This window comes from Pseudomonas sp. Irchel 3F6 (assembly GCF_900187595.1).
Taxonomy (GTDB): domain Bacteria; phylum Pseudomonadota; class Gammaproteobacteria; order Pseudomonadales; family Pseudomonadaceae; genus Aquipseudomonas; species Aquipseudomonas siliginis.
Genome location: NZ_FYDP01000007.1, coordinates 57392 through 114591 on the forward strand (window position 1 = coordinate 57392; position 57200 = coordinate 114591).

General features: G+C 60.2%; 53 protein-coding genes and 1 pseudogene (2 of these 54 running past the window's edge). 21 read left to right on the plus strand and 33 right to left on the minus strand.

Annotated elements, in window-relative coordinates:
• Positions 1-53, minus strand: partial view of a 23S rRNA pseudouridine(1911/1915/1917) synthase RluD gene (rluD, locus tag CKW30_RS21325; RefSeq protein ID WP_016773140.1) — the beginning only. It extends 910 nt beyond the left edge of the window; 53 of the gene's 963 nt are visible here — the first part of the coding sequence; it begins with the start codon at positions 51-53; its stop codon lies off the left edge, out of view.
• A 151-nt stretch (positions 54-204) separates the two neighbouring features.
• Here rluD and CKW30_RS21330 point away from each other — a divergent pair, with 151 nt between their 5' ends.
• From CKW30_RS21330 to CKW30_RS21345, 4 genes are all read left to right on the plus strand, one after another.
• Positions 205-1221 carry an outer membrane protein assembly factor BamD gene (locus CKW30_RS21330; protein ID WP_056790462.1) on the plus strand — a complete coding sequence of 339 codons (1017 nt, stop codon included), beginning with the start codon at positions 205-207 and terminating at the stop codon, positions 1219-1221.
• Between the two features lie 127 nt (positions 1222-1348).
• Positions 1349-1582 (plus strand): PP0621 family protein, encoded by a 234-nt coding sequence (locus tag CKW30_RS21335; protein ID WP_056790465.1) that lies wholly within the window; start codon positions 1349-1351, stop codon positions 1580-1582.
• Positions 1572-3161 (plus strand): PAS domain-containing sensor histidine kinase, encoded by a 1590-nt coding sequence (locus CKW30_RS21340; protein ID WP_095181839.1) that lies wholly within the window; start codon positions 1572-1574, stop codon positions 3159-3161. The genes CKW30_RS21335 and CKW30_RS21340 overlap by 11 nt, the downstream gene beginning before the upstream one ends.
• Positions 3158-4504, plus strand: coding sequence for a sigma-54 dependent transcriptional regulator (locus CKW30_RS21345; protein WP_095181840.1), 1347 nt, complete (start codon positions 3158-3160; stop codon positions 4502-4504). Before CKW30_RS21340 ends, CKW30_RS21345 begins: the two co-directional genes overlap by 4 nt.
• Before the next feature lie 92 nt (positions 4505-4596).
• Here the strand turns inward: CKW30_RS21345 and thiO are convergent, their stop codons facing one another.
• The 7 genes from thiO to CKW30_RS21380 are packed head-to-tail and all read right to left on the minus strand — an operon-like array spanning position 4597 to position 11367.
• Positions 4597-5697: a glycine oxidase ThiO gene (gene thiO / locus CKW30_RS21350; protein ID WP_095181841.1), complete on the minus strand. Its 1101-nt coding sequence runs from the start codon at positions 5695-5697 to the stop codon at positions 4597-4599.
• A gap of 57 nt (positions 5698-5754) precedes the next feature.
• A complete protein-coding gene (locus tag CKW30_RS21355) occupies positions 5755-6156 on the minus strand; it encodes a type IV pilin protein (protein WP_095181842.1) in 402 nt (133 codons plus the stop codon).
• A 15-nt stretch (positions 6157-6171) separates the two neighbouring features.
• A complete protein-coding gene (locus CKW30_RS21360; RefSeq protein WP_095181843.1) occupies positions 6172-9261 on the minus strand; it encodes a pilus assembly protein in 3090 nt (1029 codons plus the stop codon).
• Positions 9248-9727 (minus strand): PilX N-terminal domain-containing pilus assembly protein, encoded by a 480-nt coding sequence (locus tag CKW30_RS21365; RefSeq protein ID WP_095181844.1) that lies wholly within the window; start codon positions 9725-9727, stop codon positions 9248-9250. Before CKW30_RS21365 ends, CKW30_RS21360 begins: the two co-directional genes overlap by 14 nt.
• Before the next feature lie 10 nt (positions 9728-9737).
• Positions 9738-10451 (minus strand): PilW family protein, encoded by a 714-nt coding sequence (locus CKW30_RS21370; RefSeq protein ID WP_056790483.1) that lies wholly within the window; start codon positions 10449-10451, stop codon positions 9738-9740.
• Positions 10448-10897: a type IV pilus modification protein PilV gene (pilV, locus tag CKW30_RS21375; RefSeq protein ID WP_071173641.1), complete on the minus strand. Its 450-nt coding sequence runs from the start codon at positions 10895-10897 to the stop codon at positions 10448-10450. The genes CKW30_RS21370 and pilV overlap by 4 nt, the downstream gene beginning before the upstream one ends.
• Positions 10894-11367, minus strand: coding sequence for a GspH/FimT family pseudopilin (locus tag CKW30_RS21380; RefSeq protein WP_041477800.1), 474 nt, complete (start codon positions 11365-11367; stop codon positions 10894-10896). The genes pilV and CKW30_RS21380 overlap by 4 nt, the downstream gene beginning before the upstream one ends.
• A gap of 130 nt (positions 11368-11497) precedes the next feature.
• On the opposite strand from CKW30_RS21380, the gene CKW30_RS21385 reads away from it, so the two are divergent.
• Positions 11498-12067 (plus strand): GspH/FimT family protein, encoded by a 570-nt coding sequence (locus CKW30_RS21385; RefSeq protein ID WP_095181845.1) that lies wholly within the window; start codon positions 11498-11500, stop codon positions 12065-12067.
• On the opposite strand, the gene ispH is transcribed toward CKW30_RS21385, so the two are convergent.
• The 6 genes from ispH to murJ all read right to left on the minus strand — a co-directional run bounded on the left by ispH (position 12024) and on the right by murJ (position 19576).
• On the minus strand, positions 12024-12968 hold the full coding sequence (gene ispH / locus CKW30_RS21390; protein ID WP_016773129.1) for a 4-hydroxy-3-methylbut-2-enyl diphosphate reductase: 945 nt from the start codon (positions 12966-12968) through the stop codon (positions 12024-12026). The genes CKW30_RS21385 and ispH overlap by 44 nt on opposite strands.
• 206 nt (positions 12969-13174) lie before the next feature.
• On the minus strand, positions 13175-13627 hold the full coding sequence (fkpB, locus tag CKW30_RS21395) for an FKBP-type peptidyl-prolyl cis-trans isomerase (protein WP_056790492.1): 453 nt from the start codon (positions 13625-13627) through the stop codon (positions 13175-13177).
• Positions 13620-14132: a signal peptidase II gene (gene lspA, locus CKW30_RS21400; protein WP_095181846.1), complete on the minus strand. Its 513-nt coding sequence runs from the start codon at positions 14130-14132 to the stop codon at positions 13620-13622. The genes fkpB and lspA overlap by 8 nt, the downstream gene beginning before the upstream one ends.
• Positions 14125-16956 (minus strand): isoleucine--tRNA ligase, encoded by a 2832-nt coding sequence (gene ileS / locus CKW30_RS21405; RefSeq protein WP_095181847.1) that lies wholly within the window; start codon positions 16954-16956, stop codon positions 14125-14127. The genes lspA and ileS overlap by 8 nt, the downstream gene beginning before the upstream one ends.
• A 13-nt stretch (positions 16957-16969) precedes the next feature.
• The gene (gene ribF, locus CKW30_RS21410; protein ID WP_016773125.1) at positions 16970-17908 is read right to left on the minus strand and encodes a bifunctional riboflavin kinase/FAD synthetase; all 939 of its coding nucleotides are present in this window, start codon (positions 17906-17908) and stop codon (positions 16970-16972) included.
• A 129-nt stretch (positions 17909-18037) separates the two neighbouring features.
• Positions 18038-19576, minus strand: coding sequence for a murein biosynthesis integral membrane protein MurJ (gene murJ / locus CKW30_RS21415; protein ID WP_095181848.1), 1539 nt, complete (start codon positions 19574-19576; stop codon positions 18038-18040).
• 252 nt (positions 19577-19828) lie between these two features.
• Between murJ and rpsT the strand changes: the two genes are divergently transcribed.
• Complete coding sequence (rpsT, locus tag CKW30_RS21425; RefSeq protein WP_003228351.1) at positions 19829-20101, plus strand: 30S ribosomal protein S20; 273 nt, start codon at positions 19829-19831, stop codon at positions 20099-20101.
• Positions 20102-20286: 185 nt separating this feature from the next.
• On the opposite strand, the gene CKW30_RS21430 is transcribed toward rpsT, so the two are convergent.
• From CKW30_RS21430 to rplU, 5 genes are all read right to left on the minus strand, one after another.
• Positions 20287-20754 (minus strand): CreA family protein, encoded by a 468-nt coding sequence (locus tag CKW30_RS21430; RefSeq protein WP_041477794.1) that lies wholly within the window; start codon positions 20752-20754, stop codon positions 20287-20289.
• A 10-nt stretch (positions 20755-20764) separates the two neighbouring features.
• Entirely contained in the window at positions 20765-21883 is a 1119-nt protein-coding gene (gene proB, locus CKW30_RS21435) for a glutamate 5-kinase (protein WP_039761700.1), read from the minus strand.
• A gap of 137 nt (positions 21884-22020) precedes the next feature.
• On the minus strand, positions 22021-23244 hold the full coding sequence (gene cgtA / locus CKW30_RS21440) for an Obg family GTPase CgtA (protein ID WP_095181849.1): 1224 nt from the start codon (positions 23242-23244) through the stop codon (positions 22021-22023).
• Between the two features lie 193 nt (positions 23245-23437).
• Positions 23438-23695 (minus strand): 50S ribosomal protein L27, encoded by a 258-nt coding sequence (rpmA, locus tag CKW30_RS21445; RefSeq protein WP_016773121.1) that lies wholly within the window; start codon positions 23693-23695, stop codon positions 23438-23440.
• 35 nt (positions 23696-23730) lie between these two features.
• Positions 23731-24042, minus strand: a complete 312-nt coding sequence (rplU, locus tag CKW30_RS21450; protein ID WP_007924746.1) for a 50S ribosomal protein L21 — start codon at positions 24040-24042, stop codon at positions 23731-23733.
• Positions 24043-24283: 241 nt separating this feature from the next.
• Between rplU and CKW30_RS21455 the strand changes: the two genes are divergently transcribed.
• From CKW30_RS21455 to CKW30_RS21465, 3 genes are all read left to right on the plus strand, one after another.
• On the plus strand, positions 24284-25252 hold the full coding sequence (locus CKW30_RS21455; RefSeq protein ID WP_016773120.1) for a polyprenyl synthetase family protein: 969 nt from the start codon (positions 24284-24286) through the stop codon (positions 25250-25252).
• Between the two features lie 181 nt (positions 25253-25433).
• Complete coding sequence (locus tag CKW30_RS21460; RefSeq protein WP_095181850.1) at positions 25434-25775, plus strand: zinc ribbon domain-containing protein YjdM; 342 nt, start codon at positions 25434-25436, stop codon at positions 25773-25775.
• Between the two features lie 204 nt (positions 25776-25979).
• A complete protein-coding gene (locus tag CKW30_RS21465; RefSeq protein WP_016773118.1) occupies positions 25980-26237 on the plus strand; it encodes a hypothetical protein in 258 nt (85 codons plus the stop codon).
• Between the two features lie 139 nt (positions 26238-26376).
• Here CKW30_RS21465 and CKW30_RS21470 read toward each other — a convergent pair whose 3' ends face one another.
• The 3 genes from CKW30_RS21470 to CKW30_RS21480 all read right to left on the minus strand — a co-directional run bounded on the left by CKW30_RS21470 (position 26377) and on the right by CKW30_RS21480 (position 28040).
• A complete protein-coding gene (locus CKW30_RS21470) occupies positions 26377-26994 on the minus strand; it encodes an FKBP-type peptidyl-prolyl cis-trans isomerase (protein ID WP_039761705.1) in 618 nt (205 codons plus the stop codon).
• A 120-nt stretch (positions 26995-27114) separates the two neighbouring features.
• Positions 27115-27420: a DUF6482 family protein gene (locus CKW30_RS21475; RefSeq protein WP_056790499.1), complete on the minus strand. Its 306-nt coding sequence runs from the start codon at positions 27418-27420 to the stop codon at positions 27115-27117.
• Between the two features lie 131 nt (positions 27421-27551).
• Positions 27552-28040 carry a TIGR00645 family protein gene (locus tag CKW30_RS21480; RefSeq protein ID WP_016773116.1) on the minus strand — a complete coding sequence of 163 codons (489 nt, stop codon included), beginning with the start codon at positions 28038-28040 and terminating at the stop codon, positions 27552-27554.
• Positions 28041-28200: 160 nt separating this feature from the next.
• Here CKW30_RS21480 and CKW30_RS21485 point away from each other — a divergent pair.
• Positions 28201-30029: pseudogene (locus CKW30_RS21485) on the plus strand (hypothetical protein).
• Here CKW30_RS21485 and CKW30_RS21490 read toward each other — a convergent pair.
• Positions 30026-30346 (minus strand): hypothetical protein, encoded by a 321-nt coding sequence (locus CKW30_RS21490; RefSeq protein WP_095181851.1) that lies wholly within the window; start codon positions 30344-30346, stop codon positions 30026-30028. The pseudogene CKW30_RS21485 and the gene CKW30_RS21490 sit on opposite strands and share 4 nt — an antisense overlap.
• Positions 30347-30670: 324 nt before the next feature.
• Positions 30671-33109: a Lon protease family protein gene (locus tag CKW30_RS21495; RefSeq protein ID WP_056790505.1), complete on the minus strand. Its 2439-nt coding sequence runs from the start codon at positions 33107-33109 to the stop codon at positions 30671-30673.
• Between the two features lie 302 nt (positions 33110-33411).
• Here CKW30_RS21495 and CKW30_RS21500 point away from each other — a divergent pair, with 302 nt between their 5' ends.
• From CKW30_RS21500 to CKW30_RS21515, 4 genes are all read left to right on the plus strand, one after another.
• Positions 33412-33900, plus strand: a complete 489-nt coding sequence (locus CKW30_RS21500) for a DUF3015 domain-containing protein (RefSeq protein WP_016773112.1) — start codon at positions 33412-33414, stop codon at positions 33898-33900.
• 97 nt (positions 33901-33997) lie between these two features.
• On the plus strand, positions 33998-35851 hold the full coding sequence (locus CKW30_RS21505; protein WP_095181852.1) for a DUF4105 domain-containing protein: 1854 nt from the start codon (positions 33998-34000) through the stop codon (positions 35849-35851).
• Positions 35852-36070: 219 nt separating this feature from the next.
• Positions 36071-36427, plus strand: coding sequence for a hypothetical protein (locus CKW30_RS21510; RefSeq protein ID WP_095181853.1), 357 nt, complete (start codon positions 36071-36073; stop codon positions 36425-36427).
• A 70-nt stretch (positions 36428-36497) separates the two neighbouring features.
• On the plus strand, positions 36498-36992 hold the full coding sequence (locus tag CKW30_RS21515; RefSeq protein WP_095181854.1) for a GreA/GreB family elongation factor: 495 nt from the start codon (positions 36498-36500) through the stop codon (positions 36990-36992).
• On the opposite strand, the gene gdhA is transcribed toward CKW30_RS21515, so the two are convergent.
• The gene (gdhA, locus tag CKW30_RS21520) at positions 36989-38326 is read right to left on the minus strand and encodes an NADP-specific glutamate dehydrogenase (protein ID WP_095181855.1); all 1338 of its coding nucleotides are present in this window, start codon (positions 38324-38326) and stop codon (positions 36989-36991) included. The two genes, CKW30_RS21515 and gdhA, sit on opposite strands and share 4 nt — an antisense overlap.
• A 349-nt stretch (positions 38327-38675) precedes the next feature.
• Positions 38676-40340 (minus strand): energy-dependent translational throttle protein EttA, encoded by a 1665-nt coding sequence (gene ettA, locus CKW30_RS21525; RefSeq protein WP_095181856.1) that lies wholly within the window; start codon positions 40338-40340, stop codon positions 38676-38678.
• A 286-nt stretch (positions 40341-40626) separates the two neighbouring features.
• Between ettA and morA the strand changes: the two genes are divergently transcribed.
• The gene (morA, locus tag CKW30_RS21530; protein WP_095181857.1) at positions 40627-44475 is read left to right on the plus strand and encodes a cyclic di-GMP receptor MorA; all 3849 of its coding nucleotides are present in this window, start codon (positions 40627-40629) and stop codon (positions 44473-44475) included.
• Positions 44476-44683: 208 nt separating this feature from the next.
• On the plus strand, positions 44684-45937 hold the full coding sequence (gene glyA / locus CKW30_RS21535; RefSeq protein ID WP_041477786.1) for a serine hydroxymethyltransferase: 1254 nt from the start codon (positions 44684-44686) through the stop codon (positions 45935-45937).
• A gap of 8 nt (positions 45938-45945) precedes the next feature.
• Here glyA and CKW30_RS27345 read toward each other — a convergent pair whose 3' ends face one another.
• Entirely contained in the window at positions 45946-46122 is a 177-nt protein-coding gene (locus CKW30_RS27345; RefSeq protein ID WP_177434227.1) for a hypothetical protein, read from the minus strand.
• Between the two features lie 149 nt (positions 46123-46271).
• Here CKW30_RS27345 and CKW30_RS21540 point away from each other — a divergent pair, with 149 nt between their 5' ends.
• From CKW30_RS21540 to CKW30_RS21550, 3 genes are read left to right on the plus strand one after another with little or no spacing between them, the layout of a single operon-like run.
• Positions 46272-47585 (plus strand): C4-dicarboxylate transporter DctA, encoded by a 1314-nt coding sequence (locus CKW30_RS21540; protein ID WP_095181858.1) that lies wholly within the window; start codon positions 46272-46274, stop codon positions 47583-47585.
• 49 nt (positions 47586-47634) lie between these two features.
• Positions 47635-48339, plus strand: coding sequence for a FadR/GntR family transcriptional regulator (locus tag CKW30_RS21545; RefSeq protein WP_016773102.1), 705 nt, complete (start codon positions 47635-47637; stop codon positions 48337-48339).
• A gap of 18 nt (positions 48340-48357) precedes the next feature.
• Positions 48358-49062, plus strand: a complete 705-nt coding sequence (locus tag CKW30_RS21550) for a GntR family transcriptional regulator (protein WP_095181859.1) — start codon at positions 48358-48360, stop codon at positions 49060-49062.
• Between the two features lie 116 nt (positions 49063-49178).
• Here the strand turns inward: CKW30_RS21550 and yjiA are convergent, their stop codons facing one another.
• The 3 genes from yjiA to CKW30_RS21565 form a co-directional block, all read right to left on the minus strand.
• On the minus strand, positions 49179-50150 hold the full coding sequence (yjiA, locus tag CKW30_RS21555; protein ID WP_095181860.1) for a GTPase: 972 nt from the start codon (positions 50148-50150) through the stop codon (positions 49179-49181).
• A gap of 152 nt (positions 50151-50302) precedes the next feature.
• Positions 50303-50500 carry a YbdD/YjiX family protein gene (locus CKW30_RS21560; RefSeq protein WP_003228401.1) on the minus strand — a complete coding sequence of 66 codons (198 nt, stop codon included), beginning with the start codon at positions 50498-50500 and terminating at the stop codon, positions 50303-50305.
• A 15-nt stretch (positions 50501-50515) separates the two neighbouring features.
• Positions 50516-52582 carry a carbon starvation CstA family protein gene (locus tag CKW30_RS21565; protein ID WP_041477781.1) on the minus strand — a complete coding sequence of 689 codons (2067 nt, stop codon included), beginning with the start codon at positions 52580-52582 and terminating at the stop codon, positions 50516-50518.
• Between the two features lie 159 nt (positions 52583-52741).
• Here CKW30_RS21565 and CKW30_RS21570 point away from each other — a divergent pair, with 159 nt between their 5' ends.
• The gene (locus CKW30_RS21570) at positions 52742-53110 is read left to right on the plus strand and encodes a PilZ domain-containing protein (RefSeq protein WP_041477779.1); all 369 of its coding nucleotides are present in this window, start codon (positions 52742-52744) and stop codon (positions 53108-53110) included.
• Between the two features lie 166 nt (positions 53111-53276).
• Here CKW30_RS21570 and radA read toward each other — a convergent pair whose 3' ends face one another.
• The 3 genes from radA to katB are packed head-to-tail and all read right to left on the minus strand — an operon-like array spanning position 53277 to position 56838.
• On the minus strand, positions 53277-54644 hold the full coding sequence (gene radA, locus CKW30_RS21575) for a DNA repair protein RadA (RefSeq protein ID WP_095181861.1): 1368 nt from the start codon (positions 54642-54644) through the stop codon (positions 53277-53279).
• 48 nt (positions 54645-54692) lie between these two features.
• A complete protein-coding gene (locus CKW30_RS21580) occupies positions 54693-55238 on the minus strand; it encodes an ankyrin repeat domain-containing protein (RefSeq protein WP_095181862.1) in 546 nt (181 codons plus the stop codon).
• A gap of 58 nt (positions 55239-55296) precedes the next feature.
• On the minus strand, positions 55297-56838 hold the full coding sequence (gene katB, locus CKW30_RS21585) for a catalase KatB (protein ID WP_095181863.1): 1542 nt from the start codon (positions 56836-56838) through the stop codon (positions 55297-55299).
• Positions 56839-57123: 285 nt separating this feature from the next.
• Here katB and mscL point away from each other — a divergent pair, with 285 nt between their 5' ends.
• Positions 57124-57200, plus strand: the start of a protein-coding gene (mscL, locus tag CKW30_RS21590; protein ID WP_024014404.1) for a large-conductance mechanosensitive channel protein MscL. The gene runs 337 nt beyond the window's last position; only the first 77 of its 414 coding nucleotides appear in the window; its start codon is at positions 57124-57126; the stop codon falls past the right edge of the window.

The window sequence follows — 57200 nt, forward strand, 5'->3', positions numbered from 1 at the left end:
TGGCCGCCCAATTCGGACGGCACCTCTGCGCGAAGTTCAATTTTATCGGACATGCTCGGACTGGGCGTCGGCACAGCCTTTGGTTTCGGCTGCGCGCTTGTGGTTAAATACGGCGTCTTTTGCCCCGAGGCTTTTCAACGGGGCGCTCATCATAACAGGACGGCCCCGCCCAAGACAGCGGCCGTCATAGGGACGCAAGCCGCCATGCAAGTGAAACACCTGCTGCTGATCGCCATCCTCGCATTGACCGCTGCTTGCTCATCGAAGGAAGTCGTAGACGAAAACCTCAGCGAAGCCGAGCTGTATCAGCAGGCTCAGACTGACCTGGACAACAACAGCTACACCAGCGCCACAGCCAAGCTGAAGGCTCTGGAGTCGCGTTATCCGTTCGGTCGCTACGCCGATCAGGCTCAGCTGGAGTTGATCTACGCCAACTACAAGAACGCCGAGCCGGAAGCTGCAAAGTCTGCCGCCGAGCGTTTCATTCGTTTGCATCCGCAGCATCCGAACGTGGATTACGCGTACTACCTCAAGGGTCTGACTTCGTTCGACCAGGACGTCGGCCTGCTGGCGCGCTTCCTGCCGCTTGACATGACCAAGCGTGACCCGGGCGCCGCCCGCGACTCGTACAACGAGTTCGCGCAGCTGACCAGCCGCTACCCGAACAGCCGCTACGCGCCGGACGCCAAGCAGCGCATGATCTATCTGCGCAACCTGCTGGCCGCCTACGAAATCCACGTCGCCGACTACTACCTGACCCGTCAGGCTTACGTAGCCGCTGCCAACCGTGGCAAGTACGTCGTGGAAAACTTCCAGGAAACCCCATCGGTCGGCGACGGCCTGGCGGTGATGACCGAAGCCTACCAGCGTCTGCACCTCGACGATCTGGCGGCCACCAGCCTGGAAACCCTGAAGCTCAACTACCCGGACCACCCGAGCCTGGAGGATGGCCAGTTCGTGCCACGCGTAGCCGAAGCTGACAACCGTTCGTTCCTGAGCAAAGCGACTTTGGGCCTGATCGAATCGCGTCCACCGCTGCCGCCGGGCGAAACCCGCGCCAACCAGGACGTGCAGAAGCAGTTCCAGGACGCGAAAGATGCGATCCCGAACGAGCTCAAGCCTAAAGACGAGAACGGCGACGTGATCGAAGAGCCAGAACCGGAATCCAGCGACACCGACCGCTCGTGGTTCAGCTACATGACCTTCGGCGTGTTCGACTGATCACACCGGCTGTACGAAAAAAGGGAGATCCGCGGATCTCCCTTTTTTATTGCCGCGCTTTAATAGGCTGTGCGCTGATCGGGTCCTTGGCTAAACTGCCGGATCATCAGTCGAAAAGCCGCTCATCATGCTTCGTTTATTGTTCTGGATTGCCCTGATCTTCGCCGCCATCTGGCTCTGGCGCAAATTCAAGGCCCCCGCCTCGTCCGCCCGATCGCCGCGCGAACAGGACGCGCCGCCGATGGTGCGTTGCGCCCACTGCGGCGTGCACCTGCCGCGCGACCGCGCGCTGGGCAACCAGCAACTGTGGTATTGCAGCCAGGCTCATCTCGAGCAAGGCCCGGGCGCCAGTGGTCGCTGAGGCCGTCAACGCCGACCAGAAACAGGCGCAGCGTCTGCTGCGCCTTTATCACCTCTACCGTTTAAGTGTCGGCATCACTCTGGTGTTGCTGATCTCCAGCAACATGGACAACCGCCTGCTGACGTCGGCCAACGACGATCTGCTGCGCGGTGGAAGTTGGCTGTACCTGATCATCAATATGCTGTTGGTGGTGTTCCTCGAAAACACCCGGCGCCCGGCGCAGTTGTTCACCCTGGCCCTCGTCGACGTGCTGCTGTTGTGCGGCCTGTTCTACGCGGCCGGCGGCGTGGCCAGTGCGCTGGGCAATCTGCTGGTGGTCTCGGTGGCAATCAGCAACACCCTGCTGCGCCGACGCATCGGCCTGCTGATTGCCGCCATCGCGGCGATCGGCATTGTCGGCCTGAGTTTTATGCTGGGGCTCAGCCGCCCCTTGACCGCCAACGCGTACCTGCAAGCCGGCACCCTCGGCGCGCTGTGCTTCGCCGCCTCACTGCTGGTGCAAGGGCTGATCCGCCGCCTCGAAGTCAGCGAGAACCTGGCCGAACAACGCGCCAGCGAGGTGGTCAGCCTGGAGGCGTTGAATGCGTTGATCCTGCAACGCATGCGCACCGGCATTCTGGTACTCGACGAACAACGCCGGGTACAACTGGCCAATCACAGTGCGCAGAGTCTGCTCGGCCATAGTCACCTGCAAGGTCATTTGATCGACGAATATTCGCCAGCACTCGTCGAGCGCCTGCAACTGTGGCGCAACAACCCGACCTTGCGCCCGCAGAGTCTGAAAATCCCCGGCAATGGCCTTGAGCTGCAACCCAGCTTCATCGCTCTCGAGCAGAGTCCGAACCAGCAGACGCTGGTGTTTCTCGAAGACCTGGCGCAAATCACCCAACAAGCCCAGCAACTCAAGCTCGCTGCGCTCGGGCGTTTGACCGCCGGCATCTCCCATGAAATTCGCAATCCACTGGGCGCGATCAGTCATGCCGCGCAGCTGTTGGCCGAGTCCGAGGAACTCGATAGCGCAGATCGACGTCTGACGCAGATTATTCAAGACCACTCCCAGCGCATGAACCGAGTCATCGAAAACGTCCTGCAACTGTCCCGCCGCCAGCAAAGCGCGCCGCAACGGCTGGACCTCAAGCCGTGGCTGGAAGACTTCGTCGGCGAAACCCGCGAGCAGGCCAACGAACGCCAGCACATTCATCTGCGAATCAATTCCGGCGATTTCACCACGCTGATGGACCCCAACCAACTGCGGCAGATTCTCGACAATCTGATCCGCAACGCCTGGCGTCACAGCGCCCAACTGCACGAGCAGGCCGAAGTATGGCTGGCACTGTTCGTCGACCCCGACAGCCAATTGGCAGTGCTCGAAGTACAGGACAACGGCCCCGGCGTGTCGGCCGATGAACAGGCGCATCTGTTTGAGCCGTTCTTCACTACGAGCAGCCAGGGCACCGGTCTTGGCCTTTATCTGTCCAGTGAGCTGTGCGAAAGCAACCAGGCACGCCTAGACTTCAAATCACGCCAAGGCGGCGGCTGCTTTTGCATCACTTTTGCTCACGGACGGAAACAAAGTTGAATACAAGCCCACGGCAAAAAATTCTAATCGTCGACGACGAACCGGATATCCGCGAGCTCCTGGAAATCACCCTGGGACGGATGAAACTCGAGACCTTCAGCGCACGCAATCTGGGCGAGGCTCAGGCGCTGTTGCAGCGCGAGCACTTTGACCTGTGCCTGACCGACATGCGCCTGCCCGACGGCACTGGGCTGGAGCTGGTGCAACACATTCAGCAACGCGATCCACACCTGCCGGTGGCGATGATCACTGCGTACGGAAGCCTGGAAACGGCCATCAATGCATTGAAGGCCGGGGCGTTCGATTTCCTCACCAAACCGGTGGAGCTGCCGCGCCTGCGCGAACTGGTCAGCTCGGCGCTGCGCCTGCCGACAGCGGGCGGCTTGAGCACGGCAATCGAGCGACGGTTGCTGGGCGATTCGCCGCCGATGGCCAATCTGCGCAAGCAGATCGACAAGCTCGCACGCAGTCAGGCGCCGGTGTACATCAGTGGTGAATCCGGCAGCGGCAAAGAACTGGTCGCACGTCTGATTCACGAACAAGGCCCGCGCGCCAGCCAGCCGTTTGTGCCGGTGAACTGCGGGGCAATTCCGTCGGAACTGATGGAAAGCGAATTTTTCGGCCACCGCAAAGGCAGCTTCACCGGTGCCGTCGAAGACAAGCCGGGGCTATTCCAGGCGGCCCATGGCGGCACTCTGTTTCTCGATGAAGTCGCCGACCTGCCGCTGTCGATGCAGGTAAAACTGCTGCGAGCGATCCAGGAAAAAGCCGTGCGCAGCGTCGGCGGCCAGCAGGAAACGGTGGTCGACGTGCGTATCCTTTGCGCCACGCACAAAGACCTTGAAGCCGAAGTTTCGGCCGAACGCTTCCGCCAGGATCTGTATTACCGGCTCAACGTCATCGAACTGCGCGTGCCGTCCCTGCGCGAACGCCGCGACGACATCGAGGCGCTTGCCATGCACGTGCTCAAGCGCCTGGCCAAAGACACCGGACAAGCCGAAGCGCGCCTGCATCCGCAAGCGCTGGAGGCGCTGAAGAACTATCGCTTTCCCGGCAACGTGCGCGAACTGGAGAATGTTCTCGAACGCGCGCACACCCTGTGTGAAAACCGCACGATCGAAGCGCAGGATCTGCGTTTGAGCGAAGGCAATTGCACGGCGGATGGGGCGATGGCCGATCTGACACAGATCGACAATCTCGAGGATTATCTGGAGAGCGTCGAGAGGAAGCTGATTTTGCAGGCGCTGGAGGAAACCCGCTGGAACCGCACGGCGGCGGCGCAGCGGTTGAGTCTGTCGTTCAGGTCGATGCGTTATCGGCTGAAGAAATTGGGACTGGATTGAAGGCCCCTTCGCGAGCAGGCTCGCTCCCACATTTGGAATGAGTATTCCTGTGGGAGCGAGCCTGCTCGCGAAGGCGGTCTACCAGCCTCTGACTAAATCCGGCCCTCAGGCGCATACGGCGCCGGATCAATAATCGGCGCCCGCCCCAGCATGACATCGGCGAACAACTGGCATGACGCCGGCGCCAGCACCAGCCCGTTGCGGTAATGCCCGCAGTTCAGCCACAAACCTTCGGCCCCCGGTACCCGACCAATAAAGGGAATGCCTTCCGGCGACCCCGGCCGCAGCCCGGCCCAATGCCCGACCACCTCGGCATTCGCCAACGCTGGTAACAACTCGATGGCCGAGGCCTTGAGGCTTTGCAGCGCTATGTCGGTCGGGGTCTTGTCGTAACCTTCGTGCTCCAGCGTGCTGCCAATCAGAATGTGACCGTCGCGACGCGGGATCGCATAACGCCCCTTGGCCAGCACCATGCTCGGCAGGAAATCAGCCGCGCACTTGTAGAGAATCATCTGGCCTTTGACCGGCTCGACCGGCAGCGTCAGGCTCAGCGTCTTGAGCAGATCACCGCTCCACGCCCCCGCCGTCAGCACAAACTCGTCGCCGCTCATCACCCCAGTGGAGGTTTGCACGCCAACCACGCGCTCGCCCTCGCGGACGAAACCACTGACTTCGCATTGCTCGTGAATCGTCACGTTCGGCAGCGCCAGCAGCGCGGCTTTCAGCGATTTGACCAGCCGTGGATTGCGCACGTTGGCGACATCGGCCATGTAGATCGCTCGGCTGAAACCGCTGCCGAGCACCGGCACCGCGTCATGTGCCGCCGAGATATCCACAGCCCGCAGCGGCCGATTTTCCCGCGCGGCCCAGGCCAGGGCTGCGGCTTCATCGTCCAGATCCAGCCAATACAGACCAGTGGTGTGCACTTCAGGATCAACGCCAGTGTCAGCAAACAAGCGCTCGCCGAGCTGTGGATAAAAATCCTGCGACCAATGCGCCAGCGCGGTGACTGCCGGACTGTAGCGCCACGGGTATAACGGCGAGACGATGCCGCCGCCAGCCCAGGACGATTCCTGGCCGACATTCGAGCGATCCAGCAGCGCCACGCTGCGCACTTCGGAGGCAAGATTGTAGGCGGTGAGCAGGCCAATCACCCCGCCACCGACAATCACCACTTGCTGTTGCCTGGTCATGTTTGATCCAACCGTAAAAAAGACAGTGGGCGCAAAAGGCGCCCGAAAAAGAATGCGTCAGCGGCCCCAGCAATCCTTGGCGGTCACACCGGTAGTCGCGTTGTTCATGCTTCGCACGCCGGTGTTGGTCAGAGTGAAATCCCCGCATTTGTCGGTGGCCATGGCCGAGCCGGTTTTACGCACCGCGGTCAGCACAAAGGTCTGGTCGGTCAGCGTCGGGGTGATGGTGTAGAAATCATTGCCCGGGCTCAGCCCGGTGACGCCGGTGTAGACATTGTTGCGGGTGTAGAAGCGTTCGAGGGTCTGCGCCTGCTCCGAGAGCAGCGAGACCACTTCGGCGCGACGGCCCTTCTTCACGTATTCGTTGTAGCTGGGAATGCTGATGGTGAGGATGATCCCGATAATCGCGATGACGATCATGATCTCGATCAGGGTAAAACCTCGGCTGGTTCTGCGCATGCCTCAAATTCTCGCTTACTGGATTTGTCGCCACATGATACGACGGCTGCCGCCGCCACCTTTTTCCACAACGGTGGTGATGACGCCGCTAGTCTCGGTCACGACCTTTCCCGTACCACCGGCGGAAATAACGTTAAGGGTCGGAATGCCACCGGTGAATACCACGCCACTTGATATCGTGTCAGCGCCATCGACCAAACGGTCACCGGTGGTGTCGATCACGGCGTAGTTGAGCATCTTACCGTTGAACGCATCGAGTTCGACCAGTCGGCCCGTACCAAAACTCGAACAAGGGTCGGTGGTATCGACGCTGGCAGTGGTGAAAACAACTCGCCCCAATACAATACTGGCCTGATTGATCACGCGTTCACCGGTCAGCACGTTGTTATACACCAGCGGCAGATACCAGCCTTTCTCTGCCGGATACGTCGTTTCATTCTGGCTGGTGGTCAGAAACTGCCCGGAACTGCCGGAGAACGAGCCGGTAATCGCCTGTGCCTGCAAGCTGCTAACGGTGATTTGCCCTGAGCCTCCTTCCGCATCCCAGATCGAATAGAACGCCTGCAGATCCTTGTTGGTCTTGTCGGCAGTCTCGTTGAACTTGCCGGTGCCAAAGAACACTTGCTTGCCGCCCTGCGGATTATCCGCCAGCAGCGGTTGCGCGGTGATCGGCTGCGTTGCCCCGCCCGGGGCGGTGAACAATGGCTTGCCGGCAAACGCCACGCCCCAGCTTTCTGCCCCGGGTGCGCTCAAGTCGAATTTCCACATACGCCCCTTCAGGTCACCAGCGTAGGCAGCCTGCACTACGTTCGAGGAATTGACCCTGAGTTTTACCGAAGACAGACCGTTAGTGGTTTCCGTGCTGTCGATGACGATTTTCCTGATCAGCGAACCATCCAGCGCATCCAGCACATACAACGCTGCAACCCCCGAATTGCTGCCGTAACCATTGGCGATGAATGTCGCCCAGCGACCATTGGCCAAGCGTGCGACTTCCGGACGGGCGTAGGCGTAACCCAGATCATTGAAAGCATTCGACGCATTGGCCGTAGCCGGCGCACTGACTTCCCACAGTGCCTTGATCACGTTGCCTGCCGAGGCATCGAACAGTTGCAGCCCATAGAAGGTTTTGCCGCCGGCCCCCGTTCCGCCAATGGCCAGGGTTTTCCAGGTGGTACCGGCCTGCGCATCGAACACGCCGACCTGACCATCCACCAGAAATTTGTGGCTGACGCCGTTGATGTAGTTGGTGTCCGCGATCAGTCGCAGGGAAGGCAGCACGCTGGAGGGCATATAGGCATAACGGCGGGTGCCGTTCGCCGAATTGATCACGTTGACGAAACCGTCGTTGGCGTTCACCACCAGACTGGTGTTCATGTTCGCAGCCTTGGTCGTCAGGTAGTTGGTGTAACTGCTGTCACCCGTCAGATCGGATGCGGTCTTGTCTGAAGGCGACGCGAGCACCAGCGGCGAATTGATGATGTCGCCCAGCAGCGCAGTGCGCACTTTGAGACCGGCCTTGTTGGTCCCTTTGCTCCACTCCACCAGATCATTACCGTTGATTCCGGCGGGCAACCCCTGATTCAGCGTAGTCTGCTGCGCCGGGGAAAAGTTGAGGAGTGCCAGGGCAATGGGCGTGTTGCTCAAGGTGTTCCATGACTGGAAATTTGGCGCTGTGGCAGAGGGCACGATGGTGGTGTCGGTCGACCATTGCGCCGCCGAGGTATTTACCGTGCCGGTCGAGGTAAAGCCGAACGACCTGATCGTGCCGCGCCAATCCTTGGGATCGTAGGTTGTCTGGTAAAAACTGCTGCCACTGGTCAACGTACTGCTGCTGGCAACACCGGCACCACCGGAGCCGGCCTTGGAAGTGATATCGCTCAATGCCGACGATAACGCCGCATTGAGCCCGGAGCTGTCGGTCGCCTGGTAGTACCTGCCCTGCCCGTAACTGGCGGCGTCGGACAACATGTCGTTATCCGCCGCGAAACCCACGGTGTAGGTGTTCATGTTCTGCCGGGGAAAATCCACCGCGTTCCAGCTCTTGCCTGCTGCGTCAGTACCGGTCGAACGCATGTCGATGTCGAAGGCGAATTTGGCGATGTCATCCAGATAAAGCGTGTCGCCTTCACCGTCACCGTTGAGGTTGTCGCCATCGTTATTCACGCCATCCCAGTTCGGTAGCCGGCTGCCTCCCAGCGGATCGTTGGTCGGGAAGGTACGGTCATAGGTTGGCAAGCCATCGGTAATCACCACGCCGTAGTTTTTCTGGCAGCGGTATTGAATCGGACTGGTATAGCTCGCCGGCGTGCCGTTGTAGTAAGGCGCCAACCCACGCATGTAGCGCGTGACTTCGTAATAGCTCTCGGCCAATGGCGTGTTGGCCACGGCGTTCAAGCCGTTGATCGATGAGATCAGCGCGTTGTAGTTGGTGTCTGCCTGGGCCTGGGTGACGCTGCCCGCGACGGGTGACAAATCGGTGATTGAGCGAGCGATGAAACCGCCGTTGCCCGGGTTGCTGCTGGTCGCCGGATTGAATGTCGACAGGCCCATGCGCAAGGTGCGGTTGCTGCTCACCAGTGCGGTGGAAACGTTGCGCGCCACGTTCATCCGGTAATCGTTGGGAATCGCCCCCGTAGTGAAGTCGCGGGTGCCGGTGCTGTTGGCGAGGCTGACTATGTAGGAAATGTAATCGGCGGAATACCGAGTGTTCTCGTTGCCTACGGGGTCGGGGAGCTTGAGGCACAACGGCGCCACGCTGTTGTTGTAGAACGCATAGGCGCCTCCCGAGCAACCGGAAGTCGGCAGGCTCGATAGAAACACTGTGTCGCCGGTAATCTGCGGCGCATTGAGTGCAGAGCACAATCCGAGGAAGGCATTGCACTGCCGGGCGGGAGTGCGGTTGACGTTCGGGTCGAATCCGGCGGCGTAGATGATGCTGTTCATACTGCCGGAGTCGTCGATCAGCAGCATCACGTTTGGCGCCACCGCAGCCGCGCTCAGCAATGGCGAATCGGAAGGCGTGAAAGCCCAGGCCGGTGCCGCCAGGTAGCAACTCAGCAGCATGCCGATCAGCAGCGACAGGCCGCGCTCAATACTTCGCATAGACACTCTCCACCACGCTACGCGAATTGCCGGCGATGCCGACCGCAGTGACTCGATACAACGTCGCCGAAGTGTTACTTGGTACGTTCACCGCCGTCAGGGTCGTGCCGATGTTCTGCACGCCATAAAAGCCATTACCGGCGGCGATCCAGGTCACCCCGGAGGTCGAATTGAAGCCGGCCGAGCTGACCACTGACGACTCCGCCGGCGGCAGACATTGGGTCGTGCCGCTGCACACCGCCAACGAGTAACTGTCCAGCTGCACCGCACTTTCGCCGATACGCAACGCCGCTTCCGCAGCCTGAAACGATTGATTGCGCAGGCTTACGCTGCCGGCCATTTTCTCTTGCAGGTTGGCGCTCTGCATCGAGGACAAACCGATCAATGTGAGCAACAGCAGAAACACCAGGCTCACCAACAGGACCATGCCGCGCTGGGCCTGACGTTGTTGCAAGGAAATCCTCATCGCCGCCCCCTCATGGCAAGCGGTTGCGCAATGCCGCAACCACGTTGAAGGTTTGATTGCGCACCCGATTGTTCGGGTCGGTGAGGGTCAGGCTCAGGCGCACGCTGCGGATGCGCGCCGGATCGCCGGGGTTGCTGCTGTACGTTGAAGCTGCGACGTCGGTCGCGGAGCTGGCCAGACCAAATGTGACGTTGAAGGCGCTGACGTTGTTCACCAGCACTTGCTGCGCCGGATTGCCGCTGCCAGTGCCCATGAGGATCTGGTTATTGCTGAAGCTGTAGATCAGGCGCCGGATCGGGAACGCGATCTGCCCCGTGGTCGGGCTGCGCAATCCGCTGTAGGCGACCGCGCTGTTGCGACAATCGGAAATCACCGTCCAGGTCGGCGTTCCCCCGCCGCTGCCAACATCGGCGGTGACCATGGTCAGCTTGAGACTGGCGTTATCCCAGTTGATCGGGATGAGTTGCGCGGTGTTGAAATCCCCTGCAGAACTGGAGTCGACGATGGTGCCGAGGCAGCCGAACATGCCGACCATACGAATTTCCTGAATCATTTTGCTGAGAACGAAGCGCGCATCTTCCTGCATCGCTGCGGCGCTGTTCTGACTGACGTAAGTGTTTTTTGCGGCGATGAAAATCTGTACCACGCCGAGCACGACGATCAGCCCCAAAGCCAGGGCAATCAGCAGCTCAATCAGGCCGAAACCACGGCTGGCGTACTTCATGGTGTGGCCACCGGATCGACCGCCGCCCGGCTGCTCAGCACGAAACTGCGCTGTGCACTGGCAGCGTTCGCCGCGCGCGCATCGCTCCAGGTAATGGTGATGGTGTAGACCCGCTGATTGAGGGTGATGCTGCCCGTCGCGGTCGGGCCGCCGAAGTTGGCGATGTTGGTGGTGAAATCGTAGAGATCCTGATCCCGCGCATTACTGAGATTGCCCGAGGTCGGTGGCGTGACGGTGTAGTTGGCGCCGGAATTGGCGCGGATGCGATCCATCATGTCATAGGCGATGAAACTGGCCTGACTGGTCATCCGCGAACTGTCGGTGTACTTCAGCGCATTGAGCTGCACCGCCGCTGCGCCCAACAGCCCGACGGTAAGAATCAGCAACGCGACCAGCACTTCGATCAGCGTCATGCCCTCCTGTGCGTTTTTGCTCCCTGCCCTCATCCGCAATTTCCACCCAATTGAATGCGTCCGTTCAAACACACGTTCAGCGTCCTGCTTTGCGTGCCCAGCGTGTAACCGATGACCACCGCCGTCGACGGTGCCGCCAGACCGCCGAGGTTGTTGAAATCCAGTGCGGTCACTCCTGAGGGTAGCGTCAGAGTCGCGCCACTGCTCATTGCTGGAACAACCCGCAACACATTGGCCGGATTGCCAGTACTGTCGTAGACCGCCAGCTCACCGGTCCACACACTGCCGCCGGCGGTCGGACGCAGACGCGTGGTCACGCCGCGATTGATTGCCTCGAGGCGAGCGAAATTGATTGCCCGCTGCAAGTCGCCGACTTCGGTATCTGCCTTGCTGCTCTGGATCGTACGGGTAAAGGCCGGCACCGCCAGCGTGATCAGTATCAGGAACACCGCAATGGCGACCAGCAACTCGACCAGCGTGAAACCTTTTGTACGAAGATCCATCGGTGCCCTCCGTTGCCGTCGGCTATACCTGCTTTTACACGCTAGAACATTCGCTCGGCACGCGCCGACTGATTTGCCCTGCGCGGCGCACGGATTGCGCTGCTCATACCATTCCACGGAGGGATTTTTCATGCCGCAACACGGTTTCAGCCTGATTGAACTGCTTATGGGACTGGCGATTGGCGCAATTGTTCTGCTGCTGGTCAGCCCGGCGTTCGCCGCGCTCAAGCAAGCGACTCAGCGCGACCACGCAGCGCAGTCGCTGCTCGAGGGCATCCGCCACGCTCGCACCCTGGCTATGACCCACAATCAAAGTGTGGTGATCCATGGCATTGACGGCGACTGGAGTCAGGGTTGGCGAATCATTCTGGATCTTAGCGGCAAGGGGCCGGAGGACAGCAGCAATCCGCTGCTGGTTGAACGCGCCAGTGAGGCGAAGGTGGCGATTGTCGGCAACTGGTGGGTGAGCCGCTACGTGCGGTTCAGTCATCTGGGACAGCCGCTGATGCCGGGACGGCGATTTCAGGCGGGGACAATACACGTCTGCTCGCCGCGCGAGCCGGTCAGCCAGCGGCAGATCGTGCTGGCGGCGACCGGTCGCGTGCGCCTGGGCAGTCAGGAGACCGAACAGGCGCTGTGCGACAAAGGCAGAAGCGTCAGATCGAACGGACGCGCAGCTCTTTCGGCATCGAGAACGTGATGTTCTCCTCACGGCCAGCCAGCTCGTCGGCACCGGTCGCGCCCCAGGCCTGCAATTGCTGGATCACGCCCCGGACCAGCACTTCCGGTGCGGACGCGCCAGCGGTAATGCCAATACGCTCGACGCCGTCGAACCAGCTCTGTTGCAGGTCCTCGGCACCGTCGATCAGGTACGCCGGAGTCGCCATGCGCTCAGCCAATTCGCGCAGGCGATTGGAGTTGGAGCTGTTCGGGCTGCCGACCACCAGTACCACGTCGCACTCGTCGGCCAGTTGCTTGACGGCGTCCTGGCGGTTTTGTGTGGCGTAGCAGATGTCGTCCTTGCGCGGGCCACCGATCGCCGGGAAGCGCGTGCGCAGGGCATCGATAACGCGACTGGTGTCGTCCATCGACAAGGTTGTCTGGGTGACGAAGGCGAGTCTTTCCGGATCGCGTACCTGCAATGCGGCCACGTCCTTTTCGTCTTCGACGAGGTAGATCGCGCCGCCGTTGCTGGCATCGTACTGGCCCATGGTGCCTTCAACTTCCGGGTGACCGGCGTGGCCGATCAGGATGCACTCGCGACCGTCGCGGCTGTATTTGGCGACCTCGATGTGCACCTTGGTCACCAGCGGGCAGGTTGCATCGAAGACTTTCAGGCCACGACCTGCAGCTTCGTTGCGCACGGCTTGGGAAACACCGTGGGCGCTGAAGATGACGATCACGTCATCGGGCACCTGATCGAGCTCTTCGACGAAAATCGCGCCACGGCTGCGCAGGTCTTCGACGACGAACTTGTTGTGCACCACTTCATGACGCACATAGATCGGCGGCCCGAAGACTTCCAGGGCGCGGTTGACGATTTCGATCGCCCGGTCCACACCGGCGCAGAAGCCACGGGGGTTGGCGAGTTTGATTTGCATGCTGTGCCTCGTGTCTTGCGCGCGAAAACAATGGAAAACAGACTGTGGAGACCTGCTTGTTGTGGCGAGGGGAATCATCCCCGCTCGGCTGCGTAGCAGTCGCAGACCTTCAACGGACTTATCTCAGAATCCGTTGACTGGTCTGGGGGCGCTTCGCACCCCAGCGGGGATGAATCCCCTCGCCACAGAAGCTCACTCCTGCATTTTTAGATCGCTTTGACGGAAATGATTTCCACGTCAAAGGTCAGCGTCTTGCCCGCCAGCGGGTGGTTGAAGTCGACGGTCACTTGCGTGTCATCGAATTCCTTCACCACTCCTGGCAATTCAGTATTGGCCGCATCGTTGAAGATCACCAGCAGACCCGGCGACAACTCCATGTCGTTGAACTGCGAACGCGGGATGGTCTGCACGTTCTGCGGGTTTGGCTGTCCGAAAGCGTTTTCCGGCTCAACGGTCACTGTGCGCCTGTCGCCGGCCTTGAAGCCAAACAGTGCGGCTTCGAAACCCGGCAGCAGGTTGCCATCGCCGACCTTGAAGGTCGCCGGGGCCTTGTCGAAGGTACTGTCGACGGTGTCACCGTTTTCCAGGCGCAAGGCAAAGTGCAGGGTGACTTCGGTGTTCTGGCCGATGCGTTGCTCAGTCGATTGCGGTTCAGTCATGAGCAGCCTCTTCGGTTTTCTTCGATTTGAACATGTCCAGTGCCAGCATGATCGCGCCAACGGTGATCGCGCTGTCGGCAATGTTGAACGCCGGGAAATACCAGCGGTTCTGCCAGTGCACCAGAATGAAGTCGATCACATGGCCCAGGGCAATGCGGTCATACAGGTTGCCCAGCGCGCCACCCAGCACCAGTGCCAGGGCGACGGCCAGCCAGGTTTCGTTGCGACCCAAACGCTTGAGCCAGACCACCAGTACCGCACTGACGACAATGGCGATCAGCGCAAACAGCCAGCGCTGCCAGCCGGAGCTGTCGGCGAGGAAGCTGAACGCAGCGCCAGTGTTGTAGGCCAGCGTCCAGCTGAACAGATCGGGAATGATCACGATCTGTTGGAACATTTCGAGCTTGCTTTCGAAGTAGAACTTGCTGGCCTGGTCAATGACCAGGACCAGCAGGCTCAACCACAGCCAGCTCAGCCGTCCGAAACGGCCAATGGCATCAGGCATAGTGACGAACCTCGCCAGCACCGCTGATGTTGTCGACGCAACGACCGCAGATTTCCGGATGCTCCGGGTTCACGCCGACGTCTTCGCGGCAATGCCAGCACCGCGCGCATTTCGGGAACGCCGATTTGACGATCTTCAGTTTCAGACCGCTGACTTCGGTGGCCACTGCATCGGCCGGAGCCTGCACGAATGGTGCAACGCTGGCAGTCGAGGTGATCAGGACAAAGCGCAGCTCGTTGCTCAGCTTGGCCAGGTCGGCGCTCAGCGCCTCTTCGGCAAACAGCGTCACTTCGGCCTGCAGGTTGCCACCGACGGCTTTCGCCGCACGCTGGATTTCCATCTCTTTGTTGACTGCGACTTTCACTTCCATGATGCGATCCCAGTAGGCGCGACCCAGCTCGAAGCCTTCCGGCAGCTCGGTCAGGCCTTCGTACCAGGTGTTGAGCATGACCGACTCGTTACGCTCGCCCGGCAGGTATTGCCACAGCTCGTCGGCAGTGAAGGCGAGGATCGGCGCGATCCAGCGCACCAGCGCCTCGGAGATGTGGAACAGCGCGGTCTGGCACGAGCGCCGGGCCTTGCTGTCGGCACCGGTGGTGTACTGGCGGTCCTTGATGATGTCGAGGTAGAAACCACCCAGCTCCTGCACGCAGAAGTTGTGGATCTTCGAGTACACGTTCCAGAAACGGTATTCGCCGTAGTGCTCTTGCAACTCGCGTTGCAGCAGCAGCGTGCGATCCACCGCCCAGCGATCCAGCGCCAGCATGTCTTCGGCCGGCAGCAGGTCGGTGGCCGGGTTGAAACCGGTCAGGTTGGAAAGCAGGAAGCGCGCGGTGTTACGGATACGACGATAGGCATCGGCGCTGCGGGTCAGGATCTGATCCGACACAGCGATTTCGCCAGAGTAGTCGGTCGACGCGACCCAAAGACGCATGATGTCGGCGCCCAGCGTATCGTTGATCTTCTTCGGCTCAATCACGTTTTTCAGCGACTTGGACATCTTGCGGCCGGACTCGTCGACGGTGAAGCCGTGCGTCAGCAGTTCGCGGTACGGTGCGTGGTTGTCGATGGCGCAACCGGTCAGCAACGACGAGTGGAACCAGCCACGGTGCTGGTCGGAACCTTCCAGGTAGAGGTCGGCACGCGGGCCGCTCTCGTGGCCCATCGGGTGCGAACCGCGCAGAACGTGCCAGTGCGTGGTGCCCGAGTCGAACCAGACGTCGAGGGTGTCGCTGATCTTGTCGTATTGCGGCGCTTCATCGCCCAGCAGTTCGGCGGCGTCGAGTTTGAACCAGGCTTCGATGCCTTCGACTTCAACGCGTTTGGCGACTTCTTCCATCAGCTCGACGGTACGCGGGTGCAGCTCGCCGCTTTCCTTGTTGAGGAAGAACGGGATCGGCACGCCCCAGTTGCGCTGACGCGAGATGCACCAGTCCGGACGATTGGCGATCATCGAATGCAGACGCGCCTGGCCCCAGGCCGGAACGAACTTGGTGTCTTCGATGGCTTTGAGCGAGCGCACGCGCAGGGTGTCGCCGCTGGTTGGCTCCTTGTCCATGCCGATGAACCACTGCGCAGTAGCGCGGTAGATCAGCGGGGTCTTGTGGCGCCAGCAGTGCATGTAGCTGTGTTCGATGACGGTGGTGTGCATCAGCGCACCGACTTCGGTCAGTTTTTCGACGATGGCCGGGTTGGCCTTCCAGATGAACTGGCCGCCGAAGAATTCCAGCGACGGCACGTACACGCCGTTGCTCTGTACCGGGTTGAGGATGTCGTCGTTGACCATGCCGTATTTCTTGCAGGTCACGAAGTCGTCCACGCCGTAGGCCGGGGCGGAGTGAACCACGCCGGTGCCTGCGCCCAGTTCGACGTAGTCAGCCAGGTACACCGGCGACAGACGATCGTAGAACGGGTGACGGAAGTTGATCAGCTCCAGCTCTTTACCGGTGGTGGTGGCGACGACCGAACCTTCCACGCCATAGCGCGCCAGACAGGCTTCGACCAGCTCTTCAGCCAGCACCAGCAGCTTGTCGCCGATATCGACCAGGGCATAGTTGAATTCCGGGTGCACGTTCAGCGCCTGGTTGGCCGGGATGGTCCACGGGGTGGTGGTCCAGATCACGATCGCAGCAGGTTTGCTCAGCGACGCCAGACCGAACGCGGCAGCCAGTTTGGCCTCGTCAGCGATCGGGAACGCAACGTCGATGGTCGAGGACTTCTTGTTCTCGTACTCGACTTCCGCTTCAGCCAGAGCCGAACCGCAATCGAAGCACCAGTTCACTGGCTTGAGGCCCTTGAAGACAAAACCACCCTTGACGATTTCGGCGAGGGCGCGGATTTCACCGGCCTCGTTCTTGAAATCCATGGTCTTGTACGGATTGGCGAAGTCGCCCAGCACGCCGAGACGGATGAACTCGGACTTCTGCCCTTCGATCTGCTCGGTGGCGTAGGCACGGCACAGCTCGCGGGTCTTATCCGCGCCGAGGTTCTTGCCGTGGGTCACTTCCACCTTGTGCTCGATCGGCAGGCCGTGGCAATCCCAGCCAGGGACATACGGCGCATCGAAACCCGACAGGGTTTTCGAGCGGATGATCATGTCCTTGAGAATCTTGTTCAGTGCGTGACCGATGTGGATCGTGCCGTTGGCGTACGGAGGGCCGTCGTGCAGGACGAACTTCGGACGATCCTTGCCAATCTCGCGCAACTTTCCGTACAGGCCAATACTGTCCCAGCGCTGCAGGATCTGCGGTTCGCGCTGTGGCAGGCCGGCCTTCATTGGGAAGGCGGTGTCCGGAAGGTTTAGCGTGGCTTTATAGTCGGTCATTTAAGGCTCTTCATTAGCGATGGGCGCTAGGTGCGGCTAGTGCACGGGCGGTGGCGACATCCGCATTGATCGCCGTTTTCAATGCCTCCAGAGAGGCGAAGCGCTGCTCTTCACGCAGCTTTTGGTGGAAAACCACCGTCAAACGCCGGTCATACAGATCGCCGGCAAAATCTAACAGATGGACCTCGAGGTGGGCTTTGCCATCTCCTTGCACCGTGGGGCGCACGCCGATATTGGCGACGCCGGGCCAGGTCTTGCCGTCGATGTCGACATTCACCAGATACACCCCGGTAAACGGCACGCGACGACGCTTGAGTTGAATGTTGGCAGTGGGCGTGCCCAGTTGCCGGGCCAGTTTCTGCCCATGCAGCACGCGACCGGCGATGCGGTACGGACGGCCGAGCAAGCGTTCGGCCAAGGCAAAATCGGCCGCAGCCAAGGCGTTGCGCACCTGCGTGCTGCTGACGCGAATGCCGTCCAGCTCGACGGTTTGCGCCGCTTCGACGGTGAAACCGTGAACCTGCCCGGCCTGCATCAGAAAATCGAAATCGCCGAGGCGGTCGCAACCGAAACGGAAATCGTCACCGACCTCCAGATGCTGCACGCCAAGGCCATCGACCAGAATGGTATCGACGAATTCACTGGCGCTGAGCTTGCTCAGCCGCTGGTTGAAAGCCAGGCACAACACCCGGTCGACGCCTTCAGCGGCCAGCAATTGCAGCTTGTCGCGCAACCGCGCCAGACGTGCCGGTGCGGTATCGGGCGCAAAGAACTCCCGTGGCTGCGGCTCGAAAATCACCACGCAGCTGGGTACGCCCAACTCGAGCGCACGCTCACGCAGCCGGGCCAGGATAGCCTGGTGACCACGGTGAACACCGTCAAAGTTGCCAATAGTGGCGACGCAGCCCCGATGCTGGGGGCGCAAGTTGTGGAGGCCTCGAACCAGCTGCATAACGCGCTTCTTGCTCATAAAGTGGTCGATTATAACCACACCCGACGGCCGACGACAGGCAACACCGTAACGCAAAGTGAACGAGCCGACAAAACCGCCGGCCCATGCCTGCTCATGAAGGCTGAAACCTCAGCTCAAGGCCTTGCGATTGAAGTCTCGCAGACGGAAACCCAACAGCAACAACATACCGAAATAGGCCACCACGCCAGCAACTACCAGCGCACCCAGGCGCAAGAAGCGCTCAAACATATGGCCCTCATCCCAGGCGGGCATGAAATGCATGCCGGCCAGCAACACCGCCGACATCACGGTCACCGCAACGACCAGCTTGAAGCCGAATTTGCCCCAGCCCGGTTGCGGTTGATACATCTTTTGCTTGCGCAGTTGATAGAACAGCAGCCCGGCGTTCAGGCAAGCACCGGCACTGATCGCCAAGGCAAGGCCGGCGTGGGCTAGTGGGCCGATCAACGCCAGGTTGAACAACTGCGTGCAGACCAGCGTGAAAATTGCGATTTTCACCGGGGTGCGAATGTTCTGTTGCGCATAAAAGCCCGGCGCCAGCACTTTGATCACGATAATCCCGAGCAGGCCGACCGAATAGGCAATCAGCGCGCGTTGGGTCATCTCGGCATCAAAGCCACTGAACTGACCGTACTGGAACAACGAAACAGTCAGCGGCTCGGCAAGAATCCCCAGTGCCAGCGCGCACGGCAACACCAGCACAAAGCACAGGCGCAGCCCCCAATCGAGGATCCGCGAGTATTCGTGGCGATCCTTGCTGGCGTAGGTCTTGGCCAGCGTTGGCAGAAGAATCGTGCCGAGCGCCACGCCCAATACGCCCGACGGCAATTCCATCAAGCGGTCGGCGTAATACATCCACGACACCGAACCTGCGACCAGAAACGAGGCGAAGATGGTGTTGATGATCAATGAAATCTGACTCACCGACACGCCGAGAATCGCCGGCAGCATCTGCTTCATCACCCGCCACACGCCGCTGTCGCGCAGGTTCAGGCGTGGCAGCACCAGCATGCCGATCTTTTTCAGGTGCGGCAGCTGATACAGCAACTGCGCCAGACCGCCTACCAGCACCGCCCAGCCAAGAGCCATGACCGGTGGATCGAAATACGGCGTGAGGAACAGCGAAAACACGATCATGCTGACGTTGAGCAGAGTCGGTACGAAGGCCGGCACCGAGAAGCGGTTCCAGGTATTCAGAATCGCGCCGGCCAGCGACGACAGCGAGATCAGCAATATATAAGGAAAGGTCACCCGCAACAGATCAGAGGTGAGCTGGAATTTTTCCGGGGTATCGGTAAAACCCGGCGCCGTGGCCCAGATCACCCAGGGCGCGGCGATCATGCCCAGTGCAGTCACAACCGCCAACACTAGCGTCAACAGGCCCGACACATAGGCAATGAAGGTACGCGTCGCTTCTTCGCCCTGCTGGCTTTTATATTCGGCCAGAATCGGCACGAACGCCTGGGAGAAAGCCCCTTCGGCAAAGATCCGCCGCAGCAGGTTGGGCAATTTGAAAGCAATAAAGAAGGCATCCGTGGCCATCCCGGCGCCGAATGTCCGCGCGATCAGCGTGTCACGAACAAAACCCAGAATCCGGGAAAGCATCGTGATAGAGCTGACGGCGGCCAACGATTTGAGCAGATTCATTGAGAGAGTTTGTGCCTGTCGATAAACAGCAGGCGAACAATGCGCCTACTTGTGCGATACTCCGCGCCGCAACAGCACAGAGCCAAAGCTCGCGAGTTTACAGGTCAAGCGCCGGAAATAAATATCCCGCCTCTTTATACCTACCACTTAGCGGAACGATTCAAGTGCCCTTGACAAGACAAGTCTTCATCGGCATGATTCGCGGCCTATTTTGTTTGCTATTTCCTAAAAAGTCTTTCGAGGAGCTCGACGGTGGCCAACTCACCTTCCGCCAAAAAACGTGCAAAACAGGCTGAGAAGCGTCGCAGCCACAACGCCAGCCTGCGTTCCATGGTTCGTACCTACATCAAGAATGTAGTTAAGGCCATCGACGCAAAAGACGCTGAAAAAGCTCAAGCTGCATACGTTCTGGCTGTGCCAGTTATCGACCGCATGGCCGATAAAGGCATCATCCACAAGAACAAGGCTGCTCGTCATAAGAGCCGTCTGAATGGCCACGTCAAAGCGCTGAAAGAAGCCGCTTAATCGACGTAGTCATTAAAAAACCGACCTCAGGGTCGGTTTTTTATTGCCTGTGATTTAACAAGCTACAGGCAAAAAAAGTGTGGGAGCGAGCCTGCTTGCGAATGCGATCTGCCAGTTGATATTTCTATCGACCGACATGACCTCTTCGCGAGCAGGCTCGCCCCCACAGTTCGGATTGGTGGCGCTTATTGCTGGACCGGCACCCACGGCAGGATCGGGATGGCCGTGACCGCATTCTGCGGACTACCCTCGATCAAGCGATCGCTGTAGACCAGATACACCAGCGTGTTGCGCTTCTTGTCGAGGAAACGCACCACTTGCATGGTCTTGAACACCAGCGAGGTGCGCTCCTTGAACACCTCGTCGCCGTCCTTCAACTCACCCTTGAACTTGATCGGCCCGACCTGACGACAAGCGATCGAGGCTTCGGCACGATCCTCGGCCAGACCAAGACCACCCTTCACTCCGCCAGTCTTGGCGCGCGACAGGTAGCAGGTCACACCTTCGACTTTCGGATCGTCGAACGCTTCGACCACAATCCGGTCATTCGGCCCGACAAACTTGAACACCGTCGACACCTGACCGATTTCCTCGGCCGAGACCAGCAACGGCATGGCCATCAGCAGGCCCAACAACCCTTTCGCTACACGCATCGAATTTTCCTTAGACCAGAATCAGGTTGTCACGGTGAACCAGTTCCGGCTCCGCCATGTAACCGAGCAAACCGACAATCGCATCCGACGACTGACCGATGATTTTTTGCGCTTCCAGGGCGCTGTAATTGGCCAGACCCCGCGCAATCTCCCGACCGTCCGGCGCCACACAGACGACCATCTCACCGCGACGGAAACTGCCCTGAACCAGTTTCACCCCCACCGGCAGCAGACTTTTGTTGCCCTTGGACAACGCCGACACCGCCCCCTCATCCAGCACCAGGGTGCCACGGGTTTGCAGGTGCCCGGCCAGCCACTGCTTGCGCGCCGCGAGCATGCCGCGCTCCGGCGATAGCAGCGTGCCAATGCGCTCGCCCGCCTTCAGGCGATCGAGCACACGCTCAAGCCGCCCGCCGACGATGATGGTGTGCGCACCGGAACGCGCTGCCAGGCGTGCCGCACGCAACTTGGTCTGCATGCCGCCGCGCCCCAGCGCACCACCGGTACCGCCTGCAACCGCATCGAGCGTCGGATCATCGGCGCGCGCTTCATAAATCAGCTGCGCATCGGGATTGTTGCGCGGATCAGCGTCGAACATGCCGTCGCGATCAGTGAGGATCACCAGCAGATCGGCCTCGACCAGATTGGCCACCAGCGCCGCCAGCGTGTCGTTGTCGCCGAAACGGATTTCATCGGTGACCACGGTGTCGTTTTCATTGATCACCGGAATGACCTTCAGCTCGACCAGTGCACGCAAGGTGCTACGGGCGTTGAGGTAGCGCTTGCGGTCGGACAGGTCGTCGTGGGTCAGGAGAATCTGTGCAGTGTGCCGGCCATGCTCGGCGAAGCTCGACTCCCACGCCTGCACCAACCCCATCTGACCGATTGCAGCGGCCGCCTGGAGCTCGTGCATGGCACTGGGTCGTGCGGTCCAGCCCAAGCGACTCATGCCGGCCGCTACCGCCCCGGAGGACACCAGCACCAGCTCGACGCCCGCCTCATGCAGCGCCACCATCTGCTCGACCCAGACACTCATTGCCGCGCGATCCAGCCCTTTGCCGTCAGCTGTCAGCAAAGCGCTGCCGATCTTCACGACCCAACGCTGCGCACCTGTCACCTTGCTCCGCATCATCTTCAACCTTAGCTTGAGGGCAGCGCGACCTGGCACTGCCCGTGACGTTAATCGTGGCGATTGCTGACCAACGATCGATTTCCGGATACTAAAACGCCGCTCGATTGAGCGGCGTTCAAGTTTATCGCAACGGATCAGTCACGCACGTAAATGATTTCCGGACCGTCTTCGTCATCCACATCTTCTTCGTCCCAGTCATCGTCGCCGATGTCATGGACCGACTTCACGCCACTGCGACGCAGGGCACGCTTGTCGTCCAGCGCCTGCAACTGCGCACGGGCTTCGTCTTCGATGCGCTGATCGAGATCGGCCAGCTCTTCCTTGTACGCAGGGTCTGCGGCGAGGCGATCGGCACGGTCTTCCATGTAACGCATGATGTCGTGGCACAGACGCTCGGTACCGATCTTGGCGATGGCCGAGATCACGTACACCGGACCAGTCCATTCCAGGCGATCGACGATTTCCTTGACGCGAGCATCGTGCTCTTCTTCAAGGATCTGATCGCACTTGTTCAGCACCAGCCAGCGATCACGCTCGGCCAGCGACGGGCTGAACTTGATCAGCTCGTTGACGATCACTTCAGCTGCGTCCGGCGCACTGGAATCATCCAGTGGCGCCATATCGACGAGGTGCAGCAGCAGACGCGTACGCGCCAGGTGCTTGAGGAAGCGAATGCCCAGGCCGGCACCGTCGGAAGCGCCTTCGATCAGACCCGGAATGTCGGCAATGACGAAGCTTTTCCAGCGATCGACGCTGACCACACCCAGGTTCGGCACCAGTGTGGTGAACGGGTAGTCGGCGACTTTCGGCTTGGCGGCCGAGACCGAACGGATAAAGGTACTTTTACCGGCGTTCGGCAAGCCCAGCAGACCGACGTCGGCCAGCACTTTCATTTCCAGTTTCAGGTCACGCTGCTCGCCCGGCTTGCCTGGCGTGGTCTGACGCGGCGCACGGTTGGTACTGGATTTGAAACGGGTGTTGCCCAGACCGTGCCAGCCGCCCTGGACCACCATCAGTTTCTGACCAGCCTTGGTCAGGTCGCCGATGACTTCCTGGGTGGCGGAGTCGATCACGGTAGTGCCGACCGGCACGCGCAGGATCAGGTCTTCGCCCCTCTTGCCGGTGCAGTCGGTGCTGCCACCGTTGGAGCCACGCTCGGCATCGAAGTGACGGGTGTAACGGTAGTCGACCAGGGTATTGAGGTTTTCGTCGGCCATCATGTAGATGGAACCGCCGTCACCCCCATCACCGCCGTTCGGGCCACCATTTTCAATGAATTTTTCCCGACGGAAACTCATGGCACCGTTGCCACCGTCACCGGCCTTTACGCGAATCGATACTTCATCAACAAACTTCATAACCAACGCCTCTCGCCGTACGGACGAGCCGAAAAACAATCAAGACATAAGACTCTTGCAAAAATGAGCGCAGCGACCCCAAGACACGACCTGCATCGCACGCCGACAGCCCATACAAACAGCTTTGCAAGAGACTCACCCCACAAACGAAAAAGCCCCGTCGCAAGACAGGGCTTCTCCAGCGATCTCGCGATTAAGCCGCGATTACGCTCACGTAACGACGACCGAAGGCGCCCTTTACTTCGAACTTGATCACGCCTTCGATTTTAGCGAAGAGAGTGTGATCCTTGCCCATGCCAACGCCGTAGCCAGCGTGGAATTGGGTGCCGCGCTGACGCACGATGATGTTGCCGGCCTTGATGACCTGGCCGCCATACATCTTCACGCCAAGGCGTTTGGCTTCTGAGTCGCGACCGTTACGGGTACTACCACCAGCTTTTTTGTGTGCCATGAGTTCAATTCTCCTAGTGAGGAATTAGGCTGTAATTAAGCCTGAATACCGGTGATTTTGATCTCGGTGAACCACTGGCGGTGGCCCATACGCTTCATGTGGTGCTTACGGCGACGGAACTTGATGATGCGGACTTTATCGTGACGACCTTGGGAGATCACTTCAGCCTTGACGGTTGCGCCAGCAACAACTGGTGCGCCGATGTTCACGTCGTCGCCGTTGGCGACCAGCAGAACGCGATCAAAAGTCACGGATTCGCCAGTAGCGATTTCCAGTTTTTCGATCTTCAGGTATTCACCTTCAGCGACCTTGTATTGCTTACCGCCGGTAACGATTACTGCGTACATGGTATTTCTCCGATAATCCTGCTCACCCAGCTCTTTATAAGAAGAGGTATTGGCTGGCATGGCTGCATGGGGCTGGAACGGCCCAAGTGCAATTGCGTAAGGCAGGTGCTGCCCAGGAAGTTCAGGGTGCGCGATTGTACGCAAGCAATCTGCCTCGCGCAAGTGGCCGTCCATCGCGCCTTGACAGGTCTGGACGGGGGTCCTAGCATGCCGCGCAACCCTTCTGGAGCGACTCTCGCTGATGCAACCCCAAGCTTTCTACCGCGCGGTGGCGGACGATTTTAGCGCCGTCGACGGCATCATCAAGAAGCAGCTGACGTCTCGAGTGCCGCTGGTATCGAAAATCGGCGATTACATCACGTCGGCCGGCGGCAAACGCCTGCGTCCTTTATTAGTGTTGCTGTGTGGCAAGGCCTTGGGTCGCGAAGGCGACGACATGCGCCTGCTGGCCGCCACCATCGAATTCCTGCACACCGCGACCCTGCTGCATGACGACGTCGTCGACATGTCCGGCATGCGCCGTGGCCGCTCGACCGCCAACGCCATGTGGGGCAATGCCCCGAGCGTGCTGGTCGGCGACTTCCTGTATTCGCGCTCGTTCGAAATGATGGTCGAACTGGGCTCGATGCCGGTGATGAAGATTTTGTCTCAAGCCACGCGGATCATCGCTGAAGGCGAAGTGTTGCAGCTGTCCAAGGTGCGAGACGCCAGCACCAGCGAAGAAACCTACATGGAAGTCATCCGCGGCAAGACCGCGATGCTCTTCGAAGCCTCGACCCACAGCGCCGCCGCCCTGGCTGGCGCGACCGCCGAGCAGAGTGAAGCCCTGCGCACGTTCGGCGATCACCTGGGTGTGGCGTTCCAGCTGGTTGATGACTTGCTCGACTACAAAGGCGACGCGGAAACTTTGGGCAAGAACGTCGGTGACGATCTGGCCGAAGGCAAGCCGACCCTGCCGCTGATCTACACCATGCGCGAAGGCACGGCCGAACAGGCGGCACTGGTGCGTCAGGCGATCCAGAAAGGCGGGATCGAAGACCTGGAAAGCATCCGCATCGCCGTCGAAGCGTCCGGCTCGCTGGAGTACACCGCGCAACTGGCCCGCGATTACGTGGCCCGCGCGATCAAGTGCCTCGAGGCGCTGCCGGCCAGCGAATATCGCGATGCGCTGGTGGAACTGAGCGAGTTCGCGGTAGCCCGCACGCACTGATTCATCCCCTGTGGGAGCGAGCCTGCTCGCGAAAGCAATCTGCCAATCGACTCAATGTTGACTGACACAGCGCTTTCGCGAGCAGGCTCGCTCCCACAGTTGTTTCTGCGCTATGCCCTCCTCCGCGTAAAACCCTATACAATGTGCGCCCTTTAGTCCTCCTGATACCCAAGGAACCTTAGTGAGCACGTTGCCACCCTGCCCGAAATGCAATTCCGAATACACCTACGAAGACGGCACCCAACTGGTCTGCCCCGAGTGCGCCCACGAGTGGTCTGCCAGCGGCGAAGCCGAAGTGGCGACCGATGATGCCGTGAAGAAAGATTCGGTCGGCAACGTCCTGCAGGACGGCGACACCATCACCGTGATCAAGGACCTCAAGGTCAAAGGCACGTCGCTGGTGGTCAAGGTCGGCACCAAGGTCAAGAACATCCGCCTGTGCGACGGCGATCATGACATCGACTGCAAGATCGACGGCATCGGCCCGATGAAGCTCAAATCCGAGTTCGTCAGAAAAGTCTGAGCCTTGCGTCAGCCATCCCGCGCCAGTCGTGGGATGGAGCTTTGCCCTCCCCGCTCCAGCTCAATGAATTCGCGCATGGCCATCAGCCAGCCATTTTGACCTGACACAACCTTTACCCGGAAAAATCCACGATCCGCCAATAGGCACTTGCTATTTAATGAATAAGAATTATTCTCATTGAAACCTTTCAAGGAGATGAGACCCATGACTTATTTGATCGACGCCTGGCTGGATCGCCCACACCCGTATCTCAGAATCCTCCATCGAGAAACCGGCGAAGTCTGTGCGGTGCTTGAAGAAGAAGCCTTGCATGAGCTGCAGGATCAAGGTGATCTGGACGTCAGCAGCCTCAACTCCAGCGAGCCGCTGGTGCTCAAGGAGCTGGTGCGCAATCTGTTCCTGTTCTGCTATGCCCGGGCGTTGCGCCCGACCAATGAGCTGCACAACAAGATCGAAATATGAGCAGCATTAAAAAAACCTGTGGGAGCGAGCTTGCTCGCGAAAGCGATAAATCAGTCAACGAATGAGTCGACTGAAAAACCGCCTTCGCGAGCGAGCTCGCTCCCACATTTTTTAGCCCGCCATCTAGGCAGGCTCGGTATTACAGAACGTCCAGCAGCTCGACGTCGAATACCAGAACGCTGTGCGGCGGGATGCTGCCCACGCCTTGTGCGCCGTAAGCCAGTTCGCTCGGCACGTACAGGCGCCATTTGCTGCCGGCATTCATCAGTTGCAGGGCTTCGGTCCAGCCAGCGATCACGCCGCCAACCGGGAATTCTGCAGGCTGGCCGCGCTCGTAGGAGCTGTCAAACACAGTGCCGTCGATCAGGGTGCCGTGGTAATGCGTACGTACCTGGTCTTCACGGGTCGGCTTGGCGCCTTCGCCCTGAGTCAGCACTTCGAATTGCAGGCCGGAGGCCAGAGTGGTGATGCCGTCACGCTTGGCGTTTTCGGCGAGGAAGGCCAGGCCTTCGCCAGCCGCGGCTTCAGCCTTGGCCGCTGCTTCGGCTTGCATGATCTCGCGGATCACCTTGAAGCTGGCGGACATTTCTTCCTGGCCAACACGGCTTGGCTTGCCGGCGAAAGCGTCGGTCAGACCGGCCAGGATCGCGTCCAGGCTGACACCCGGTGGCGGGTTGTCGCGCAGCTGGTCGCCGAGTTGACGGCCGATACCGTAGCTGACGCGGGTTTCGTCGGTGGACAGATTTACTTCGGACATGACACTGCTCCGCTGTGCGGACGGCCACAGGACTTGCCGTGCGTGCACAGCGCGTCCCGGCGCGCCCGGAACCAAAAGGGCGAGCAGACTAGCACAGATACCCCGGACTTGGGGCCGGGGCTACAGGGCCGAGCGCCAGGCGAGCGGCACTTTCAGGCTTTCATCGAGGTCACCGACCAGGCCACACATTTCGTCGTGGACCGAGGTGTGCACAAGATTGAAGGGCAGTACCGGAAAGGCATGCAGCAGGTCCCGCGCGTGCTCCACTGAGCGCAGCGTCAGCATATTGCCCTTGAGATCGCTCAACGGATACGCCGTCCCATGCATCCTCGCTTCCAACAGGTAAATGCCCCCTTCCATCGAGATCAGGTTCAACTCGTCGACCTTCCTGGCAACAGCAAACGCGTTCAACTCTTGCAGGTTCATGGAAGCACCTCCCACCGTGGCGAATCGCACCGTTACAGGCATAGGCCGCTGCGCTTGAAAGCACAAGCCACAAACGAAACCGCCCGTCTGTTTCGCAACAGACGGGCGGTTTTTTTGCCTTGATCGGCTGATCAGTGCTTGGTGACCTTGTCCAGGTAACCCATGGCAAATGCGGATACCACAAAAGTCATGTGAATGATCACGTACCACATCAAATGCTCGGGATCGACGTTCTTGGCGTCCATGAAGATACGCAGCAAATGGATCGAGGAAATCGCCACGATCGACGCCGCGACTTTCATCTTCAGCGACGACGAGTCCATGGTGCCCAGCCAGCTGAGCTTCTCTTTGCCTTCGTCGATGTCCAGTTGCGAGACAAAGTTCTCGTAGCCGGAAATCATCACCATTACCAGCAGACCGCCCACCAGCGCCATGTCGATCAGCGACAGCAGCACCAGAATCAGATCCGATTCAGCCATGGCGAAGACGTTGGGCAGGATATGGATGATTTCCTGGAAGAACTTCAATGCCAGCGCCAGCAGACCGAGGGACAGGCCGATGTAGATCGGCGCCAGCAGCCAGCGGGTGGCGTACATTGCATTTTCGATAAAGCGTTCCATTGACTCTCACACAAGGGGCTGGAAATGGCGGCGAGTATAACAGCCCGCTGTGACAGCCAGAAACCGCCGGAAAATCCGCCACCTGCGTGTGTGTGACAAAGTTTTTCTGCTAGTGTCCAAAGCATTGACAGCCCAATGACAGTGGACAGGATGCGTGGAAATGGATGTGCGATCAGCCTTGACGACTGCCGGAATCTGCCTCGCCTTGCTCATCGGCGGTTGCTCGCCCGGCGATGAAAAACAAGTCGCCAACCTTGACGAAAAGACCGCCACCTTCGAACAGTCCCTGGACACGATCAGCGATCCCAAGCTCAAGGACGCCATCACCGAACTCGGCGGTTCGCTGCTGTTGCTCGAACGCGCCCGACTCAAGCTCGACGACATCACCCCGCATACCGAATACGGCGCAGACGCCCTCGCCGTGCTCAAGCACTACCCTACCCCGCAGGCGCTGGTCGATACGTTCATCAACGGCCTGTTCGTGCTGCACAAGGACGCCAGCTCGGATTACCTGACCGATCTGCAACCGGTATTCCCGTTCAACCTGAACATTCCCGGCGGTTTTCTGTTTCCGCACGGCATCGAATGGCATTCGGTGACGCTGAGCAACAAACGGGTGATCGCCTGGCAGCCGGAGTGGTCGGAGACCGACCCCGGCATTCAGCTCAGCCCGTCCAGCTCCAACGTGACCAACCCCGATGACCTGACGGTGACCTACCCGTTCATCGATGGCCTCAACGTCGACAAAAAAAACCTGCCACAACCGGTCAGCCTGCAAGGCCAGGTCGAGGTCATCGCGCCGCGTCGCTTGTACAGTTTCGACCTGACTCAGAAAGACGTCGGCCAGACCCGCAGCAACGACAACCTCAGCGTCAAACTGCTCAGGCTGGAAAAAAATTACGCCGAGGTTGAAGTCAGCAACAGCCTGCCGCTGGCGGCAGAAGTCGCCGAAACCCGGATCAATCCGCTGATCGTCCAGGCCCGCGATGCCAGCGGCCAATACCTGGTGCGCGCCGGTTCAATCAACGAAAGCCCGGAGCAGGTCGAGTTTTACCAGAAGCAACTGACGCAGTTACAGAAGCAGAAGAGCTGGAGCGACACCCTGGAAAACAGCTCAGCGACGAACAGCAAGCCTTCGAGAAAGAACACCCGCGCCGCTACAACAAGGTGTATTTCCACGGCCCGATCGACACACTGGAAGTCTGTGTGCTCGACTTCTCCTCGGCAACAGTGACGCGCAAATCCCTGGACCTGCCGGTGCGCACCTTCAATCCGCACACCACGGCCAAAGCCGTGCAGCCGCTGGATCTGCCAGTTGTGGTGTATGACGATCTGGCCGCCAACTGGCTCAAAGGCGCGGACCTGACCGAGGAACAATTGAAGGCCGGCGTGCGCATTCATCAATCGGTGGAAGAGCCGAGCGCGGCGCGTATCGAGTTTTCCCACCGCCGCACCTTCAATGACGAATTGCTTGGCGACCAACTCAATCCCGGCGTCAGCCCGGTGACTTTCTTCACGGAAAAGCGCGGCGGCAAACTCGACGAGCCGATCGAACTGCCGCCCGAGGCGTATCAGGTCGATCCGCTGCAAGCGACGATTACATATGATCTGAACCTGTTTCCGGAAACCCCGGCGATTGCCGTGGGCTCGATGCCGTTATTTCTGGCCACGGTGGCCAAGCAATCCTACGACGCGCAGTCATTGCCCAAAGGCCTGGCGATCAAGGACAACACGCTGGTGGTCGACCTGAAAACCTTCCCGGCCAACGAATGGCGTTTCTTCGTCAAGGACGACAGTGGCCACTACCTCAAGCAGATTCTTTCGGTCAGCCACGACGCCAGTGCAGAAGGCCCGGCGCTACTCGGCGTGCACTATTTTTACGGTCGCCCGACTCGCGTGGAAACCTATCAGCGCACCGACCTCGCCACCGTGCAATACGGTTTTGAGGTCAAGCTCGACAAGGCGCAGGTCGACCAGTCAGCACCTTAACCGCTGAGGCTGCGCCCACGGCCGCCGTTGATCTGCCGCAACTGGGCTTGCAGGTGCAGGCTCCAGATCTGCGGATCATCGGCCAGTTCGTAACCATGCAAGGTCAGGCTTTCAACGATGGTGTCGAGAATCGACTCGGCCGCGACCGGGCCGTGAAAAGGGCCTTGGGCTTTGATCGCGGAAGGTTGTTCGCCGGCCATGCCGGCCGCGAAGAGCAGCGTCCACATGCCGTTGTCGCCGGCCAGCGGCTTGACGGCGCATTCGATCCGGGTCACCAGACCCAGGCATTGACGGGTGAGACAGAGGTTGCGCGACATGGCGGCGACCCTCGGTAAAGCCGGTATTCAGCCCCCATGGGAGGACTGGCTCGATCCAGTGATACTGTCGATATCCTTGACCTGAGAATAGAAGAAAAGTGTCCCGCGCAAGCCAAATGGAACCAGAAGGCGCCGAATGGTCATTGTGTGAATATTGGCGCCAGACTCGTGACACATTCCCCGAAGATCTCCGCAGAAATCAATCTGGAAAAGCATTGTGGGAGCGAGCCTGCTCGCGAAGACGATGGATCAGCCAACTCATTCGTCGATTGATACAGCGCTTTCGCGAGCAGGCTCGCTCCCACAGGGTCTGGCGTGAACTGATCAGGCCGGTTTGGCTTCGGCGAGAGCCTCCTGCGCCAGCTCCTTCTCGGCCTCTTTCAAGTCCTCTTCGCTGATCATCTCGGCGATATCGCGCAGGCGCTCGACCACTCGGGCATTGATGCTGCCTTCGGGGAATTCGCCATCGGCGTTCGGCTCTCCGGCCGGCTCGCCCACCAGCAGGCTCAGCGCCTCATCGGCCTGACGCACCGCATACACGTGGAACTGGCCGGCGCGCACGGCGGCGAGGACTTTCTCATCGAGCATCAGCGTGGCGACGTTGGCCTGGGGAATGATCGCGCCCTGCTCGCCGGTCAGACCGCGTGCTTCGCAGAGGCGGAAGAAGCCTTCGATCTTCTCGTTGACCCCGCCGACCGCCTGCACTTCGCCAAACTGGTTGATCGAACCGGTGATGGCAAAACATTGCTTGAGCGGGGTTTTCGACAGTGCCGAAATCAGCGTGCACGCCTCGCCCAGCGATGCACTGTCGCCGTCGACGTAACCGTACGACTGCTCGAGCGCAATGCTTGCCGAAATCGCCAGCGGGAATTCCTGAGCGTAACGGCTGCCCAGATAACCGGTGAGGATCATCACGCCTTTGGAGTGAATCGGCTGGCCGAGGTTGACCTCACGTTCGATGTCGACGATACCGCTGCCGCCCGGATAGACCGTGGCGGAAATCCGCGCCGGCACGCCGAACGCCGAATCACCGACCTCCAGCACCGTCAGCCCGTTGCACTTGCCGACTGCTGCACCGTCAGTGTCGATGAGGATGATTCCGGCGAGCATGTCGTCGAGAATCCGCGCCGAGACCCGCCCGGTGCGGGTGGCCTTGGCTTTCAGGGCGCGTTCGATATGGCCGGCGTCGGTCATTTCATCGCCGGCCAGATGGCGAATGAAATCCGCCTCGCTGACCAGTTGGAACAGATCGCCAATGCGCGCCGACAAGCGCCCCTGATGCTCGGCCAGCCGCGCACTGTAGGTCGCCAGCCGTGCCACCGCATCGGCGGTCAGCGGCGCCATACCTTCTTCCGAAGTACGGGTTTTCAAGAGCTGGGCGAACTGCTCGAGGCTTTCGTCGACCATCGGGATGTCTTCGTCGAAGTCGACCAGAACGCGGAACATCTCCTGGAAGTCCGGATCGAGATCCTGCAGCGTGTAATACAGCTGCCGCGCACCAATGATGATGACTTTGACCTGCAGCGGGATGTGCTGCGGATTCAGGGTCATGGTGGCGAAGCGGCCCATCTCGCCCAGCGGCGACTCCATTTTCAGTTTGCGCGATTGCAGGGCGCGTTTGAGCGCATCCCACACGAACGGCTCGCTGAGCATTTTTTCCGCTTCGAGAATCAGGAAACCGCCATTGGCGCGGTGCAGCGCACCCGGACGCAACTGCCGGTAAGTGGTGTAGAGCGCACCCTGATCGGTGGTGTACTCGATGCGGCCGAACAGGTTTTCGTAGGTCGGATGTGGCTCGAATACCACCGGTGCACCGCCGCTGGCCGGATGCCCGACCACCAGGCTTGGTGCGTATTGTTCTTCCAGCAACTTGCGCGCGACGGCGTCGGTCTTGCTGTCGTCGACCAGTTGCTCGACCACGGTTTTCAGCAGGTAGACCTGCATCGCTTGCAGGTAACCGCAGACCCCGGCGTTCTCCGCGTACTTCTCCGACAGCGGCGCCAGCAACGGCTGCAAGGCCAGGGTGATGGTTTCTTCATTGAGGTGGCGCAGTTGATTGTTCGACTCGCGCTTCCACTGCGGCAGGCTGGCGAGTTCTTCGTTCAGGCGCTCTTCGAGGCCGGAAATGTCATCGTGAAAACGCTCGCGCTCGGCTTCCGGCAACTGCGCGAATTCGGCTTCGTCCAGGGCCTTGCCGTCGAGCATCGGCGTGAAGGCGATATTGCTGCTGTCGCGGTACAGGGCGACGTCTTTTTCCAGGGCCAGGCGCTCGATGATGTCCAGCGCCTTGTCGTAGCGCTGGTTGAAGGCGCGGTCGATGGCGCTTTTTTTCTGCTGGTAGGACGGGTGTTCGAAAACCGCCGGAAAAGTCGCCAGCAGGTTGTCGATCAGGCCGTTGATGTCAGCGATGAACGAGGCCGCCGTGCCCGATGGCAGCTCCAGTGCACGCGGTTCGCGCGGCTCATCGAAGTTGTTGACGTAGACCCAGTCCGCCGGGGTCTGCAGGCGCTTGCCTTCGGCTTTCAGGTAGCGTTTGACGAACGAAAAACGGCCAGTGCCGGGCTCGCCCATGACGAATACGTTGTAACCGGGGCGTGGCATCGCCACACCGAACTGCAAGGCTTCGACCGCGCGTTCCTGGCCGAGCACACCGCGAAAGGGCTCCAGATCATTGGTGCTAGTGAAGCTGAACTGTTCAGCGGAAAACGGACGAGTCAGCGCTTCGGGCGCAAGACGCAGGCTGGCAGCAACAGGATCAGGCATCGGGCTTCCTTAACAATCAGGCGGGGCAGGTAGCGGCATTCTGGCGCTGCCCGTGCCCCACTGGCAAGGCGCGCCACATGACAAAGCATAGACAAGCGCGCGGCCGGCCGACGCATCCCGATAAATCAGAGGTTTATTCCAAATATTTTGCAAAAAATCACGGAACCGCTGGAACGTGCCTAAACTCCAAACTGCGCGGCTGGAACTAATACCGGCCCACTGACACTTTCGGTTCTGTCCTCGGGCAGAGCGCGAAGGGCCAGAACCCTGTCCATTGGTATGCACATAAAGAGAACAAAGCTATGAAACGGATTCTTCTCGGTACTCTCTTCACCGCTGTATCCATCAACGCAATGGCGCAAGCCCCGGGCGGCCCGGATTGCGGTTGGGGCAACATGCTGTTCGAAGGTCAGCGTGGCACCCCGGCGCACTTCCTTGCTTCCACCACCAACGGCACTTCCGGTAACGCCACGTTCGGTATGACTTCCGGCACCAACGGTTGCTCGACCAACGCATCGCTGACCTACGGCGGCAAATCCTGGTTCGCCATGAATGGCATGATGAACGAGCTGTCCGAAGACATGGCCAAAGGCAATGGCGAAGCGCTGACCACTTATGCCGTGGTCCTGGGCGTAGCACCGGAAGATCGCGCGCACTTCGCGCAAGTGACCCACGAGCACTTCCAGCAGATCTTCAGCAAGGCTGACGTGACCGCTGAAGACGTGCATACCAACACCCTGGCGGTACTGAAATCGGACCCACGTCTGGCCAAGTACGCAACTCAGGCTTAAGCTCGACCCCGCCCGCTTCCTTCGGGAAGCGGGTTTTGTTTTTTTGGCCCGCCCCTCTTTGGGTCTTTTATTTCTTTTCCTGTTCAAGTTGCCGACTATGCTCAAACGCCTTGCCTGGCTGGCGCTCTGTGTCTGCGCCCCGCTGTCCGCCGCGCCTCACATCGATCCTCAACGTTTGCAGCAACTGGCCAACGACCGCTTCTGGATTTCCCTCGGTCATTACGAAACCGCCAAACTCGGCGGCTGGCGCAGCTATGTCAGCGACAAGAAGTTCTTTCTCGCGCCCGATGGCAACGAGCATCCGGACCGCGAACTGGCCGCCACCGTGCAGGCGCTGTACGCCCCGGCCAGCCTCGGCGAGCAACACGCACAATGCGTATACCCCGCGCGCACACGCTGGCTGAAAGCGCAGCTCAATCTCACCGACCTGCCAGCGCCCGAATGCGCCGAATACAAGCAATGGTTCAAGGACGTCTCGCCGCACAGCGCGGTGATGATCTTCCCGGCGGCGTATCTCAATAGCCCTTCGTCGATGTTCGGCCACACCCTGCTGCGCATCGATCAGGCGGATGTGCAGGCCGACAAGACTTCGCTGCTCAGCTACGCGATCAACTTCGGTGCCTACATCGAAGGCTCGGACAACAGCATTCTGTATGCCTGGAAAGGCTTGATGGGCGGCTACCCGGGGCTGTTTGCGCTGGTGCCGTATCAGGAAAAACTCTCGGAATACCGCAGCCTGGAAAACCGCGACCTGTGGGAATACCGCCTCAACCTGACTCAGGAAGAAACCGCACGCATGGTCGAACATGTGTGGGAGCTCAAGCAGATCCAGTTCGACTACTTCTTCTTCGACGAAAACTGCTCGTATCGTCTGCTGGAACTGCTGCAAGTGGCGCGACCGAGCCTGCGCCTGACCGAACAATTCCCGCTGACCGCGATCCCGACCGACACTGTCAAAGCGGTGAAAGAGGCCGGGCTGGTCGAACACATCGAATATCGCCCGTCCCGCGAACGTGAACTGCTCAGCCGCGCCGAACCGTTGAGCGATGAAGAACAGCAATGGGTGCTGAAAGTCAGCGCCGATCAAAAAGTCCTGCAAGAGCCGACGTTCAAGGCGCTGCCGCGCGCGCGCCAGGCGTTGATCGTCGACGCCGCCTATCGTCTGGAGCGCTACCGCGCCAACGGCCAGGAGCGCGACCCGCAACGAGCGCAGCGCAGTTTCGAACTGCTGCGGGCGATCAACAAGAACCCGGCGCCGGAGCTGGAAATTCCGCAACCCGGTCTGCCCGAAGATGGCCACGAGTCCCGCACCTGGCAGGCCGGCCTAGGTACGCGAGGCGATCGCGCCTTTGGCGAATATGGCCTGCGCATGGCTTATCACGACCTCAATGACAACGCCGAAAGCTTTCCTCTCGGCGCGCAGATCGAGATCCTGCAACTGAAGCTGCGCCAATACGAAAGCAATGACTGGCAGTTGCAGCAACTGGACCTGGCGACCATTCGTTCGCTGACACCGCGCAACGAGCTGCTGCAACCGCTGTCGTGGCAAGTCACCGGTGGCCTTGAGCGCGTGCCGGGCAAGCATGACGACGAAACGCTGGTCAGCCATGTCAACGGTGGCGGCGGCGGCACGTGGCAGTTGGGCGAAGACGTGCTCGGCTTCGCGCTGGGCACGGTGCGCGTGGAACACAACAACGACTTCGCCGAGTTCGTTTCCCCGGCTGGTGGCTTCAATACCGGCGTGCTGTGGAAAAACCCGCTGGGCAATCTGAGCCTGGAGGCCAAGGGCGACTACTTCTTCAACGGCGAAGTGCGCCGCAGCCTGAGCCTGAATCAGCAGTGGGAGCTGTCGCGCAACCTCGGTTTGCGCCTGAGCGCTCAGCGTGAATTCAGCCAGCTCGCCAGCCCGGAAACGGAAGTCATGCTTGAAGTGAAGTGGTATCACTACTGATCCCGAGCCTGTGTAAATCTCCCTGTGGGAGCGAGCCTGCTCGCGAAAGCGGTGGGTCAGTCAATAGCAGTGTTGCCTGACAAGACGCCTTCGCGAGCAGGCTCGCTCCCACAGGGGCCTTGTGGTGTGCAATGGATTTTTCACAGGCCTTCGACAGCCGCCTCATGAATCCCCTTCTAGACTTTCCTTATGAGCCGAGTATCGGCGCGGGAGAGTGCGATGTGGCGGTGCGTGGGGTTGTTGGGCGTTGTATTGGCGCTGGGCGGTTGCCAGACCACCCATGAAGACTTGATCGCCAAGGGTTATCCACCGGCCTTCGCCGACGGTTTCGATGACGGTTGCGTCAGCGGCCGGCAAGCGGCGGGCTCGATCAGCGGTGAGTTTCGCAAGAATGTGCCGCGCTATCTCAAGGACCAGCAATACGCCGACGGCTGGGTCGACGGCTTCCGCCAATGTCAGGCGATGCTGGAAAACAGGGATCGCGAGCAATATCGCAACGAACATTGGGATGAGCGCGAACGTGCCTGGCAGCAGCAGAAGGACCAGGACGTCGGGCGGGCTTATCGCTCGCAATAGGTCGCTTGCAGACATCCGTTGAAACCAAATGCCGGCAACCATGGCCCAAATCCTTTAACAGGAGGACTTCATGAGTCGCGCATTCGTCAACGAAGACAACGCCGCCGCGCAGGCTGATCAGCCGGTCGAACGTCAGGTCAGCACGCAGCCCAATTACGTCACACCGCAAGGTCTGGCGCAGTTGCACGCCAAGGTCGCCGAACTGCAAAGCCTGCATGCCGAGCAAACGGCCAAGAGCGAGCAGGCCGACAAGCAACGTCTGGCCGATCTGCAACGGGATCTGCGCTATTTCACTCAACGCCTGAGCAGCGCCCAAGTCGCAGTCGCTGCGACCTCCACCGACAAGGTCCAAATCGGTAGCTGGGTGACTTTTGCCGATGAACACGACACTGAACACCGCGTGCAACTGGTCGGCGAGGATCAGGCCGACGCCAGTCAGGGCCTGATCAACTGGGACTCACCGCTGGGCCGGGCTTTGCTTGGCGCCCGGCTCAACGATGAAGTGCTATGGCAGCGGCCTGCCGGCGACCAACTGATCGAAGTGATCCGCATCGAACCGGCTTAAACCACGCCTTGCGCCAACATCGCATCGGCGACTTTGACGAAGCCGGCAATGTTCGCGCCTTTGACGTAATTGATCTGACCGTTGTCTTCGCCGTAATGCACGCAGGCGTGGTGGATCGATTGCATGATCGCGTGCAGCTTGCTGTCCACCTCGCCCGCCGTCCACAGCAGGCGCATGGCGTTCTGCGACATTTCCAGACCGCTGACGGCAACACCGCCCGCATTCGACGCCTTGCCCGGTGCGAACAGAATGCCGGCCTCGATAAAGATATCCACAGCCTCCAGCGTGGTCGGCATGTTCGCGCCTTCAGCCACACAGACGCAGCCATTGCGCAGTAGCGTGCGTGCGGCCTCGGCGTCGAGTTCGTTCTGCGTCGCGCAGGGCAGCGCGATATCACACGGCAGCGACCACGGATGTTCGCCGGCGCGGAATTCCAGACCATGGGCGCTCGCCAGTTCGCTGATGCGCCCGCGTTTGATGTTCTTCAGCTCCAGCAGCGCCAGCCACTGTGCTTCGCTCAAGCCTGCCTCGCAGTACAGCGTGCCTTCGGAGTCGGACAGGGAAATCACTTTGCCGCCCAGGTCCATCACTTTGCGCGCCGCGTACTGAGCAACGTTGCCGGAACCGGAAATCGCCACGCGCTTGCCTTCCACGCCCTGCCCGCGGCGCTTGAGCATCTCCTCGGCGAAGTACACGCAGCCGAAACCGGTGGCTTCCGGGCGAATCAGGCTGCCGCCGTAGGTCATGCCCTTGCCGGTGAGGACGCTGGTGAACTGGTTGCTCAGGCGCTTGTACTGGCCAAAGAGGAAACCGATCTCCCGCGCACCGACACCGATATCACCGGCCGGCACGTCAACGTCGGCGCCGATGTGGCGATACAACTCGCTCATGAACGCTTGGCAGAAACGCATGACCTCGGCGTCGCTCTTGCCCTTCGGATCGAAGTCGGAACCGCCCTTGCCGCCGCCCATGGGCAGGGAGGTCAGCGAGTTCTTGAAGGTCTGCTCGAAGGCGAGGAATTTCAGCACGCCGAGGTTCACCGACGGATGGAAGCGCAGGCCGCCCTTGTAAGGGCCGATGGCGCTGTTCATCTGGATACGGAAGCCGCGATTGACCTGGACCTTGCCCTGATCGTCGACCCACGACACGCGAAACACCACCGCGCGCTCGGGCTCGCAGATGCGCTCGAGAATGCCTGAAGTCAGGTAATGCGGATTGGCTTCAAGAAACGGCCACAGACTGCGCAGGACTTCTTCGACAGCCTGGTGGAATTCGGGTTGATCCGGGTCGCGTTTTTTCAGGCGCGCAAGGAAGGATTCGACGGATTCGATCATGGGCAAAGTCTCGGCAAATTTATTGTCGTTGGAGGAGATTGGGCCGGACTGTAACAAACGAATTGCGCACAGGAACAGAGCAAAATGTCGCAGTTATGAAATTAAATGGTGCACAGGATATAAATCCGAGGGGTATTTGATCCGTTTTTGCACCTGAGTGGGGAGCACAGATCCAAGACTTGCACCAACAGTTACACCGTATTCGCGAGCAGGCTCGCTCCCACATTTGGAATGCGTTACCCCTGTGGGAGCGAGCCTGCTCGCGAAAGCCGCAACTCGGTTTATCAGGAAAAACCCAGGGCAAAAAAAACGGAGCCCGAAGGCTCCGCTCTTGTGCAACCAACCCGAATCAGGCCAGTTTCTTGTGACGTACCCGGTGAGGCTGGGCCGCTGCTTCGCCGAGGCGTTTTTTGCGGTCGGCTTCGTACTCGGTGTAGTTGCCTTCGAAGAACACCGCTTGCGAGTCGTCTTCGTACGCCAGGATGTGCGTGGCGACACGGTCAAGGAACCACCGATCGTGGGAGATCACAATGGCGGCGCCCGGGAAGTCCAGCAGGGCTTCTTCCAGCGAACGCAGGGTTTCCACGTCGAGGTCGTTGGACGGTTCGTCGAGCAGCAGGACGTTGCCGCCCTCCTTCAGGGTCAGCGCCAGGTGCAGACGACCGCGCTCACCGCCGGAGAGGTCCTTGACGAACTTCTGCTGATCGCCGCCCTTGAAGTTGAAGCGACCGACGTAGGTACGCGACGGGATCTCGTAGTTGCCGATGCGGATCTGGTCGGAGCCGTCGGAAATCTGCTGGAACACGGTCTTGCTGCCTTCGAGGTCTTCGCGGCTCTGGTCGACGCAGGCCAGTTGCACGGTTTCACCGATTTCGATGCTGCCCGAATCCGGAGTTTCCTTGCCCATCAGCATGCGGAACAGCGTCGACTTACCGGCACCGTTACCACCGATCACGCCGACGATGGCGCCTTTCGGCATAGAGAACGACAGGTTGTCGATCAGCACGCGATCGCCGTAGCCCTTGGTGACGTTCTTGAACTCGATGACCTTGTCGCCAAGGCGTGGACCGGCCGGGATGTAGATCTCGTTGGTCTCGCTGCGCTTCTGGAATTCCTGCGATTGCATTTCTTCGAAGCGTTGCAGACGTGCCTTGGATTTCGACTGGCGGGCCTTGGCGCCTTTGCGCACCCACTCCAGTTCTTCCTTCATGGCTTTTTCATGAGCCGACTGCTGCTTGGATTCCTGGGCCAGACGATCGGACTTGGCTTCGAGCCAGCCCGAATAGTTGCCCTCGTAAGGAATGCCCGCGCCGCGGTCGAGTTCCAGAATCCAGCCGGCGACGTTGTCGAGGAAGTAACGGTCGTGCGTGATCGCGACCACGGTGCCCGGGAAGTCGTGGAGGAAATGCTCCAGCCACGCCACCGAATCGGCGTCCAGGTGGTTGGTCGGTTCGTCGAGCAGCAGCATGTCCGGCGCGGACAGCAGCAGACGGCACAGGGCGACACGACGCTTTTCACCACCGGACAGGTGTTCGACTTTCGCGTCCCAGGCCGGCAGACGCAGCGCATCGGCGGCGACTTCCAGCTGGCGCTCGAGGTTGTGGCCGTCGCTGGCCTGCAGGATCGCTTCGAGCTTGGCCTGTTCAGCAGCAAGCTTGTCGAAGTCGGCGTCCGGGTCAGCGTAAGCCGCGTAGACCTCGTCCAGACGCGCTTGCGCATCCTTGATCACGCTGACCGCTTCCTCGACCACCTCACGTACGGTCTTGGCTGGGTCGAGCTGCGGCTCTTGCGGCAGGTAACCGATGTTCAGGTCCGGCATCGGACGGGCTTCGCCTTCGAACTCGGTGTCGACGCCGGCCATGATTTTCAGCAGCGTGGATTTACCCGAACCGTTGAGGCCGAGCACGCCGATCTTGGCGCCGGGGAAGAAGGACAGCGAAATGTTCTTGAGAATTTCCCGCTTCGGCGGAACAACTTTGCCCAGCCGATGCATGGTGAAGACGTATTGAGCCATGGAGAACCTTGGGTCAGTGACAGATGAATGATGGAGCGCAGGCGATGCCTGGCCAGACTGTGCGCGTCGTTCACTTGATCGCAATCAATGCGTGCGCGCTGGAAAAAGTATGATTGTAGGGGCTGGAACGCCCCCGGTCTAACCGGCAAAGCTACCTTAATGCCGGAAGGCAGTCCAGCCGAGAGGGGCTGGCACTTCGCCACAACTCAAGGCATGCTAGCCGCCCTTCGGGCGTCCGGCTTATAGTGCACGTCGCGCCAGTCCAGCCAAATCGCAGGATCACAGCTTGACCAATGTCACTCCGCCAGCCTCTGTGAGCAGCACCCCACCGGCGCCCGGCTCGCCCCTGCGCGGGACATTGAAGGGTGCGCTGGCCACCCTCGTGCTGTTATTGCTCGCGTTGCTGTTCTGGCAACTGCTCGATCAATTGCGTGAAACGCAGAAGAATCAGCGCCAGTACACCATCGACTACACCGCCGATCTCGCCGCTCAGGTCAGCCTGAACATGGCGCTGAATGCGCAAATCGCCCTCAATCTGCTACCGATCGTCGAACAACCGCAAACCGCCGACGAACAGCAGATGCTCCTGCGCAAGTTGCAACGTTCGCTGCCCGATCTGCGCAGCATGGCCCTGCTCTCGCCCTCCGGCCGCATCATCAGCGACAGCGCCACCGACAGTTCCGACGCCGATTACCTGACCGAACTGGTGCGTCGCAGTCGCGCTCAGGCGCATTATTTCAGCAATGCCGATGACGGCTCGGTGGTGCACCTGCTGTTGCATCAGGCCAGCGGCAGCAGTCGCGGTTACTGGGCCTTGCGCCTGACGCCAACCTTCTTCGACTCGCTGACCAAACAGGACGCCACCGCCCTGCGCCCGCTGTGGCTGGTGGAAAACCGCCTCAATCATCAGATCATCAGCCGCGAAGCAGGGCTGCCCTCGGCCAAGGCTGGCGGGCTGACGCCTGACGATGTCGCCAACACCGTGCTGACCGTGCCGCTGAGCAGCAGCGACTGGCAATTGCGCGGGCTGTTCGACCGCCAGCGCGTATTGGAAGAATTGCTGCCGGCGTTCATCGGCAAATGCCTGCTCGGCCTGGCGTTCTCGATGTTGCCGGTGATCGCGCTGCTGAACATGCGTCGGCGCCAGCGCCAGGTACATGAAGGCCGACGGCGTTACCAGGATATTTTCGAAGGCACCGGCGTGGCCTTGTGCGTGCTTGACCTGTCCGGCCTCAAGCAGATGTTCGACAAGGCGCAGATCCAGACCAGCGACCAGCTCAAGGCCTGGCTCGACCAACCGCAGCAGCGCCAGCAGTTGCTCGCGGAAATGCGCGTCACCGAGGTCAATCAGGTCGCCCTGCAACTGCTCGATGTGCATTCCTGCGACGATGCCTGGCAACTGCTGATCGATGGCCAGCGCCATCCGCAGTGCGCGATCGGTCAGCAGATCCTCGACGCCGTCCTGCAGCAGCAGAAACAGCTGGAACTGGAAATCAAACTGCCCAACAGCAATGGCCGCGACCAGCATCTGTGGATGGTTTTGCGCCTGCCGAGCGAGCAGCACGACTATAAAGCGGTGATTCTCAGCATCAACGACATCACCAGCCGCAAGCTGATCGAGCTGTCGTTGCTGGAGCGCGAAGGGTTCTGGTCGGACGTGGTGCGCACCGTGCCCGATCATCTGTATGTGCAGGACGTGATCAGCCAGCGGATGATTTTCAGCAACCACCACCTCGGCCAGACCCTGGGCTACAACCGCACTGAACTGCATCAGATGGGCGAATACTTCTGGGAAATCCTCCTGCACCCGGAAGACGCCGACTATTACCATCGCTCGCGGCAGTTGCAGCGCCACGCCGGTTACAGCCAGCTGTTGCAATGCCAACTGCGCTTCCGTCATCGCGACGGCAAGTGGCGGCGCTTCGACATCCGTGAACAGGCGCTGGCGCGGGACAAGCACGATCAGGTCACGCGGATCATCGGCGTGGCCAAGGACATCACCGAACAGATCGAGGCCAGCGAATCGCTGCGTGACAGCGAGCAGCGTTACCGCATGCTCGCCGAAAGCATCAGCGACGTGATTTTCTCCACCGACAGCAAGCTCTCGCTGAACTACGTCAGCCCCTCGGTGCAGGCCGTGCTCGGTTACAACGCCGACTGGATTTTCCAGAACGGCTGGCAATCGATCATCGCCAATCCCGGGCAACTGAACGGCATTCATGTGCTGATGGACCGCGTCAGCAAGGCGCTGGACAAGCCCGAGCAACTGGCATTGCTGCGCAGTCAGGTGCAAACGCAGCTGTTCCTCTTCGATTGCCTGCGCGCCGACGGCCGCAAGATTCCGATCGAACTGCGCCTGGTGCTGGTTTGGGACGAACACGGCGCGTTCGAAGGCGTGCTCGGCGTCGGCCGCGATATCAGCCAGCAGCGCCGTGCCGAAAAAGATTTGCGCATGGCCGCCACGGTATTCGAGCACTCTACCTCGGCGATCCTGATCACCGACCCGGCCGGTTATATCGTTCAGGCCAACGAAGCGTTCAGTCGGGTCAGCGGCTACAGCGTCGGCGAAGTGCTCGACCAGTTGCCGAACATGCTCACCGTCGACGAGCAGCAGGACGCGCACTTGCGCTACGTGCTCAAGCAGTTGCACGAGCACAGCACCTGGGAAGGCGAAGTGTGGATGAAGCGCCGTAACGGCGAACACTACCCGGCGTGGGTCGGCATTACTGCCGTGCTCGACGATGAGGGCGATCTGGCCAGTTACGTGTGTTTCTTCAGCGACATCAGCGAGCGCAAGGCCAGCGAGCAGCGCATCCACCGCCTCGCCTATTACGACGCCCTCACCCACCTGCCGAACCGCACGCTGTTCCAGGATCGTCTGCACACCGCGCTGCAAGCGGCCGAACGGCAGAAGTCGTGGGTGGTGCTGATGTTCCTCGACCTCGACCGTTTCAAACCGATCAACGACTCCTTGGGCCACGCCGCCGGCGACCGCATGCTCAAGGACATGGCCACGCGCCTGCTGGCCTGCGTCGATGACGATGACACCGTGGCGCGCATGGGCGGCGACGAATTCACCCTGCTGCTGCAGCATCGCTCCAACCGCGAACTGGCGCTGAACCGGGCAATTCATGTCGCTGAGCAGATTCTCGCCAGCCTGGTGCGGCCGTTCGTGCTCGAGGGCCGCGAGTTTTTCGTCACCGCCAGTATCGGCATCGCCCTCAGTCCGCAGGACGGCAACGAACTCAGCCAGTTGATGAAGAACGCCGACACGGCGATGTACCACGCCAAGGAACGCGGCAAGAACAACTTCCAGTTCTATCAGGCCGACATGAACGCCAGTGCGCTGGAGCGTCTGGAACTGGAAAGCGATCTGCGCCATGCGCTGGAGCAGAACGAATTCGTCCTGTATTACCAGCCGCAGTTCAGTGGCGACGGCAAGCGCCTGACCGGCGCCGAAGCGCTGCTGCGCTGGCGCCATCCACGTCGCGGGCTGGTGCCGCCAGGGGATTTCATTCCGGTGCTGGAAGAGCTCGGCCTGGTGGTGGACGTTGGCGACTGGGTCATCAGCGAGGCCTGTCGACAGCTGAAAACCTGGCACCAGCAACGGGTGCGGGTGCCGAAGGTCTCGGTGAACATTTCCGCACGGCAGTTCTCCGATGGCCATTTGGGCACGCGAATCGCGACGATCCTGCGCGAAACCGGCCTGCCACCGGCGTGTCTGGAGCTGGAACTGACCGAAAGTATCCTGATGCGCGAAGTCAGCGAGGCGATGCAGATTCTTGCCGGGCTGAAGAACCTCGGCCTGAGCATCGCAGTCGATGACTTCGGCACCGGTTATTCATCGCTCAACTACCTCAAGCAATTCCCGATCGACGTGCTGAAGATCGACCGTACTTTCGTCGACGGCCTGCCGTCCGGCGAACAGGACGCGCAGATCGCCCGGGCGATCATCGCCATGGCCCACAGCCTGAACCTGGCGGTGATCGCCGAGGGCGTGGAAACCCACGAGCAACTGGACTTCCTGCGTGAGCATGGTTGCGATGAGGTGCAGGGCTATCTGTTCGGCCGGCCGATGCCGGCGGGACGGTTTGAAGCGCAGTTCTGTAACGACGCATTGTTCATGTTCGACTGAACATCTGCGGTGCTGGCATCGCTGGCAAGCCAGCTCCCACAGGGATCGATCAATGTGGGAGCGAGCCTGCTCGCGAAGGGGCCGGCAAAAGCACCGCACATCTGTCATGAACGCCACTTGTCTGCGACATGACGTCGTTTCATATGTCATCCAAAAGCGGTTGGGTTAGAATGCCCCCCTTTTCTGCCCCCGATCCTTGAGGACCGCCATGTTCAGCCGTGATTTGACTATTGCCAAGTACGACGCCGACCTTTTTGCCGCCATGGAGCAAGAAGCTCAGCGTCAGGAAGAACACATTGAGCTGATCGCTTCGGAAAACTACACCAGCCCAGCGGTGATGGAAGCTCAAGGCTCGGTCCTGACCAACAAGTACGCCGAAGGCTATCCGGGCAAGCGTTACTACGGTGGTTGCGAATACGTTGACGTGGTTGAACAACTGGCCATCGACCGTGCCAAGGAACTGTTCGGTGCTGATTACGCCAACGTTCAGCCGCACGCCGGTTCCCAAGCCAACGCCGCTGTTTACCTGGCTCTGCTGCAAGGTGGCGACACCATTCTGGGCATGAGCCTGGCCCATGGCGGTCACCTGACCCACGGCGCCAGCGTTTCCTCCTCGGGCAAGCTGTACAACGCCGTTCAATACGGTATCGATGCCAACGGCCTGATCGACTACGACGAAGTCGAGCGTCTGGCGGTCGAGCACAAGCCGAAAATGATCGTTGCCGGTTTCTCGGCCTACTCGCAGATCCTCGACTTCCCGCGCTTCCGCGAGATCGCTGACAAGGTTGGCGCCTACCTGTTCGTCGACATGGCTCACGTCGCCGGTCTGGTTGCCGCTGGTGTCTACCCGAACCCGGTACCGTTCGCCGACGTCGTGACCACCACCACGCACAAGACCCTGCGCGGTCCACGTGGCGGTCTGATCCTGGCCAAAGCGAACGCCGAGATCGAGAAGAAGCTCAACTCCGCAGTGTTCCCGGGCGCCCAGGGTGGCCCGCTGGAGCACGTGATCGCGGCCAAGGCGATCTGCTTCAAGGAAGCGCTGCAGCCTGAGTTCAAGGCTTACCAGCAACAAGTGGTGAAGAACGCCAAGGCCATGGCCGAAGTGTTCATCGCGCGCGGTTTCGACGTGGTTTCGGGCGGTACTGAAAACCACCTGTTCCTGCTGTCGCTGATCAAGCAGGACATCTCCGGTAAAGACGCCGACGCCGCTCTGGGCAAAGCGTTCATCACCGTGAACAAGAACTCCGTGCCTAACGATCCACGCTCGCCGTTCGTCACCTCCGGCCTGCGCTTCGGTACTCCGGCTGTGACCACTCGCGGTTTCAAAGAGGCTGAGTGCAAAGAGCTGGCCGGCTGGATCTGCGACATCCTGGCTGACCTGAACAACGAAGCGGTGATCGACGCCGTTCGCGAGAAAGTCAAAGCCATCTGCAAGAAACTGCCGGTGTACGGCGCTTAATCGCGACGTTAAACCAGCAGCATGAAAAACCGGCCAAGTGATTGGCCGGTTTTTTTTCGCCTGCAATTCACCTGTAGGAGCTGCCGAAGGCTGCGATCTTTTGATCTGGATTTTATAAACAAGATCAAAAGATCGCAGCCTTCGGCAGCTCCTACGCGGCTTTGGCCGCTGGTCAGACCGGTCATGCCAATTTCATGCTTTCCCCTTGTAATCAGGAAAAAACCAAGCCTAGACTGCGCCTGCACTGGACATACCGGTAAGACCACAATAATTAAGTCCTGCATCCGATGCGCAACGCGTGCGGCAGCCAGGACACCGACCCAGGATTCCTCCCATGCTCAGATGGTGCTCGCGTTCAATCTTCCTTCAAGTGGTTCTCGGACTGATGCTCGGCATCGTCTGCGGGCTGACCCTTCCTGAATACTCCGCTCAGCTCAAACCGCTCGGCGATGGCTTCATCAAACTGATCAAGATGCTGATTGGCCTGATCGTGTTCTGCGTGGTGGTCAGCGGCATCAGCGGCGCGGGCGATCTGAAGAAGGTCGGGCGCATCGGCCTCAAGTCGGTGATCTACTTCGAAGTGCTGACCACCATCGCCTTGGTGATTGGTCTGGTGTTCGCCTTCAGCACCGGCATTGGCAGCGGCGCGAACATTCATCTGGAGCAACTCTCCAGCGCCGACATGGGCGACCTCGCCGAGCGCAGCCAGCACATGCACACCACCACGCAATTTCTGATGGACCTGATCCCGACCTCGGTGATCGGTGCCTTCGCTGACAACAATATCTTGCAAGTGCTGCTGTTCTCGGTGCTGTTCGGCAGCGCACTGAATCTGGTTGGCGAAGCGGCTTCCGGGATTTCGCGGCTGATCAACGAACTCAGCCACGTGATCTTCCGCATCATGGGCATGATCGTGCGTCTGGCGCCGATCGGCGTATTCGGCGCCATCGCCTTCACCACCAGCAAATACGGCCTCGATTCGTTGCAGCACCTGGGCAGTCTGGTCGGTCTGTTCTACCTGACCTGCGTCGCCTTCGTCACGCTGATCCTCGGTCTGGTGATGCGCGTCTCCGGCCTGCGCATGTGGCCGCTGCTCAAGTACCTGCGGGAAGAACTGCTGATCGTCATGGGCACCGCCTCTTCCGACGCCGTGCTGCCGCAGATCATGCGCAAGCTCGAACACCTCGGTATCGGCAGCTCGACGGTCGGTCTGGTGATCCCGACCGGGTACTCGTTCAACCTCGACGGCTTCTCGATCTACCTGACCCTGGCCATCGTGTTCATCGCCAATGCCACCGGCACACCGCTGGCGATGACCGATTTGCTGACGATTCTGCTGGTTTCGCTGATCACCTCCAAAGGCGCCCACGGCATTCCCGGTTCGGCGCTGGTGATTCTCGCGGCAACGCTGACGGCGATTCCGGCGATTCCCGTGGTCGGCCTGGTGCTGGTGTTGGCCGTGGACTGGTTCATGGGCATCGGCCGCGCGCTGACCAATCTGATCGGCAACTGCGTCGCCACCGTGGCCATCGCCCGCTGGGAAAAGGACATCGATGTACAGCGAGCGAACAAGGTGCTCAACGGCGAACAGGGCTATAACTTTCAACCGCGAAAAACCGTCGCTCCGGCGGCGGCCAAAGAATTCTGAATGAGTGCCGTGCCTGCCAATGCGCAGGCACGGCGCAGGGAGCCAATACGTGATTACAACTTCAACCGTCGTCAATTCAGTGGTGGAAAAACTCCGCGCCGCGTTGGCCCGAGGCCAGTGGCGCTCCGGCGACATGCTGCCGGGCCAGCGTGAACTGGCCGAACAGCTGGGCATCAGCCGGCCGAGCCTGCGCGAAGCGGTGATCGTGCTGGAAACACTCGGCCTGGTGCGCTCGATGCCGGGCAAAGGCGTGGTCGTCCTCGATGCGCAACTCAGCGACAGCCAGAGCCACGACAGCGCAGTCGCCGGGGCGAGCCTGGAAGATGTGCTGCAACTGCGCTACACCCTCGAGCCGTTCATTGTCGGGCTGGTTGCGCAATCGATCAGCAGCAAGGAGGTCGGCCAGTTGCGCCTGACCCTGATGGACATGCGCGAAGCCCTCGAGGCCGGTGACAGTGAAGCCGGGGTCAGCGCCTACATCGCCTTCCACGAAGAACTGTTCACGCTGACCTCGAACCCGATTTTCCAGAGCGTGGTGCAGCAGACCAGCAACGCGCTCAAGCAAAGTGCCGAAGTGTTGCGCAATTCACCGGAACATCTGGCCGAACGCCTGGAAGAAAACGAAGCCGTAGTCCGCGCGATCCGCAGCAAGAACAGCGCTCAGGCCAGCGCCGAAATGCGTCGGCACATTCTGCGCGAAGGCCAGCGCATGGGCGTTGAGCTGAACATCCCGGACGACAACCTGCCCACCTGATTTGCCAGGAGAACGGCCATGAACAGTTTCGCTTCAGCGTCCCACGCGCAATCGACCGCCCTGCCCGTTTCTCGCCTGCGCATGCCGGTGGAGGAGTTGTATCCGCGACTGTTCGACGCGATTCTCGAGCAGCGTATCGATGAAGACAGCCGGTTCACCGAGGACAGTCTGCAAGCGATGTTCGGCGCCGGCCGCGCCGATGTACGACGGGTGCTGACGCAGTTGTCCCATGAGCAGATCGTGGTATTGCGCGCCAATCATCGACCACGAGTGGCCGCGCCTGATCGGGAGCTGATCCGGCAGACCTTGCATGCGCGACGGCTGGCTGAGAACACCTTGGTGCGGTTGGCGTGTCAGCGTCCGCAGCCAGACGATTTCAAATGCTTGCGCACGTTGATAGAGCGCGAGAAGCGCGCCATCGAGCAGGATCGGCGCGGGGCGGCGATTCGGTTATCGGGGGAGTTTCATTTGCAGTTGGCACGGATGGCGGGAAATCTGCCGTTGGCGCATTTTCTGCGCAGTCTGGTGCCGCTGACGTCGTTGGCGATTGCGCGGAGTCGGTGCCCGACGCGCAGCTGTTGCGCGTGGCAGGAGCATTTGGCGTTGGTTGAGGTTGTGGAGCGAGGTGATGCTGCCAAGGCAGAGGGGCTGATGAATCGGCATCTGGATCATCTTGAGCAGACGCTGCTGGGTTCAGACCTTGAGCATTGTGCTGTCGGTTAGACCGCCTTCGCGAGCAGGCTCGCTCCCACAGTGGATTGCATTCCTTCTGACAGAATGCGTTCTACTGTGGGAGCGGGCTTGCCCGCGATGGCGTCAGCGCTGACACCGAAAAATCATCAGTCAGAAGCTACCCTGGCAAACCCCGCCCGAATCTTCTCTTCCGGCAAGTCATCGGCGATAAACACGATCACACTCTCGCGCGTCTCGCCCTCGGCCCATTCGGTGTCCCAGTCGAAACCATAGAGTTTCAGCACACCCTGAAATACCAGGCGCCGATCTTCCCCGGCAATATTCAACACGCCTTTGTAGCGCAGCAATTGCTTGCCGTGTTCTTCCAGCAGTTCGTTCATGAATTCGCTGAGCTGATCGATATCCAGCGCCTGATCGGTGCGCAGCACCAGGCTGGAGATGCGATCGATCGACGGCGCCTTGCTCACCGGACGCAAGCTCAAACCGCCGCCCAGGTCAGCATTGAGGTTGAAACCACGCACATCCAGCAGTTCAGCCAGATCGATGTTGCCATGCTCGACCACGCGGATCGGCGCGCGGCGGTTGATTCGCGTAAGGCGCTCGCTCAGCGCGGTGAACGTCGGCTCATCGACCAGATCGGTCTTGCTCACCAGCAAGCGATCGGCGAAACCGATCTGCGCCTGGGCGATGGTCTGGGTCAGGTGCACGTCCGCGTGGGCGGCGTCGACCAGGGTGATGATGCCGTCGAGCAGGTAACGCTCGCGCAGCTCTTCGTCGATGAAAAAGGTCTGCGCCACCGGTGCCGGATCGGCGAGACCGGTGCACTCGATCACCAGACGATCGAAGGCGATCTCGCCGCTGTCCAGGCGCTCGAGCAGCAAGTACAGCGCCTTGGTCAGATCGGTGTGAATGGTGCAGCAGACGCAGCCGTTGGCCAGGGTCATGACCTGCACCGGCTCGTCACCCAGCAGTTGGGTGTCGATGCCGGCGTCGCTGAATTCGTTTTCAATCACGGCGATTTTCAGGCCGTGCTCGGCTTTCAATAAATGACGCAGCAAAGTGGTCTTGCCGGCGCCGAGGAAACCGCTGAGGACCGTTACCGGAATGGGAGAAGACAAAACCCGACCTCCTGAAAAGAACACAAAAACAAATGTGGGAGCGAGCCTGCTCGCGAAAGCGGTGTGTCAGTCAAATCCTTCATCAACTGACACTCCGTATTCGCGAGCAGGCTCGCTCCCACAGGGGATTACCTCAACCGCAGGCTATCAGCTCAACAACACTTCGGCCCACCCTTGCCACCGTAACGGGCTTCCTGACGTTCGCGAAAGAACATCTCGTAGCTCATCACCGGTTTGTCCGGGTGTTTGGTTTGCATATGCTCGACGTAGGTGTCGTAGTCGGGCATGCCGACCATCAGGCGCGCGGCCTGACCGAGGTATTTACCGAGGCGACTCAGGTCATTGAACATGCTGCAATCCTCTGGTTACGCATCCGGCAGGGCCTGGAATGGCGATTCTTTATCCGTACGCTCTTTCTTGCCCCAGGCGGCGATGCCGACCTTGAGCGCATAGAACAGGATGCTGAAGACCACGAACAGGAACAGCGCGGTGAGTGTGGCGTTGGTGTAGGCGTTGAAGATCACGTGCTGCATCTGCTCGACGCTTTTCGCCGGCGCCAGCACCTGACCGTTGGCCAGCGCATCGCTGTACTTCTTGGCCAGGGACAGGAAGCCGATCGCCGGGTTGGCGTCGAACAGCTTGATGAAGCCAGCAGTGGTGGTGCAGATCAACAGCCAGGTGGCCGGCAACAGGGTGACCCAGATGTAGCGCTGGCGCTTCATCTTGATCAGGACCACGGTGCCGAGCATCAGCGCGATACCGGCGAGCATCTGGTTGGAGATGCCGAACAATGGCCACAGGGTGTTGATGCCGCCCAGTGGATCGATCACGCCCTGATACAGCAACCAGCCCCACATCGCCACACAACCGGCGGTGGCGATCAGGTTGGCGGTCCACGATTCGGTGCGCTTCAGCGCCGGTACGAAGGAGCCGAGCAGATCCTGCAGCATGAAACGCCCGGCACGGGTACCGGCGTCCACAGCGGTGAGGATGAACAGCGCTTCGAACAGGATCGCGAAGTGGTACCAGAACGCCATGGTGTTTTCACCCGGCAGGACACTGTGCAGGATCTGCGCGATCCCGACCGCCAGGGTCGGCGCACCACCGGCGCGGGCCAGAATGGTGGTTTCGCCGATATCATGGGCAACCGCTTGCAGCGCCTCCGGCGTAATCGCGAAGCCCCAGCTGGTGACCATTTGCGCCACTGACGCCGCATCACTGCCGACCACGGCGGCCGGGCTGTTCATGGCGAAGTACACGCCTGGCTCGATCACCGAAGCGGCAACCATGGCCATGATCGCTACGAACGATTCCATCAGCATGCCGCCGTAACCGATGTAGCGGGCGTTGGTTTCGTTATCCAGCAGCTTCGGCGTGGTGCCCGACGAAATCAACGCGTGGAAACCGGAAACCGCACCGCAAGCGATGGTGATGAACAGGAACGGGAACAGACCGCCCTTCCACACCGGCCCGGTGCCGTCGACGAACTGGGTCAGCGCCGGCATTTTCAGCTCGGGCATGGTCACCAGAATACCGATCGCCAGGGCGACGATGGTGCCGATCTTGAGGAAGGTCGACAGATAGTCACGCGGCGCCAGAATCAGCCAGACCGGCAGCGACGCGGCGACAAAACCGTAACCGACCAGCATCCAGGTAATCTGCACACCGGTGAAAGTGAAGGCTTTGGCCCATACCGGATCGGCAGCAATCTGCCCGCCCAGCCAGATCGAGCCGAGCAGCAGCAACACACCGACCACGGAGATCTCGCCGATGCGGCCCGGGCGGATGTAGCGCATGTAAATGCCCATGAACATCGCGATCGGGATGGTCGCCATCACGGTGAAGATGCCCCACGGGCTCTCGGCGAGGGCCTTGACCACGATCAGCGCCAGCACCGCGAGAATGATGATCATGATCAGGAAGCAGCCGAACAGTGCGATGGTCCCGGGAATCCGGCCCATCTCTTCACGCACCATGTCGCCCAGGGAACGGCCGTTGCGTCGGGTCGACATGAACAGGACCATGAAGTCCTGCACCGCGCCCGCCAGCACCACACCGGCAATCAGCCAGAGTGTGCCGGGCAGATACCCCATCTGCGCCGCCAGCACCGGACCGACCAGCGGCCCCGCGCCAGCGATGGCCGCGAAGTGGTGACCGAAAAGAATGTGTTTGTTGGTCGGCACGTAGTCCAGACCATCGTTGTTGAGCACGGCGGGGGTGGCCCGACGCGGATCCAGTTGCATCACGTTGTTGGCGATGAACAGACTGTAGTAACGGTACGCAACCAGATAAATGGCCACGGCAGCGACCACAATCCACAAGGCGTTGATCGCCTCGCCGCGGCGCAATGCCACTACGCCCAGGGCGCACGCTCCTACGATTGCCAGCACGAGCCAGGGTAAGTGGCGCAGCAGGCTATTATTATTTTTCATTTTATTATTCCAGCCAGGGTGGACAAGAAAGACAGCCACCCCGAGTTTAGCGCTTACGGCGCCAAAGGCCATACCCCGACATAGGTCTAGACGCTTGAGCGATTGGCTGGCGCCCGCATTCGCGGTCTATAGTCAGCGAACCTTCATGAGGATTGCGCCATGAGCGAGCACCCCGCCAATCGACGTCGTTTCAAACGTATTGCGTTCGATGCCCGAACCGAGCTGAAACAGGGCGAGTACATCTGGCCGGTCAAGTTGATCGACCTGTCGCTCAAGGGCCTGCTGATCGAGCGACCGGAGCCGTGGCTTGGAGATAAAGAGCAGGACTTCCTAGTCGACATTCATTTGAGCGAAGACGTCGATATCGAAATGGACGTGCATCTGGCCCACGAGGAAAACGGCCACTTGGGGTTCATCTGCCGGCACATCAGCCTGGAATCAATCCAGCGCCTGCGCCGCTTGATCGAGTTGAATCTGGCGGATGAGGCAGAACTGGAGCGCGAACTGGGTGCGCTGATCGAAATCTAGCCCCCCCAATCCCAATTTGGAATGCCCTGTGGTGAGGGGATCTATGGGGTGAGGGGACTTATGTGGCGAGGGGATTTATCCCCGTTGGGGCGCGCAGCGGCCCTGAAAAACGGGTCTGCTGCGCAGCCCAACGGGGATAAATCCCCTCACCACATAGGTTCGGCGTTCACTCAAACAGTGCGTCGAGCGCTTGTTCGAGACGGGTCACGGCAATGATCTGCAACCCCGCCGGCGATTCCTTCGGAGCATTACCCTTCGGCACGATCGCGCGTTTGAAACCGTGCTTGGCCGCTTCTTTCAGCCGCTCCTGCCCGCTCGGCACCGGGCGCACTTCGCCAGACAGGCCGACTTCGCCGAACACCAGCAGATCATGCGGTAACGGCCGATTGCGCAGACTCGACATCACCGCCGCCATCAACGCCAGATCCGACGCTGTCTCCAGCACCTTCACGCCACCGACCACGTTGAGGAACACGTCCTGATCGTGGGTCGGAATCCCGCCGTGGCGGTGCAGCACCGCGAGCAACATCGCCAGACGGTTCTGATCCAGCCCCAGCGTCACCCGACGCGGGTTGGCCAGATGGCTGTCATCGACCAGCGCCTGCACTTCCACCAGCATCGGTCGGGTGCCTTCCCACGTCGCCATGACCACACTGCCCGGGACTTCTTCCTGGGCGCGGGTGAGAAAAATCGCCGATGGGTTGGAGACTTCTTTCAGGCCCTTGTCGGTCATGCCGAACACGCCCAATTCGTTGACCGCCCCGAAACGGTTCTTCACCGCGCGCAGCAGACGTAGACGACCATCGGATTCACCTTCGAAATACAGCACGGTATCGACCATGTGTTCCAGAACACGCGGACCGGCCAAGGCGCCCTCTTTGGTGACGTGGCCGACGAGGAAGATCGCCGTGCCGCTCTGTTTGGCGTAACGCACCAGCAGCGCCGCACTTTCACGCACCTGCGACACGCCGCCCGGCGCCGATTGCAGCTGTTCGGTGAAGATGGTCTGGATCGAGTCGATCACCATCACCTTGGGCTTTTCCTGGCGGGCGGTGGCAATGATGGTTTCGATGCAGGTTTCGGTCATCACCCGCAGTTGATCCTGCGGCAGGCCGAGACGGCGGGCGCGCATCGCCACCTGCTGCTGGGATTCCTCACCAGTGACGTACAGCGCCGGCATGCTTTTGGCCAGATTGCACAGGGTTTGCAACAGAATGGTCGATTTGCCGATCCCCGGATCACCGCCGATCAGCACAACCGAGCCATCGACCAGACCACCGCCGAGCACGCGGTCGAGCTCACCGGAGGCGGTGGAAAAACGTGGAATCTCTTCGATGCTGACTTCGGCGAGCGTCTTGATCTGCGCCTGCTGGCCAGCCCAACCGGTGCGCCCGGTAGGTGCCGTGGCGCCGCCGCTTTCGATCATGGTTTCGGTCAGGGTGTTCCAGGCACCGCACTCGCCGCACTGCCCGGCCCACTTGGGAAAGGTTGCGCCGCACTCGGTGCAGCCGTACATGCGCTTGGCCTTGGCCATCAGAACCCCCCGGAACAAAAGACGCGATGATAACGCAGCCACCGCCGATCAGCGCGGCGCAGCAGTACGGATTTCGCCGCTGGCCAGACGTGCGGCGCTGTTGCCCAGCGGATCCTCGGCATTGAGGTCGGCGCCTCTGGCTTTCAACGCATCAAGCAATTCCAGACGCTTGAACAGCCCGGCGTACATCGCCGCTGTCTGTCCGGCGCCATTACGCTGGTCGGGGCTGCAATCGCTGGCCATCAGTCGCCGGGCGATCTGTAATTCGCCTTTGAATATCGCGCCCATCAGCGCCGTGTTACCGCGTTGGTCCTGGGCACAGGCATCTGCGCCAGCGGCGAGCAGGCGCTCAACCGCCGGCGCCTGACCGTGATAGGCCGCCAGGATCAGCGCGGTGTAACCCTTGCTGTCGCGGGTATCGAGGGAATAGCCAGACTCGATAAAGGTCTCGAGCATCGGCACATCACCCCGGCGGGCGGCGTCGAAGTAGTAATCCTGCAACTGCGCCTTGACCGCCTCGGGACTTTGCTCGACCGGTGCCGCCCACGCGCTGAACGACAGGCACCCGGCCAGGCATAAAAGAAAAACACGCATCGGGCTCTCCTTGAGCGCACGCGAGGCCGCACAGGCCCTCGCGTGCGCCGCATGGCTATCAGTCGGTCAGTTTCGCCGCCAGTGCTTTCACACGGCTGAGGTCGCCCTTGGCCACTTCGGTCACACCGCTGCCGTACTCAGGGTCGGCCTTGTACAGGAACGACAGGATGATGTGCTTGCTCTCGTCATCAGTGGTGGCCAGTGAGCCGCCGAAGCTGTCGATCAGGTCGCGGCGTTCCTGCTTGCTGTACGAGCGATACAGATCACCGGCCTGCTTGAAGTTCTGCTCACGCTGGATCTTCGCCTGCTGGGTGCTGCCCGCCAGCGCCGACTGGCTGTAACGCGCCGCTGGCGTTTCTTCACGCTGTTGCAGGCGGCTTGGCTGGTAGTTGACGCCGGACTGGCTGGCGCCGAAATTCATCGCACCATCCTGATTGCCATTGTTCACTGCGGTTTTCGGTGCGTTGATCGGCAATTGCAAAGCGTTGGCGCCGAGGCGATACATCTGCGTATCGGCATAAGAGAACACTCGGCCCTGCAACAAGCGGTCTTCCGAAGGTTCGATACCCGGAACTACGTTGGCTGGAGCCATGGCAACTTGTTCGGTTTCCTGGAAGACATTGGCCGGATTACGGTTCAGGACCATTTGTCCAACTTTGCGCTCGGCAATACCCGGCCAGATCTTGGTTGCATCCAGTGGATCGAAATCAAACTTGGACAAATCCTGTGGCTTGAGAACCTGCACGTACAAGTCCCACTTCGGAAAGTTGCCCTTGTTGATATTACTCACCAAGTCGTTGGTCATATGACTGTAATCCTGACCCTGAACTTCGCTGACTTGTTTTGGCGTGAGATTCTTGATGCCTTGCAGACTCTTCCAGTGAAACTTCACGTAGTGAACTTCATTCTTGGCATTGATCAGCTTATAGGCATGAACACCATTGCCATCCATCTCCCGGTAACTGGCCGGAGTGCCGTAGTTGGAATACAACTCGGTCAGCGTGCGGGTGGCTTCCGGTACATGGGAGAAGAAATCGAACCGGCGCGAATCGTCATCGAGGTTGGTGCGCGGATCGGGCTTGAAGGCGTGGACCATGTCCGGGAATTTGATCGCATCACGGATGAAGAAGGTCGGGAAGTTGTTGCCGACCAGATCCCAATTGCCGTCAGCGGTATAGAACTTGGTGGCGAAACCGCGCGGGTCACGCAGGGTTTCCGGGGAGTGGTTGCCATGCACCACCGCCGAGAAACGCACGAATACCGGCGTGCTCTGGCCTGCGGCGAACACCTTGGCCTTGCTCAGGTCGCTGAGGTCATCGGTCACGGTGAAGGTGCCGTGAGCGCCGGTGCCGCGTGCGTGTACGACGCGCTCGGGGATGCGTTCACGATCGAAGCGCTGCAGCTTCTGGATCAGTTGCACATCCTGCAGCAGCACCGGGCCGTTGGCGCCGGCAGTTTGCGAGTTCTGATTGTCACCGACTGCCGCGCCGTTATCGCGGGTCAGCGGAGCGGCGTTGACCGAGAAGGTCAGCAGCCCGGCAGTCAGTACGCCGAAGGTGCGGCGGAAGGGAAAAGCCCCCAGTCCAGGAGTGGATGTCATATCAGGTTCCTCTGGTTTTATTGGGCGCATCCAGGTGCGCCACACCAAGGCTAGAGGCCTGTGCCGCAGAACATAAATAGAAAGAACGTAACACCATGATTGAAGAAATTGGCTTTCCCGTCAGCGGGTTAGCGCGTATTCCGCGCGCGATTGCTGGCAATTTGCAAACTAATCGTCAATCGATGTGTCGATAAAAACGGGCATTGTAAGAAGGTGTTTCGCGCAGGAGGCGTTTCGCTGATTTACACTGCCAACACCAAACTCATCTGTAACAAGGAAATAACTATGGGCGTGCTTAGCGAGTTCAAGGCCTTCGCGGTCAAAGGCAATGTGGTCGACATGGCCGTCGGTATCATCATCGG

Bases quoted from the DNA above. Each gene is read 5' to 3' on its own strand.
- lspA (WP_095181846.1), bottom strand. From the start codon at position 14,132: ATGCCTGATGCCATTGGCCGTTTCGGACGGCTGAGCTGGCTGTGGTTG.
- CKW30_RS21430 (WP_041477794.1), bottom strand. From the start codon at position 20,754: ATGCGTGTAGCGAAAGGGTTGTTGGGCCTGCTGATGGCCATGCCGTTG.
- fkpB (WP_056790492.1), bottom strand. From the start codon at position 13,627: ATGACTGAACCGCAATCGACTGAGCAACGCATCGGCCAGAACACCGAA.
- ettA (WP_095181856.1), bottom strand. From the start codon at position 40,340: ATGGCTCAATACGTCTTCACCATGCATCGGCTGGGCAAAGTTGTTCCG.
- CKW30_RS21505 (WP_095181852.1), top strand. From the start codon at position 33,998: ATGCTCAAACGCCTTGCCTGGCTGGCGCTCTGTGTCTGCGCCCCGCTG.
- CKW30_RS21500 (WP_016773112.1), top strand. From the start codon at position 33,412: ATGAAACGGATTCTTCTCGGTACTCTCTTCACCGCTGTATCCATCAAC.
- CKW30_RS21335 (WP_056790465.1), top strand. From the start codon at position 1,349: ATGCTTCGTTTATTGTTCTGGATTGCCCTGATCTTCGCCGCCATCTGG.
- CKW30_RS21480 (WP_016773116.1), bottom strand. From the start codon at position 28,040: ATGGAACGCTTTATCGAAAATGCAATGTACGCCACCCGCTGGCTGCTG.
- ileS (WP_095181847.1), bottom strand. From the start codon at position 16,956: ATGACCGACTATAAAGCCACGCTAAACCTTCCGGACACCGCCTTCCCA.
- CKW30_RS21355 (WP_095181842.1), bottom strand. From the start codon at position 6,156: ATGCGCAGAACCAGCCGAGGTTTTACCCTGATCGAGATCATGATCGTC.
- CKW30_RS21490 (WP_095181851.1), bottom strand. From the start codon at position 30,346: ATGTCGCGCAACCTCTGTCTCACCCGTCAATGCCTGGGTCTGGTGACC.
- thiO (WP_095181841.1), bottom strand. From the start codon at position 5,697: ATGACCAGGCAACAGCAAGTGGTGATTGTCGGTGGCGGGGTGATTGGC.
- CKW30_RS21495 (WP_056790505.1), bottom strand. From the start codon at position 33,109: ATGCCTGATCCTGTTGCTGCCAGCCTGCGTCTTGCGCCCGAAGCGCTG.
- CKW30_RS21465 (WP_016773118.1), top strand. From the start codon at position 25,980: ATGACTTATTTGATCGACGCCTGGCTGGATCGCCCACACCCGTATCTC.
- CKW30_RS21360 (WP_095181843.1), bottom strand. From the start codon at position 9,261: ATGCGAAGTATTGAGCGCGGCCTGTCGCTGCTGATCGGCATGCTGCTG.
- rplU (WP_007924746.1), bottom strand. From the start codon at position 24,042: ATGTACGCAGTAATCGTTACCGGCGGTAAGCAATACAAGGTCGCTGAA.
- CKW30_RS21370 (WP_056790483.1), bottom strand. From the start codon at position 10,451: ATGAAGTACGCCAGCCGTGGTTTCGGCCTGATTGAGCTGCTGATTGCC.
- CKW30_RS21380 (WP_041477800.1), bottom strand. From the start codon at position 11,367: ATGGATCTTCGTACAAAAGGTTTCACGCTGGTCGAGTTGCTGGTCGCC.
- proB (WP_039761700.1), bottom strand. From the start codon at position 21,883: ATGCGGAGCAAGGTGACAGGTGCGCAGCGTTGGGTCGTGAAGATCGGC.
- katB (WP_095181863.1), bottom strand. From the start codon at position 56,838: ATGACATCCACTCCTGGACTGGGGGCTTTTCCCTTCCGCCGCACCTTC.
- CKW30_RS21580 (WP_095181862.1), bottom strand. From the start codon at position 55,238: ATGCGTGTTTTTCTTTTATGCCTGGCCGGGTGCCTGTCGTTCAGCGCG.
- murJ (WP_095181848.1), bottom strand. From the start codon at position 19,576: ATGAATCTGCTCAAATCGTTGGCCGCCGTCAGCTCTATCACGATGCTT.
- CKW30_RS21475 (WP_056790499.1), bottom strand. From the start codon at position 27,420: ATGAACCTGCAAGAGTTGAACGCGTTTGCTGTTGCCAGGAAGGTCGAC.
- CKW30_RS21550 (WP_095181859.1), top strand. From the start codon at position 48,358: ATGAACAGTTTCGCTTCAGCGTCCCACGCGCAATCGACCGCCCTGCCC.
- radA (WP_095181861.1), bottom strand. From the start codon at position 54,644: ATGGCCAAGGCCAAGCGCATGTACGGCTGCACCGAGTGCGGCGCAACC.
- glyA (WP_041477786.1), top strand. From the start codon at position 44,684: ATGTTCAGCCGTGATTTGACTATTGCCAAGTACGACGCCGACCTTTTT.
- CKW30_RS21365 (WP_095181844.1), bottom strand. From the start codon at position 9,727: ATGAGGATTTCCTTGCAACAACGTCAGGCCCAGCGCGGCATGGTCCTG.
- CKW30_RS27345 (WP_177434227.1), bottom strand. From the start codon at position 46,122: ATGACCGGTCTGACCAGCGGCCAAAGCCGCGTAGGAGCTGCCGAAGGC.
- CKW30_RS21385 (WP_095181845.1), top strand. From the start codon at position 11,498: ATGCCGCAACACGGTTTCAGCCTGATTGAACTGCTTATGGGACTGGCG.
- gdhA (WP_095181855.1), bottom strand. From the start codon at position 38,326: ATGATCGAATCCGTCGAATCCTTCCTTGCGCGCCTGAAAAAACGCGAC.
- CKW30_RS21565 (WP_041477781.1), bottom strand. From the start codon at position 52,582: ATGAAAAATAATAATAGCCTGCTGCGCCACTTACCCTGGCTCGTGCTG.
- ribF (WP_016773125.1), bottom strand. From the start codon at position 17,908: ATGCAGCTGGTTCGAGGCCTCCACAACTTGCGCCCCCAGCATCGGGGC.
- CKW30_RS21470 (WP_039761705.1), bottom strand. From the start codon at position 26,994: ATGTCCGAAGTAAATCTGTCCACCGACGAAACCCGCGTCAGCTACGGT.
- CKW30_RS21560 (WP_003228401.1), bottom strand. From the start codon at position 50,500: ATGTTCAATGACCTGAGTCGCCTCGGTAAATACCTCGGTCAGGCCGCG.
- ispH (WP_016773129.1), bottom strand. From the start codon at position 12,968: ATGCAAATCAAACTCGCCAACCCCCGTGGCTTCTGCGCCGGTGTGGAC.
- CKW30_RS21330 (WP_056790462.1), top strand. From the start codon at position 205: ATGCAAGTGAAACACCTGCTGCTGATCGCCATCCTCGCATTGACCGCT.
- rpmA (WP_016773121.1), bottom strand. From the start codon at position 23,695: ATGGCACACAAAAAAGCTGGTGGTAGTACCCGTAACGGTCGCGACTCA.
- CKW30_RS21570 (WP_041477779.1), top strand. From the start codon at position 52,742: ATGAGCGAGCACCCCGCCAATCGACGTCGTTTCAAACGTATTGCGTTC.
- CKW30_RS21540 (WP_095181858.1), top strand. From the start codon at position 46,272: ATGCTCAGATGGTGCTCGCGTTCAATCTTCCTTCAAGTGGTTCTCGGA.
- cgtA (WP_095181849.1), bottom strand. From the start codon at position 23,244: ATGAAGTTTGTTGATGAAGTATCGATTCGCGTAAAGGCCGGTGACGGT.
- CKW30_RS21455 (WP_016773120.1), top strand. From the start codon at position 24,284: ATGCAACCCCAAGCTTTCTACCGCGCGGTGGCGGACGATTTTAGCGCC.
- CKW30_RS21510 (WP_095181853.1), top strand. From the start codon at position 36,071: ATGTGGCGGTGCGTGGGGTTGTTGGGCGTTGTATTGGCGCTGGGCGGT.
- pilV (WP_071173641.1), bottom strand. From the start codon at position 10,897: ATGAGGGCAGGGAGCAAAAACGCACAGGAGGGCATGACGCTGATCGAA.
- CKW30_RS21515 (WP_095181854.1), top strand. From the start codon at position 36,498: ATGAGTCGCGCATTCGTCAACGAAGACAACGCCGCCGCGCAGGCTGAT.